This is a genomic window from Megasphaera stantonii (assembly GCF_025567065.1).
GTDB lineage: Bacteria > Bacillota > Negativicutes > Veillonellales > Megasphaeraceae > Megasphaera > Megasphaera stantonii.
Genome location: NZ_JAOQKD010000021.1, coordinates 1 through 44,098, shown reverse-complemented (window position 1 = coordinate 44,098; position 44,098 = coordinate 1). Strand labels below are relative to the sequence as shown.

At 49.6% G+C, this 44,098-nt stretch carries 54 protein-coding genes and 1 tRNA gene; 7 read left to right on the top strand and 48 right to left on the bottom strand.

Annotated features, from left to right (window positions below; translation table 11 throughout):
• The first annotated feature begins 394 nt into the window (after positions 1–394).
• From OCV58_RS10050 to OCV58_RS10040, 3 genes are all read left to right on the top strand, one after another.
• The gene (locus tag OCV58_RS10050) at positions 395–685 is read left to right on the top strand and encodes a hypothetical protein (protein ID WP_154877753.1); all 291 of its coding nucleotides are present in this window, start codon (positions 395–397) and stop codon (positions 683–685) included.
• Positions 686–753: 68 nt separating this feature from the next.
• Positions 754–1,725, top strand: coding sequence for a helix-turn-helix transcriptional regulator (locus OCV58_RS10045; protein WP_154877752.1), 972 nt, complete (start codon positions 754–756; stop codon positions 1,723–1,725).
• Positions 1,726–1,784: 59 nt separating this feature from the next.
• Positions 1,785–1,875 (top strand) — tRNA-Ser (locus OCV58_RS10040).
• 186 nt (positions 1,876–2,061) lie between these two features.
• Here the strand turns inward: OCV58_RS10040 and OCV58_RS10035 are convergent.
• The 45 genes from OCV58_RS10035 to OCV58_RS09815 form a co-directional block, all read right to left on the bottom strand.
• Positions 2,062–2,376, bottom strand: coding sequence for an MTH1187 family thiamine-binding protein (locus OCV58_RS10035; RefSeq protein ID WP_267312881.1), 315 nt, complete (start codon positions 2,374–2,376; stop codon positions 2,062–2,064).
• 58 nt (positions 2,377–2,434) lie between these two features.
• Positions 2,435–2,740: an MTH1187 family thiamine-binding protein gene (locus OCV58_RS10030; RefSeq protein WP_154877751.1), complete on the bottom strand. Its 306-nt coding sequence runs from the start codon at positions 2,738–2,740 to the stop codon at positions 2,435–2,437.
• Positions 2,740–3,573 (bottom strand): hydroxyethylthiazole kinase, encoded by an 834-nt coding sequence (gene thiM / locus OCV58_RS10025; protein ID WP_154877750.1) that lies wholly within the window; start codon positions 3,571–3,573, stop codon positions 2,740–2,742. The genes OCV58_RS10030 and thiM overlap by 1 nt, the downstream gene beginning before the upstream one ends.
• Positions 3,574–3,695: 122 nt before the next feature.
• Positions 3,696–4,181, bottom strand: coding sequence for an 8-oxo-dGTP diphosphatase (locus tag OCV58_RS10020; RefSeq protein WP_087478736.1), 486 nt, complete (start codon positions 4,179–4,181; stop codon positions 3,696–3,698).
• Positions 4,178–4,612, bottom strand: coding sequence for a DUF3783 domain-containing protein (locus tag OCV58_RS10015; protein ID WP_267312880.1), 435 nt, complete (start codon positions 4,610–4,612; stop codon positions 4,178–4,180). The genes OCV58_RS10020 and OCV58_RS10015 overlap by 4 nt, the downstream gene beginning before the upstream one ends.
• Before the next feature lie 60 nt (positions 4,613–4,672).
• A complete protein-coding gene (rplQ, locus tag OCV58_RS10010) occupies positions 4,673–5,011 on the bottom strand; it encodes a 50S ribosomal protein L17 (RefSeq protein ID WP_087478737.1) in 339 nt (112 codons plus the stop codon).
• A 17-nt stretch (positions 5,012–5,028) separates the two neighbouring features.
• On the bottom strand, positions 5,029–6,006 hold the full coding sequence (locus OCV58_RS10005) for a DNA-directed RNA polymerase subunit alpha (protein ID WP_095629603.1): 978 nt from the start codon (positions 6,004–6,006) through the stop codon (positions 5,029–5,031).
• A 49-nt stretch (positions 6,007–6,055) separates the two neighbouring features.
• Positions 6,056–6,448 (bottom strand): 30S ribosomal protein S11, encoded by a 393-nt coding sequence (rpsK, locus tag OCV58_RS10000; RefSeq protein ID WP_087478739.1) that lies wholly within the window; start codon positions 6,446–6,448, stop codon positions 6,056–6,058.
• A 28-nt stretch (positions 6,449–6,476) separates the two neighbouring features.
• Positions 6,477–6,845, bottom strand: a complete 369-nt coding sequence (rpsM, locus tag OCV58_RS09995; protein WP_087478740.1) for a 30S ribosomal protein S13 — start codon at positions 6,843–6,845, stop codon at positions 6,477–6,479.
• 22 nt (positions 6,846–6,867) lie between these two features.
• Positions 6,868–6,981 carry a 50S ribosomal protein L36 gene (gene rpmJ, locus OCV58_RS09990; protein WP_007391661.1) on the bottom strand — a complete coding sequence of 38 codons (114 nt, stop codon included), beginning with the start codon at positions 6,979–6,981 and terminating at the stop codon, positions 6,868–6,870.
• A 24-nt stretch (positions 6,982–7,005) separates the two neighbouring features.
• Entirely contained in the window at positions 7,006–7,224 is a 219-nt protein-coding gene (gene infA, locus OCV58_RS09985) for a translation initiation factor IF-1 (protein ID WP_007391714.1), read from the bottom strand.
• 282 nt (positions 7,225–7,506) lie between these two features.
• Positions 7,507–8,256 (bottom strand): type I methionyl aminopeptidase, encoded by a 750-nt coding sequence (gene map, locus OCV58_RS09980; RefSeq protein ID WP_087478741.1) that lies wholly within the window; start codon positions 8,254–8,256, stop codon positions 7,507–7,509.
• A gap of 2 nt (positions 8,257–8,258) precedes the next feature.
• Positions 8,259–8,909, bottom strand: a complete 651-nt coding sequence (locus tag OCV58_RS09975) for an adenylate kinase (protein ID WP_087478742.1) — start codon at positions 8,907–8,909, stop codon at positions 8,259–8,261.
• A 16-nt stretch (positions 8,910–8,925) separates the two neighbouring features.
• Positions 8,926–10,188: a preprotein translocase subunit SecY gene (gene secY, locus OCV58_RS09970; protein ID WP_087478743.1), complete on the bottom strand. Its 1,263-nt coding sequence runs from the start codon at positions 10,186–10,188 to the stop codon at positions 8,926–8,928.
• A 1-nt stretch (position 10,189) separates the two neighbouring features.
• Positions 10,190–10,630: a 50S ribosomal protein L15 gene (gene rplO / locus OCV58_RS09965; protein ID WP_087478744.1), complete on the bottom strand. Its 441-nt coding sequence runs from the start codon at positions 10,628–10,630 to the stop codon at positions 10,190–10,192.
• Positions 10,631–10,651: 21 nt separating this feature from the next.
• A complete protein-coding gene (gene rpmD / locus OCV58_RS09960; protein WP_087478745.1) occupies positions 10,652–10,831 on the bottom strand; it encodes a 50S ribosomal protein L30 in 180 nt (59 codons plus the stop codon).
• 18 nt (positions 10,832–10,849) lie between these two features.
• Positions 10,850–11,350: a 30S ribosomal protein S5 gene (rpsE, locus tag OCV58_RS09955; RefSeq protein WP_087478746.1), complete on the bottom strand. Its 501-nt coding sequence runs from the start codon at positions 11,348–11,350 to the stop codon at positions 10,850–10,852.
• 18 nt (positions 11,351–11,368) lie between these two features.
• The gene (rplR, locus tag OCV58_RS09950; RefSeq protein ID WP_087478747.1) at positions 11,369–11,731 is read right to left on the bottom strand and encodes a 50S ribosomal protein L18; all 363 of its coding nucleotides are present in this window, start codon (positions 11,729–11,731) and stop codon (positions 11,369–11,371) included.
• 35 nt (positions 11,732–11,766) lie between these two features.
• Positions 11,767–12,309 carry a 50S ribosomal protein L6 gene (rplF, locus tag OCV58_RS09945; protein ID WP_087478748.1) on the bottom strand — a complete coding sequence of 181 codons (543 nt, stop codon included), beginning with the start codon at positions 12,307–12,309 and terminating at the stop codon, positions 11,767–11,769.
• A gap of 17 nt (positions 12,310–12,326) precedes the next feature.
• On the bottom strand, positions 12,327–12,719 hold the full coding sequence (gene rpsH, locus OCV58_RS09940; RefSeq protein WP_087478749.1) for a 30S ribosomal protein S8: 393 nt from the start codon (positions 12,717–12,719) through the stop codon (positions 12,327–12,329).
• A gap of 29 nt (positions 12,720–12,748) precedes the next feature.
• Positions 12,749–13,018 carry a 30S ribosomal protein S14 gene (gene rpsN / locus OCV58_RS09935; RefSeq protein ID WP_087478750.1) on the bottom strand — a complete coding sequence of 90 codons (270 nt, stop codon included), beginning with the start codon at positions 13,016–13,018 and terminating at the stop codon, positions 12,749–12,751.
• An 18-nt stretch (positions 13,019–13,036) separates the two neighbouring features.
• Positions 13,037–13,576, bottom strand: coding sequence for a 50S ribosomal protein L5 (gene rplE / locus OCV58_RS09930; protein WP_087478751.1), 540 nt, complete (start codon positions 13,574–13,576; stop codon positions 13,037–13,039).
• A 23-nt stretch (positions 13,577–13,599) separates the two neighbouring features.
• A complete protein-coding gene (rplX, locus tag OCV58_RS09925; protein ID WP_087478752.1) occupies positions 13,600–13,917 on the bottom strand; it encodes a 50S ribosomal protein L24 in 318 nt (105 codons plus the stop codon).
• Positions 13,918–13,935: 18 nt separating this feature from the next.
• Positions 13,936–14,304: a 50S ribosomal protein L14 gene (rplN, locus tag OCV58_RS09920; protein WP_007391728.1), complete on the bottom strand. Its 369-nt coding sequence runs from the start codon at positions 14,302–14,304 to the stop codon at positions 13,936–13,938.
• A 26-nt stretch (positions 14,305–14,330) separates the two neighbouring features.
• Positions 14,331–14,585 (bottom strand): 30S ribosomal protein S17, encoded by a 255-nt coding sequence (gene rpsQ, locus OCV58_RS09915; RefSeq protein ID WP_087478753.1) that lies wholly within the window; start codon positions 14,583–14,585, stop codon positions 14,331–14,333.
• Positions 14,586–14,629: 44 nt separating this feature from the next.
• A complete protein-coding gene (gene rpmC / locus OCV58_RS09910; protein WP_014015743.1) occupies positions 14,630–14,830 on the bottom strand; it encodes a 50S ribosomal protein L29 in 201 nt (66 codons plus the stop codon).
• A 1-nt stretch (position 14,831) separates the two neighbouring features.
• Positions 14,832–15,257: a 50S ribosomal protein L16 gene (gene rplP, locus OCV58_RS09905; RefSeq protein ID WP_087478754.1), complete on the bottom strand. Its 426-nt coding sequence runs from the start codon at positions 15,255–15,257 to the stop codon at positions 14,832–14,834.
• Positions 15,257–15,928, bottom strand: coding sequence for a 30S ribosomal protein S3 (gene rpsC, locus OCV58_RS09900; protein WP_087478755.1), 672 nt, complete (start codon positions 15,926–15,928; stop codon positions 15,257–15,259). The genes rplP and rpsC overlap by 1 nt, the downstream gene beginning before the upstream one ends.
• 13 nt (positions 15,929–15,941) lie before the next feature.
• Entirely contained in the window at positions 15,942–16,277 is a 336-nt protein-coding gene (rplV, locus tag OCV58_RS09895; protein ID WP_087478756.1) for a 50S ribosomal protein L22, read from the bottom strand.
• A gap of 14 nt (positions 16,278–16,291) precedes the next feature.
• A complete protein-coding gene (gene rpsS, locus OCV58_RS09890) occupies positions 16,292–16,567 on the bottom strand; it encodes a 30S ribosomal protein S19 (RefSeq protein ID WP_087478757.1) in 276 nt (91 codons plus the stop codon).
• Between the two features lie 23 nt (positions 16,568–16,590).
• Positions 16,591–17,418, bottom strand: coding sequence for a 50S ribosomal protein L2 (gene rplB / locus OCV58_RS09885; RefSeq protein ID WP_087478758.1), 828 nt, complete (start codon positions 17,416–17,418; stop codon positions 16,591–16,593).
• Positions 17,419–17,449: 31 nt separating this feature from the next.
• Positions 17,450–17,734, bottom strand: a complete 285-nt coding sequence (rplW, locus tag OCV58_RS09880; protein WP_087478759.1) for a 50S ribosomal protein L23 — start codon at positions 17,732–17,734, stop codon at positions 17,450–17,452.
• On the bottom strand, positions 17,734–18,357 hold the full coding sequence (rplD, locus tag OCV58_RS09875) for a 50S ribosomal protein L4 (protein WP_087478760.1): 624 nt from the start codon (positions 18,355–18,357) through the stop codon (positions 17,734–17,736). Before rplD ends, rplW begins: the two co-directional genes overlap by 1 nt.
• A gap of 32 nt (positions 18,358–18,389) precedes the next feature.
• Entirely contained in the window at positions 18,390–19,028 is a 639-nt protein-coding gene (gene rplC, locus OCV58_RS09870; RefSeq protein WP_087478761.1) for a 50S ribosomal protein L3, read from the bottom strand.
• Between the two features lie 14 nt (positions 19,029–19,042).
• The gene (gene rpsJ / locus OCV58_RS09865) at positions 19,043–19,354 is read right to left on the bottom strand and encodes a 30S ribosomal protein S10 (protein WP_006791160.1); all 312 of its coding nucleotides are present in this window, start codon (positions 19,352–19,354) and stop codon (positions 19,043–19,045) included.
• A gap of 313 nt (positions 19,355–19,667) precedes the next feature.
• Complete coding sequence (gene tuf / locus OCV58_RS09860) at positions 19,668–20,855, bottom strand: elongation factor Tu (protein ID WP_115759885.1); 1,188 nt, start codon at positions 20,853–20,855, stop codon at positions 19,668–19,670.
• A 29-nt stretch (positions 20,856–20,884) separates the two neighbouring features.
• Positions 20,885–22,957, bottom strand: a complete 2,073-nt coding sequence (fusA, locus tag OCV58_RS09855) for an elongation factor G (protein WP_087478714.1) — start codon at positions 22,955–22,957, stop codon at positions 20,885–20,887.
• A 36-nt stretch (positions 22,958–22,993) separates the two neighbouring features.
• A complete protein-coding gene (gene rpsG, locus OCV58_RS09850) occupies positions 22,994–23,464 on the bottom strand; it encodes a 30S ribosomal protein S7 (RefSeq protein ID WP_087478713.1) in 471 nt (156 codons plus the stop codon).
• 57 nt (positions 23,465–23,521) lie between these two features.
• Positions 23,522–23,893 carry a 30S ribosomal protein S12 gene (gene rpsL, locus OCV58_RS09845; RefSeq protein WP_087478712.1) on the bottom strand — a complete coding sequence of 124 codons (372 nt, stop codon included), beginning with the start codon at positions 23,891–23,893 and terminating at the stop codon, positions 23,522–23,524.
• 79 nt (positions 23,894–23,972) lie between these two features.
• On the bottom strand, positions 23,973–24,218 hold the full coding sequence (locus OCV58_RS09840; protein ID WP_087478711.1) for a ribosomal L7Ae/L30e/S12e/Gadd45 family protein: 246 nt from the start codon (positions 24,216–24,218) through the stop codon (positions 23,973–23,975).
• A 217-nt stretch (positions 24,219–24,435) separates the two neighbouring features.
• Positions 24,436–28,686 (bottom strand): DNA-directed RNA polymerase subunit beta', encoded by a 4,251-nt coding sequence (gene rpoC, locus OCV58_RS09835; protein ID WP_154877749.1) that lies wholly within the window; start codon positions 28,684–28,686, stop codon positions 24,436–24,438.
• Positions 28,687–28,704: 18 nt separating this feature from the next.
• Positions 28,705–32,424, bottom strand: coding sequence for a DNA-directed RNA polymerase subunit beta (rpoB, locus tag OCV58_RS09830; protein ID WP_154877748.1), 3,720 nt, complete (start codon positions 32,422–32,424; stop codon positions 28,705–28,707).
• 224 nt (positions 32,425–32,648) lie between these two features.
• On the bottom strand, positions 32,649–33,905 hold the full coding sequence (tyrS, locus tag OCV58_RS09825) for a tyrosine--tRNA ligase (RefSeq protein WP_087478708.1): 1,257 nt from the start codon (positions 33,903–33,905) through the stop codon (positions 32,649–32,651).
• 123 nt (positions 33,906–34,028) lie between these two features.
• Positions 34,029–35,237 carry a Na+/H+ antiporter NhaA gene (gene nhaA / locus OCV58_RS09820; protein ID WP_154877747.1) on the bottom strand — a complete coding sequence of 403 codons (1,209 nt, stop codon included), beginning with the start codon at positions 35,235–35,237 and terminating at the stop codon, positions 34,029–34,031.
• 201 nt (positions 35,238–35,438) lie between these two features.
• The gene (locus tag OCV58_RS09815) at positions 35,439–37,358 is read right to left on the bottom strand and encodes a fructose-1,6-bisphosphatase (protein ID WP_095630257.1); all 1,920 of its coding nucleotides are present in this window, start codon (positions 37,356–37,358) and stop codon (positions 35,439–35,441) included.
• A gap of 493 nt (positions 37,359–37,851) precedes the next feature.
• Here OCV58_RS09815 and gdhA point away from each other — a divergent pair, with 493 nt between their 5' ends.
• A complete protein-coding gene (gene gdhA, locus OCV58_RS09810; RefSeq protein ID WP_087478705.1) occupies positions 37,852–39,201 on the top strand; it encodes an NADP-specific glutamate dehydrogenase in 1,350 nt (449 codons plus the stop codon).
• A 75-nt stretch (positions 39,202–39,276) separates the two neighbouring features.
• On the opposite strand, the gene OCV58_RS09805 is transcribed toward gdhA, so the two are convergent.
• Genes OCV58_RS09805 through OCV58_RS09795 form a run of 3 tightly spaced genes read right to left on the bottom strand, consistent with a single transcriptional unit; the run spans position 39,277 to position 42,227 of the window.
• Entirely contained in the window at positions 39,277–40,443 is a 1,167-nt protein-coding gene (locus OCV58_RS09805) for an amidohydrolase (protein ID WP_154877746.1), read from the bottom strand.
• A 23-nt stretch (positions 40,444–40,466) separates the two neighbouring features.
• The gene (locus OCV58_RS09800; RefSeq protein WP_154877754.1) at positions 40,467–41,423 is read right to left on the bottom strand and encodes an AEC family transporter; all 957 of its coding nucleotides are present in this window, start codon (positions 41,421–41,423) and stop codon (positions 40,467–40,469) included.
• 18 nt (positions 41,424–41,441) lie between these two features.
• The gene (locus tag OCV58_RS09795; RefSeq protein ID WP_154877745.1) at positions 41,442–42,227 is read right to left on the bottom strand and encodes a carbon-nitrogen family hydrolase; all 786 of its coding nucleotides are present in this window, start codon (positions 42,225–42,227) and stop codon (positions 41,442–41,444) included.
• Between the two features lie 200 nt (positions 42,228–42,427).
• On the opposite strand from OCV58_RS09795, the gene ybaK reads away from it, so the two are divergent.
• The 3 genes from ybaK to OCV58_RS09780 all read left to right on the top strand — a co-directional run bounded on the left by ybaK (position 42,428) and on the right by OCV58_RS09780 (position 43,986).
• Complete coding sequence (ybaK, locus tag OCV58_RS09790; protein WP_095630254.1) at positions 42,428–42,940, top strand: Cys-tRNA(Pro) deacylase; 513 nt, start codon at positions 42,428–42,430, stop codon at positions 42,938–42,940.
• Positions 42,937–43,596 carry a uracil-DNA glycosylase gene (locus tag OCV58_RS09785; RefSeq protein WP_154877744.1) on the top strand — a complete coding sequence of 220 codons (660 nt, stop codon included), beginning with the start codon at positions 42,937–42,939 and terminating at the stop codon, positions 43,594–43,596. The genes ybaK and OCV58_RS09785 overlap by 4 nt, the downstream gene beginning before the upstream one ends.
• A 150-nt stretch (positions 43,597–43,746) precedes the next feature.
• Positions 43,747–43,986: an AAA family ATPase gene (locus tag OCV58_RS09780; protein WP_154877743.1), complete on the top strand. Its 240-nt coding sequence runs from the start codon at positions 43,747–43,749 to the stop codon at positions 43,984–43,986.
• The last annotated feature ends 112 nt before the right edge of the window (positions 43,987–44,098 follow it).

Below are 44,098 nucleotides of genomic sequence, written 5' to 3'. Positions count from 1 at the left end.
CTCCTTTGCGTGAGATTGTGGTGATTTCATTATACCAAAGAAGTTCCTTCTCTTTTTATATGTTCTTCACTTTTGTGCAGTAAAGTTTTCCCACAATTATTTTACACTAACATATTACTATGATCCCCCTTTTTATAAAAGCATATATGTTTCCTCTCAGGAATAGCCGGTAATATAAGGACGGCTGACTTTTTTTTGACAAAATATAAAGATTTCTTTGACGATTCATAGCACATAGCCTGCTGCCATTACCCACATATTCAACAAATATTGTCGTCTATTAAGCCCTTCGCAAAAGTCACTAGAATATAGAAAAATTTCTTGAGACGACAAATATCGTCGTACTCATATGATACTATCTCTGTATAACTACATGAAAGAAAGATGTGAGTATATGGAAAAAGCCCATCGCGTATTGCTGTTATTTTACCGCTTGTTAAAAGGCGAGCGGATTCATAAAGCAAATTTTGCCTTTGAGCATCATGTAACGGAGCGTTCCGTCGAACGAGATATCCAGACAATCCGCAACTGTCTGGAAGAACAACACGCCAATATGTCCCTTCTGTTCGACCGGAAGAACGAAAGTTATTATTTATCTATTCCCAAGCACGGATTTCCCTATTCGTCGCAAGTAAAAATACTGCGGCATCTAAAAGAAACGGAACATTCCAAGACAAAAACATGACCATTGCCAGACTGCCGGAATGGATTATAATAAAGGCAAGGAATTTCTTTACCTATGAGGTGGTCCGCATGTATAAAGTACATAATGGCAAAGAAACGCCAAATAAGATCAATCGCATCCTCAGTCTGTATACAAAGCTTAGGGAAGGCCGCTGCATTCATGCCGACGAAGAAGCGAAACGGCATGGAGTAACCGTCCGCAGCATCCAGCGTGACATCAAGGATTTGCAGGAATATTTGCAATATCAGCAGGAAGAGGATACGTTGCTGAGCTATGTCATATTCTACGACAGACGACAAAAAGGCTATATGATGAAAACGGCAGATGTATCTACATTTTCCAACAGCGAAATTCTGGCAATCTGCAAGATTCTCCTGGACAGCCGAGCCTTTACCAAAAAAGAAATGACGGCTATGCTGGATAAATTAGTAACAAATTGCGTAACTGCCAAAAATCGGGACGTCATTCGCGAACTCATAAAAAACGAAGCCTTCCATTACATCGAACCGCATCATAAAAAAGTTTTCATCGATAAGCTTTGGACTATAGGGCAGGCTATCCGTAGCCATCATTATATCGAAATTGCCTATACGCGCTCAAAAGACAAAAAGCTGGTCGCACGTAAATTAAAACCGGCAGCCATTATGTTTTCCGAATACTATTTCTATTTGACTGCCTTTATTGAGGACAAGGACGTGCAGCAGCATTTCGACGTCATCAACGACGCCTTCCCAACAATATACCGCGTAGACCGCATTGCCGCCTTAAAAGTCCTGCCTGATACGTTCCGCGTGCTGTACGCCGACCGGTTTCAAGAAGGAGAATTTCGCAAACGGGTACAATTCATGTACGGCGGCCGGCTGCAGCGCATTCGGTTTACTTATTCAGGGCCAGATGTCGAAGCTATCTTAGATCGCCTGCCCACGGCTGTCATCGAAAAAGAAACTGAAAACATGTATACTATTTCAGCCGAAGTATTTGGCGAAGGCATTACTATGTGGCTGCGAAGCCAAGGCAAAAATATTCACGTATTACCGTAATGTTTCCCCTTGACATCTACTGATATCTATAGTATACTTACCTAGTCAGCCGACGATGTGGAGTGATACTCAAGAGGCTGAAGAGGACGGTTTGCTAAATCGTTAGAGGTCGCAAGGCCTGCGAGAGTTCGAATCTCTCTCACTCCGCCAAAATACTGAAATGAGCAGTCTTGAAGAAATTCAAGGCTGCTCATTTTTTTGTGCAAAGAAATCCGTCAGGAACGCCATGATACATGCATGGTCTATCCAATTCTATCATCGCATACTACTTCTTTTAGAAAAGCACACAAGAGGACGGCGCCTGCGTCGTCCTCTTGCACATATACTTCGAGAATATTATGCTTGTGTTTCCTTCTGCAGTATGGCTTCTACGGCAGCGGGCTTATGCTCCATCATATGCGTATGGCCCGGCCGGATATCGGCTTTCAGCACGACTTCCGTGCGCAATCCCTGCTCGGCCAAATAAAAGGTGGCTTTTTTGACGACAGCCATGACGTCGTCCCACTCGCCTTCGATTTCCGTAAACATGGAATTCGTACGGCTCGTCAAGCCTGACTCGCGGATAATTTTTACCACCTGCGCCACATATGGCGAATAAGAGTCTCCCGTACCGCAGGGAGCAATGCAAACGGCTACTAACGTATTCATCATATAACCCCTCCTAATGCAACTATAATTCGTCTCCAATTCATGGCAAAGGCATTAAAAATCACTTAGTTCCCTGTAAAAGCTGCTCCACAATCGCCGTTTTATGCTCCATCATCTCCGTATGGCCCGGCCGAATGTCTGCTTTCAGGATCACTTCTGTCCGCAATCCTTGTTCCGCTAAATAAAAGGTGGCTTTTTTGACGACAGCCATGACATCATCCCACTCGCCTTCGATTTCCGTGAACATAGAATTCGTCCGATTTTTCAATCCTGATTCTCGAATAATCTGGATGACCGGCGCGACATAGGGGGCAAATTCGTCGCCGATACCGCAGGGAGCAATGCAAACAGCTGCTAAAACATTCATTACGGTTCCTCCTTATATGAAATAGGATTTTGACTTATGTCCTCAGGCGAGGCCTGATACAGCTCATCCAGAAAAATCTGCTGGAATGAGCCAGTCCCGGCAGCTTTTACCTCGGCCCGCCTGCCGGCAAGATTATACGCCGCCGTCCCAGTAAGCGCCGCTATGAACGGGTCTGCAACAGCCGCATATACGGCGATGACCCCTCCCAAGGAGCATCCCGAACCAGTGACGCATTCCATCATCGGCGAACCGCCATAAGAAACTGCGTCATGGCGGCCGTCAGTAATAAAATCTTCTGCTCCTGACACGGCGACAGCGCCGCCGGTCCATGCAGCCAACGCTTTCGCAGCCACCACGGCCTCGTCCACTGTATCGGTTGAGTCGACGCCTCGGACCTTCGAGGAGGCTCTGCCGCCTACCTGCCATAAGCCAGCCAGCGCAATGATTTCCGACGCGTTGCCGCGAATAACCGACGGTTTATATTCCTTGCACTGAAGCAGCAGATTCGTCCGCAGTTCGCCCAGCCCAACGGCAACAGGGTCCAGGACCCACGGCTTTCCCAGCTTGCACAGGGCGTTCAACGTACGGGGAACCGTTTCCTCATAAATAGGAAGCAAGGTTCCCACATTGATATACATCGAGTCGCCCATCTTCACCAGGCCTTCTCCTTCATCAGGCAGATAGACCATCGCCGCTGAGCCGCCTGCGGCTAACTGGGCGTTGGCTACAAAATTAACCGTCACAAAATTCGTAATAGAGCCGGCCAAGGGCTTTGATTTTCTTGCGTTCTCCGCCGCCAGCCTTATTTGTTCCCGTATATACGCCGTATTCACGAAATCATCGCCTTCTTTCTGCTATTCTTATTATAAGCGCTGTCCGGATTCATCTCAACCTAAAAATACAAAAAACGCATTGACGATGTCTATGCATAGACGTTATCAATGCGCTTTCTTCATCAGCCTTCCTCTATAGACGATACGTAGTCTATATCCAATGATTCGACCGTATCGTTGTCAGCGGCAAAATTAACGGTGCCTTGTATTTTTCTGCCCCTTAAGATCATGGGAATCCACGTCCGATCTCCTTTCCACATCTCGTCGTAGGGAAGGGTATCTGCTGAAAACCACTGCGGTTCCATTTCCTCCGTTTCTACAATGGTTCCTTCATATTGGCGAACGAAATAGACGTATCCCAAGTGATTTAACTCCGGTTCGGCCGTAAACCGGAAGTCCAGCAAGCCTACTAATTCTAAATCTTCCGCTTTCGTCTGAAGACCCGTTTCTTCCTGCAGCTCACGGACGGCGCACTGGCGAAAGGTCTCGCCCGGCTCGATTTTCCCACCGAAGCCATTCCATTTCGATACGCCGAAGCCGCGTTTTTTTCGTCCCAGCAGGATTCTCCCTCTCTCGTCGACAGGAAAGCACAGCGTCGTATCTCTCATCGTTTTTTATGGAAATAGGCGTGCTCTTTAGCCAATTCCTGCAAAATCGTATCGATAGTCCAGGAAATATTATTCGGCGTTACCATCGCTTTGAGAGGCACGTTTTTCAAACGGCCGCGGCGAATTCCATCCAGCAGCAGATTGACAGCTTTATTGTCAAATCCGCAAAGGATGAGGGCTTCCTTGGTTACAGGTTCCAACGCTTCGTCTTCGCCCAGGTCTTCATGAACCTTGGTTTCACTTGTCTCCGCCTTATTGGCGGCGATTTCGGCAATTTCATCGTCGCTTAACCCCAACAGCTTGCCAACCGTTTCCGTCTTTTCTCCTTCTGCTACAACCTTAATTTGAGATTTCGTCAGCAATCCCAAGAGCTTTAACAGGCTGAGCCGTTCCGGCGTAAAGTTTACAGCCAGCATCATTCTATAGGCCATTGTCTCATCTCCTTGTAAAAAAACCGCTGCGGCACTGTGCCACAGCGGTCTCGTAAGCTATTACACTAATTCGATGATTACCATCGGAGCTGCATCGCCCTGACGAACGCCAGTTTTGATAATACGCGTATAACCGCCTTGACGGTCTTTGTATTTCGGCGCAATTTCATCAAACATTTTCTTAACTACGCTTTCGTCTCTTACGTAAGCCAATACCTGACGGCGAGCGTGTAAGTCGCCGCGTTTAGCCAAGGTAAGCATTTTTTCTGCTACTTTGCGGAGTTCTTTTGCCTTTGCTTCCGTCGTTTCGATGCGTTCATGCTGGAATAAAGAGGTAACAATGCTGCGCAGTAATGCTTTACGTGCAGAGCTGTCACGTCCCAACTTTCTATAAGCCATCGTTCATCCTCCTCGAATTATTCTTCGTTGGATTTCAAATCAAATCCATAATCTTTCAGTTTTTCAATAATTTCATCTACAGACTTTTTGCCCAAGTTGCGAATCTTAGACAAGTCATCTTCCGTCCGTTCAACCAAATCGCCTAACGTGTAGATATTAGCCCGTTTCAAGCAGTTCGACGCGCGAACGGACAAATCCAATACGTCAATTTTAACTTGGCTGAGCTCCGGTCCGTTATCTTCTTCCGGTTCTTCGCCGTCGGGAGTCGTAAAGGGAGCGGCTGCTTCATTAGCCTTCGGATCAGAAGCGATCTTTTGGAAGTAATCCAAATAGCTGACCATGATAGACGCAGCTTTAGCCACGGCGTTTTCAGCAGCGATGCTACCGTTGGTCGTCACTTCAAGCGTCAACGAATCGTAGTCCATTTCGTTGCCGACCCGGATATTGTTAACCTGGTAGTTCGTCTTTACAATCGGAGAGAAGATCGAATCGATGGGAATTACGCCGATCATATCCGTATCTTTCTTATTTCTTGTAGACGGAACATAGCCCTTGCCCCGTTCGATATGGCACTGCATATAAATGTGCGCATCCGAGTCGAGAGTTGCAATATGAAGATCCGGGTTTAAAACTTCAATGTCTGTGCTTACGTTCAAATCTTCTGCAGTAAATTCGCATTCACCAGTGATATCAACCGTGATATCCAATTCATCGACTTCGTCGCGAGTGAATTTCAGACTAAGCTGTTTTAAGTTCAGGATAATTTCCGAAACGTCTTCCCGAACGCCAGGTATCGTCGAAAATTCATGCAATACTCCATCGATTTTAATGGAGGTAATTGCTACGCCGTCCAGCGAAGACAAGAGGACGCGCCGTAAGCTATTGCCCAACGTGATTCCGTACCCTCTGTCGAGAGGTTCGCATACGAATTTTCCATAAGTGCCGTCGTCGCTTCTATCAACGGTCTTAACTTTAAATTTGTTATCATCGATCATCAGGAAAATCCTCCCATTCCAGAATCAAAACAACTTGGTTGAATATCTCTTATACACGTCTGCGTTTCGGCGGACGGCAGCCATTATGCGGGATAGGAGTTACGTCTTTAATGGAATTTACTTCCAGGCCTGCTGCCTGCAATGCGCGGATAGCGGCTTCACGACCGGAGCCGGGACCTTTTACATATACTTCAACCTGACGAAGGCCGTATTCCATAGCGGCTTTAGCAGCCTGTTCAGCAGCCATCTGAGCGGCGAACGGAGTGCTCTTACGGGAACCGCGGAAGCCGAGGCCGCCGGCGCTTGCCCAGGACAAAGCGTTGCCCTTCGTATCGCTGATAGTAACAATCGTATTATTAAAGGTAGAACGAATATGTGCTGCACCCGATTCTACATGTTTCTTTTCTTTTCTCTTATTGCTTCTTGCGTTATTCTTAGCCAAAATCGTTTCCCTCCTTACTTAGAAAATCTTATTTCTTCTTACCTGCTACTGCTTTTCTCGGACCTTTACGCGTACGTGCGTTTGTCTTCGTGCGCTGACCGCGAACGGGAAGACCTGCGCGATGACGTTTGCCCCGGTAAGAGTTAACTTCAATCAGACGTTTAATGTTGAGCGCTGTATCACGGCGAAGGTCGCCTTCTACTTTATAATCAGAACCGATTACTTCACGGATTTTCTGAACTTCATCTTCCGTCAAGTCGCGAACGCGCGTGTCCGGATTAACGCCTGTTTTTTTCAAGATTTCCTGGGACGAAGAAAGACCGATCCCCAAAATATAAGTTAAACCAATTTCAACTCGTTTGTCACGTGGTAAATCCACACCGGCTATACGTGCCATCTAATCATCCACCTCCTGTCGATTAACCCTGTTTCTGTTTATGTTTCGGATTTTCGCAAATGACCATAACGCGGCCTTTGCGTTTAATGATTTTGCATTTTTCGCAAATTTTCTTTACTGACGGTTTTACCTTCATAGTTAACCTCCTGCGTAAACAATCTTACTTGAAGCGATACGTAATACGACCGCGATTCAGATCATACGGTGTCAATTCCATCGTAACTCTGTCGCCGGGAAGAATACGAATAAAATTCATACGCATTTTTCCGGAAACGTGAGCCAGTACGATGTGTTCGTTTTCCAACTTAACTTTAAACATAGCGTTTGGCAGTGCTTCTACGACGACGCCTTCTACTTCAATGACATCTTCCTTAGACATGTGTACCCTCCCTGGTCAATTCCATCTTGGCCCGGTTCAAAACGGACCGTATCCATTCATTGCTGATTCTCAGGGGACCAGCGTTTCCTCTGGATACGCTCGTTCCCACTATCTGGAGATGCCGGCAATTTTTTTTCTTCGGCTTATCCAATTTGTACTTTCGACCGTCAGCAATCCATACATAGGGATAATCCAACTTGCCGACAACGACATACAGGCCCTCTTTATCTCTGCCCGCACAGCTTTTAACGACTGTGCAGACAGGTATCTCTATCCGCTCCATCATTCCGGTAAGGTCAGGATTTCCGGACCGTTTTCAGTAATAGCTACTGTATGTTCAAAATGGGCTGCCGGCTTCTTATCACAGGTAACGACAGTCCAACCGTTTTTCAACTGCCGGACTTTTTCCGTACCCATGTTGATCATCGGCTCAATGGCCAGAACCATACCCGGTTCCAGGAGTTCTCCGTGACCGGCAACGCCATAATTCGGCACTTCCGGTTCTTCATGCATGTCGGTACCGATGCCGTGTCCTACATAATCGCGGACAACGCCGTAACCGAATGATTCGGCATAGGATTGAACGGCATGCCCGATGTCGCCCAGGTGGTTGCCAGCTACTGCCTGCTCAATGCCTTTATAGAGACATTCTTCCGTCACTTTAAGCAACTGAAGAACGGCCGGGTCAACGTGACCGATAGGAATCGTCACCGTCGAGTCTCCATGATAGCCATTTTTGTTTACAACTAAGTCAACACTGATTATATCTCCATCTTTTAGCTTGCGCCGGCCCGGAATACCGTGAACGACTTCTTCGTTTACGCTAGCGCAGATAGTCGCCGGATATCCGTAATAACCTTTACAGCTCGGAAAGGCGCCGCAGCTGCGGATGTATTCTTCGCAACGCTGATCCAGCTCGCCTGTCGTGACGCCCGGCTTCGCCAGCTTTTTCATCAGCTGCAATGCGTTGGCAGTAATGCGACCAGCTTCGCGAATATACTCTATTTCCCGTTTAGACTTTAAAATAATCATAATTATTTACTCTTTTCAAGGCTCTTTACGATATCATCAAAGACTGCATCCATCCCCTGCTTGCCGTCGACTTCGATGTACAAGTTGGAATTTTTGTAGTAATCAATAAGCGGTTTGGTCTGAGCAGCATATACGCTGAGACGTTTTTCAACGGTTTCGACCTTATCGTCGTCGCGCTGATACAATTCTCCGCCGCATTTATCGCAAACGCCTTCTACCTTAGACGGTTTAAAAGAAATATGATATGTCGCGCCACAGGAGCGGCAAATCTGACGGCCTGTCGTCCGCTTAATCAGTTCTTCATCAGGAACGGAAATGTTGACGACTCCGTCGAGCTTAATGCCCAAATCGCTGAGAATCGCGTCGAGGGATACGGCCTGGGACGTCGTGCGCGGGAATCCGTCGAGGATAAACCCTTTCTTGCAGTCGTCTTTTGCCAGGCGTTCTCTTACGATACCGACAGTAACGGCGTCCGGTACGAGCTGACCGTTATCCATATACTTCTTAGCTTCCAAACCAAGGGGAGTCTGTTCTTTAACAGCTGCTCGGAACATATCGCCCGTTGAAATCTGGGGAATACCATATTTTTCAATCAATCGTTCGGCCTGCGTGCCTTTGCCGGCACCCGGAGGCCCCATTAAAAGAATGTACATGTAAACTACCCCCTTATCATTTCATAAAGCCCTGATACTGTCTGTTGAGCAACAACGATTCGGCCTGCTTCATCGTATCGATAGCAACGCCGACTACAATCAGCAGCGCCGTACCGCCGAAATACACACCTTCAATACCCGTAATCCAGCCGATGAAGTTCGGCAGAATGGCGATGAAGGCGAGGAAGAACGAACCTGCCAAGGTAATACGCGTCATAATTCTATCGATATACAAAGCTGTCGGCTGGCCCGGACGAATACCGGGGATAAAGCCGCCGTACTTCTGCATGTTTTCCGTAAGCTGCGGAATATTCAGCGAAATAGCGGTATAAAAATAAGTAAAGAAGATAATCAAAATGGCGTACATAATGGTGTTGGTCACCGTACCCCATGCAAACCATCCGGCAATCATCTGTACCGTTTCATTCTGTACGAACTGTGCAATCGTAATCGGGAACATCAGCACGGACGAGGCAAAGATGATGGGGATAACGCCAGCCTGATTGACTTTCAAAGGAATATGCGTCGAATGGCCGCCGTACATCTTCCGGCCGACAATCCGTTTCGCATACTGCACAACGACGCGCCGTTGTCCCTGCGTCACCTCAATGACTACGACAATCATGAAAAGGGCGATCAAGGCAAACAACAGCACCTGGAAAATATTGATGGAACCTGCCTGAATATATTTGTATACAGTCATGCAGCCATCGGGGAACCGCGCTACGATACCGGCGAAGATAATCAGCGAAATGCCGTTGCCGATGCCGCCTGCTGTAATCTGGTCGCCCAGCCACATGAGGAAACACGTGCCGGCCGTCAGAATCACTGCTACCATAAATACCATGGCCCAGCTGTCGTTTACGAAAGCGTTGTTTACTTTCAGCGCATAGCTCATGGCAAAGGCCTGGATGAAACCTAAGACTACCGTGCCATACCGGGTGACCTTCTGGATTTTTTCACGGCCGTCCTGATTGTCCTTCGCCCACTGCTCAAAGGTCGGAACGACCGACGTGAGGAGCTGCATGATAATGGACGCGTTGATATACGGCGTAATACTCATAGCGAGGATAGAAAACTTACTCAAGGCGCCGCCGGAAAATAAATCCAACAGGCCAAATAAGTTGCCGCTGCTGAAAAGATTTTCAATGACTGAGGCGTCTACTCCCGGAACAGGGATGTGGACACCTAGTCTGAAAATAATGAACATGATCAAGGTGAAAACTGCGCGTTTCCGGAACTCCGGAACGTTCAGCACATTCTGGATGTTCTCTAACACCTTAGATCACCTCTACCTTACCACCAGCTGCTTCAATTTTTTGCTGCGCCGATTTCGTGAAGCCCTGCGCTACAACGGTAAGGGATTTTTCCAATTCGCCGTTGCCGAGGATACGAACACCGTCGCATACGTTTTTAAGAATACCTGCTTCTACCAATGCAACAGGATCTACCGTCGTGCCGTTTTCAAAGCAATTCAGTACAGAAACGTTAACTTCTGCATACTGTTTAGCCCAGATATTTTTGAAACCGCGTTTCGGGAGCAAACGATACAGAGGCATCTGGCCGCCTTCAAAGCCCGGGCGTTTACCGCCGCCGCTACGGGAAAGCTGGCCCTTCATGCCCTTGCCGGCCGTCTTGCCGTTGCCGGAGCCAATACCGCGGCCTACGCGATTGCGTTTTTTCTTGGAACCAGGAACAATACTCATTTCATGAAGTTTCAATTCAGCGCACCTCCTTCTATCTTAGATTTCTTCTACTTTGATTAAGTGTTCTACTTTATGAAGCATCCCTTTGATCTGCGGGGTTACTTCTTTTACTACGCTGGAATTCGTCTTGTGGAGACCCAGGGCAACGACAGTTGCGCGCTGGTCGCCAGGACGGCCTGCGAGACTCTTTACGAGCGTAACTTTTACTTGAGCCATCTTGTGTATCCTCCCTTATTAACCGTAAATTTCTTCTACAGTTTTGCCACGGAGTTCAGCAACTTTGTTGACATCCTTCAAACGGCTCAAGCCTTCGATCGTAGCCTGAACCATGTTGTTCGGGTTGGAAGAACCGATGGATTTTGTAAGGATGTTGCGGACGCCAGCCAATTCCAATACGGCACGTACAGGACCGCCTGCAATAACTCCAGTACCTTCGGCAGCCGGTTTCAGGAATACTTTGCCAGCGCCGAAAACACCTGTAATCGGATGGGGAATGGAACCGTTTTTCAAGGAAACAGTTACCAAATGTTTTTTAGCGTCTTCAACACCTTTGCGGATAGCTTCGGGAACTTCGCCGGCTTTACCTAATCCTGCGCCGACTCTGCCGTTGCCGTCGCCGACAACAACCAACGCACTGAAGGAAAAACGGCGGCCGCCTTTAACTACCTTAGCAACACGGTTGATGAATACGACATTTTCTTGTAATTCGAGACCTGCATGGTCAACTTTTGCCATGTGTTATTTCCTCCTTGATTAGAATTTCAAGCCAGCTTCACGAGCGGCTTCAGCAAGAGCGGCAACACGGCCATGATAGATATAACCGCCGCGGTCGAATACGACCGTCGTGATACCTTTTTCAAGAGCACGTTTTGCAACTAATGCGCCAACTAATTTTGCGCCTTCAGCATTGCCACCGCTGACGTTCTGAGCTTTAATTTCCTGATCCAACGAGCTGGCGGAAACCAAGGTAACGCCCTTCGTATCGTCGATGACCTGAGCATAAATATTGGAAAGGCTGCGGAAAACATTCAGACGAGGACGTTCAGCCGTACCGTTGATGTGTTTGCGCAAGCGCCAATGACGTTTCAAGCGAATTGCATTCTTACTGGATTTCAAGGAATTCACTCCTTTCTATGATAAGCTTACGTTAATTATTTCTTCGAACCAGCTTTGCCGGCTTTACGACGTACATGTTCGCCAGCATAGCGAATACCTTTTCCTTTGTACGGTTCAGGCAGGCGATAGCCGCGGATTTTAGCAGCGAATTCGCCGACAGTTTCATTATTAGCGCCGGATACGACGATCGTCGTTGCCGTCGGGCATTCGACCGTAACGCCTTCCGGAGCGTCTAATTCGAGGGGATGGGAGAAGCCGAGAGTCAAGGCCAGTTTCTTGCCTTTCATCTGTGCTCTGTAACCAACGCCGACGATTTCCAATTCTTTCTTAAAGCCTGTCGTAACGCCTGTTACCATGTTGGCAACGAGAGCGCGGGTCAAGCCGTGCAGGGCACGATGTTCTTTTTCGTCAGACGGACGTTCTACAGTAATGACGTTGTCAGCAACTGTAATTTTCATATCCGGGTGAAGCGTACGAGTGAGTTCGCCTTTCGGGCCTTTGACGGTAATCACGTGGCCATCGAGGTTGACATTTACGCCTGCCGGGATATCAATAGGCATTCTACCTACTCGGGACATATTGACACCTCCAAATATTACCAGACGTAAGCGATAACTTCGCCGCCCAAGCCGAGTTTACGAGCTTTTTTGTCGCTCATAACGCCCTGGGACGTAGAAATAACAGCGATTCCCAAACCGCCGAGAACGCGGGGCAGTTCTTCTTTGCCGGCGTATACGCGCAGGCCCGGTTTAGAAATTCTCTTGATGCCGGTAATTACTTTTTCTCTATTGGAACCATATTTTAACGTAACTTTCAGCGTTTTGCCTTCGTTTACGGATTCATAATTCTTAACAAAGCCTTCTTCTTTCAAGATTTCGAGGACAGCGGCCTTCATCTTGGAAGCGGGCATTTCTACTTTTTCATGATAAGCCGAATTGGCATTACGGATTCTGGTGAGCATATCCGCAATCGGATCGGTCATTGCCATTGTCTAAAAACCTCCCTTCGTGAAATACATTACCAGCTGGCTTTTTTAACGCCAGGAATCTGTCCTTTGTAAGCCAGTTCACGGAATGTAATGCGGCAGATGCCGAACTTACGCATATAACCGTGAGGACGGCCGGTTACTTTGCAACGGTTGTGCAGGCGTACCGGGGACGAGTTGGCCGGCAGCTTAGAAAGCGCTTCATAGTCGCCCTTAGCTTTCAGTTCAGCACGGAGCTTTGCATAGCGGGCAACCATTTTTTCACGTTTCTTTTCACGTTCAAGCATAGATTTCTTTGCCATGTATGTTATCCTCCTTAATTACTTTTCAAACGGCATACCCATCATCGTCAGCATATCGCGGCCTTCTTCGTCCGTCGTAGCTGTGGTGACGATGGTGATGTCCATACCGCGGGCTTTATCGACCTTATCATATTCGATTTCCGGGAATATGAGCTGTTCCTTTAAGCCCAAGGTGTAGTTGCCACGGCCGTCAAATCCCTTTGCGCTTACGCCATGGAAGTCGCGGACACGAGGCAGAGCCAAATTCATCAATTTATCGAGGAATTCATACATCCGTTCGCCGCGGAGCGTTACTTTGCAGCCCAGGTTCATGCCTTCGCGGATTTTAAAGGCCGCGATGGATTTCTTGGCTTTCGTAATGATCGGCTTCTGACCGGAAATGATCGTCATATCGTTTACAGCAGCGTCCAAAGCTTTGGAGTTGGTAACAGCTTCGCCAACAGCCATGTTGATGACAACTTTTGTAACCTTCGGAATCTGCATTACATTTTTATAATTGTATTTTTCCTGCAAGCCTTTGGTGACTTCGGAAAGATATTTATCTTTTAATCTGGACACTTCTCAAGGGCCTCCCTTCTCAATTAGATGTTCTTGCCGCTCTTAACGGCAACGCGTACTTTCGTACCGTCGGCCTGCTGAACCGTTCTGACGCGGGTCGGCTTGCCGCTTTCAGGATCTACGAGCATAACGTTGGAAACGTGGATAGCTGCTTCCTTCGTGATAATGCCGCCTTGAGGATTGTTCTGACTCGGTTTCGTATGGCGCTTAACCAGATTAAGGCCTTCTACTACAACGCGGTCCTTTTTCGGATATGCTGCAATGATTTTGCCTTTTTTGCCTTTTTCTTTGCCGGCGATGACGATAACCGTATCGCCTGTCTTAACGTGCATTTTTCCCATCGAGAACACCTCCTCCGATTATAATACTTCCGGAGCCAGGGAGATGATCTTCATGAAATCTTTTTCACGCAGTTCTCTGGCAACCGGCCCAAAAATACGAGTGCCTTTAGGGCTTTTATCATTATTGATTACGACAGCTGCATTTTCGTCAAAACGGATGTACGAACCGTCTACGCGGCGCAATCCCTTTTTAGAACGAACGATAACAGCCTTTACTACGTCGCCTTTCTTGACAACGCCACCGGGTGATGCATCTTTAACAGACGCTGTAATGATATCGCCAATGTTGCCATATTTACGATATGAGCCACCCATGACCTGGATGCACAAAAGTTTTTTGGCACCGGTGTTATCGGCAACATTCAACATAGTTTCTTGCTGAATCATGGCTTAACCTCCTAGTTAATTCAAGCTTATTTAGCTGCTTCTACGATCGTCACAACTCTCCAGTGTTTCTGCTTGGACAGCGGACGGGTTTCTTCGATGCGTACGATATCGCCGATATGGCATTCGTTGTTTTCATCATGCGCTTTGAATTTTACAGTCGAAATAATCGGTTTTTTGTACAGCTTATGCTGCGTTTTATATTCTACAGCAACAACAACGGTTTTGTCCATTTTATCGCTGACAACTTTACCTACGCGGATTTTCCGTTCGTTTCTTTCCATCTGTGCTTGTAACCTCCTTTTAGATTCCAATCGAGTACGTTATCTTACGCCTGCGCTTTCAATTCTGCTTCACGCTGTACCGTTTTGATGCGGGCGATAGTCTTTTTAACTTCGCGGATACGCATTGGATTTTCTAATTGGCCGGTCGCATGTTGAAAACGGAGGTTAAACAATTCTTCTTTAAGGCTAACCACCTTTTCGTCCATTTCGGCAGCGCTCAGAGCACGGATTTCTTTAACCTTCATTTTATTCACCACCTAATTCCTGACCTCTAACAACAAACTTCGTTTTAATCGGCAGTTTATGGCTTGCAAGACGCATAGCTTCGCGAGCTACTTCTTCGCTTACACCGCCCATTTCAAAAAGTACGCGGCCCGGTTTAGCAACGGCTACCCAGTATTCGGGAGCGCCTTTACCGGAACCCATACGAGTGCCAGCCGGTTTAGCCGTAATCGGCTTATCCGGGAAAATTTTAATCCAAACTTTACCGCCACGTTTGATATAACGAGTCATAGCAATACGGGCAGCTTCGATCTGACGGTTTGTAATCCAAGACGGTTCTGCTGCTACCAAACCGAAATCGCCGTGAGCGACTTTATTGCCGCGCTGAGCCTGACCTTTCATGCGGCCGCGGAACTGTTTACGATATTTAACACGTTTTGGAATTAACATTATGCTTCACTCCCTTCGTGTTTTTTCTGCGGAGCTTTTTTAGCTTCCGGCAGGATTTCACCTTTGTAAATCCAGCATTTTACGCCGATGCAGCCGTATGTCGTATGAGCTTCGGCAAAGCCGTAGTCGATATCGGCGCGGAGCGTATGCAGAGGAATGGAGCCGTCGCGAACGCTTTCGCTGCGAGCGATTTCAGCGCCGCCTAAACGGCCGGAGCACATAATTTTAACGCCTTTAGCGCCCATGCGCATCGTACGGCCTACGCACTGTTTCATAGCGCGGCGGAAGCCGATACGGCGTTCGAGCTGGCTGGCTACGTTTTCAGCAACGAGGGTTGCGTCCATTTCAGCCTGTTTGATTTCGGCGATGTTAACGTCGACAGTTTTCGTCGTGAAAGCTTTCAGCGCTTTCTTAATATCTTCAATGCCTGCGCCGCCGCGGCCGATAACCATGCCCGGTTTAGCAGTATGGATAATCAATTTGATACGTTTTGCAGAACGTTCGATTTCAATACGAGAAACGCCTGCGATGAACAACTGTTTCTTTAAGAATTCACGGATTTTTACGTCTTCATTCAGAAGTGTTGCATAATCCTTTTCAGCATACCATTTCGCATCCCAGGGTTTTACAACGCCAACACGAAATCCATGGGCATTAACTTTTTGACCCACTACGTTTCCCTCCTTATGCTCTTTCTTTTACGACAACAGTCAAATGACTGGAATGTTTCAAAATCTTGAAAGCCTGTCCACGGCTGCGCGGATGAATACGTTTCATCGTGGAGTCCTGGTCGACAAAAATTTCCGAAACATACAATTTATCTACATTCATGTCGTTGTTGTGTTCCGCGTTCGCTACGGCGGAGCGCAGTGCTTTTTCAACTACGCGGGAACCGACTTTCGGCGTAAATTTCAAGATAGAGAAAGCTTCGCCTACATTTTTGCCCCGAACCAAATCAGCTACGATTCGAATTTTACGGGGGGCAATGCGGATATGTCTAGCAATTGCTCTTGCTTCCATTGATGTTACCTCCCTTATTTCGTTGCTTTTTCAGATTTAGCGTGGCCTTTGAACGTACGAGTCGGCGCAAATTCGCCCAACTTATGACCTACCATGTCTTCTGTAACATATACAGGAACGTGTTTCCGGCCGTCGTGAACAGCAATCGTATGACCTACGAAGCTAGGCAAAATCGTGGATGCACGAGACCAGGTTTTTACTACTTTCTTTTCATTAGCTTCATTCATAGCGTCGATTTTCTTCAGCAGGTGGAATGCTACGAATGGGCCCTTTTTAACGGATCTGGACACTTAATTATCTCCTTTCCACAATCTTATTTACGTCTCTTCACAATAAATTTATTGGAAGCTTTTTTAGATTCACGAGTCTTAACGCCATAAGCAGGTTTACCCCAAGGAGTAACCGGACGTTTACGGCCGACAGGAGACTTGCCTTCGCCGCCGCCATGCGGATGGTCGCACGGGTTCATAACGACGCCGCGGTTGCCCGGACGGATGCCCTTCCAGCGGGAACGGCCGGCTTTACCAACGGTAATGTTTTCATGGTCCGTATTGCTGACTACGCCTACCGTAGCGCGGCATTTGATATGGACCTGACGAAGTTCGCCCGAAGGAAGACGGAGCAGCGCATAATTGCCTTCTTTAGCCATGAGCTGTGCCGATTCACCGGCGGAGCGAACCATCTGGCCGCCTTTGCCGATTTTCAATTCAACGTTGTGTACCAACGTACCGAGAGGAATATTAGCCAAGGGCAATGCGTTGCCGATCTTGATATCCGATTCGGGGCCGCTGTAAACAACGTCGCCTACTTTAAGGCCGTTCGGAGCGATGATATAGCGTTTTTCGCCGTCTGCATAGAACAGCAGGGCGATATTAGCAGAGCGGTTCGGATCGTATTCGATCGTCGCTACTTTTGCAGGAATGTTATCTTTAATACGTTTGAAGTCGATCAAACGATAACGGCGTTTGTGACCGCCACCCTGATGACGGACTGTCATTCTGCCGCTGTTATTACGACCGCCCTTGCTGCTTACTTTAGCCAGCAAGGATTTTTCCGGTTTGGACGTCGTGATGTCTTCGAAAGTCGAAACAGTCATGAAACGACGGCCGGCGGAATACGGTTTAAATGATTTAATGGCCATTGTAGTGCCTCCTCCTTTATTTCGTTATCCCTTAAGCTCCTTCAAAGAATTCGATTGTTTCGCCTTCCTGAAGTGTTACGATGGCTTTCTTGTAATCCGGGCGTTTGCCGATATATTTGCCCATGCGTTTGAATTTACCCATCATACGAATCGTGTTGACGCTCTTTACTTTTACGCCGAACACAGCTTCAACAGCTTTACGGATTTCGATTTTATTGGCATGGAGCGGTACTCTGAAAGTATATTTGCCATCAGACATCATCATCGTTGTCTTTTCAGTAATAACCGGTTTTAACAAGATATCATGCATCATCATTACGCGAGCACCTCCTCAATCTTGGCTACAGCGCTCTTTGTGACAAACAATTTTGTGTGGTGGAGCAAATCAAAGATGTTCACGCCTTCGGTGGAAACAGCTTTGACGCCAGTGATGTTACGGGCGCAGCGCGCGACGATTTCGTCATTATCCGTAATGAAGAGAACTTTTTCACCGGCAAACTTGAAGTTGTTGATGATGTTGACGATTTCTTTCGTCTTCGGAGCTGCCAAGGTGATTTCGTCCAATACGAACAATTCATTCGTATTTACTTTATCGCTCAGAGCAGATTTAACAGCCAGACGTCTTGCCTTGCGAGGCATTTTCTGAGCGTAAGAACGCGGATGGGGACCCCAAATGGTGCCGCCGCCAACCCACAACGGGCTGCGGGTGCTGCCTACACGGGCCCGGCCGGTTCCTTTTTGTTTCCAAGGTTTCTTGCCGCCGCCACGAACCAAACCTCTGGTTTTCGTGGAGTGCGTGCCTAAACGTTCGTTAGCGAGCTGACGAAGAACGGCCTGTCTCATGACAGCTTCGTTTACTTCAACGCCAAATACGCTATCGTTTAATTCGATTTCACCGGTCTGTGCGCCGGCAATATTATACGTGCTTACTTTTGGCATTATTATTTATCCTCCTTCCTGTGTGACAACAATTAGCGGGGTTTTACAGTATCACGGATCATGACAAGGCTGCCTTTAGCACCCGGAATACCGCCTTTGATCAAGATAAGGTTTTTATCCATGTCGACTTTTACGACGGAGAGATGAAGAACCGTTGCCTGATTACCACCCATTTGTCCAGGAAGTTTTTTACCTTTGATGACTTTACCGCCACCGCCGCTGATCATAGGTCCGAGAGAACCAGGTTCACGGTGAGATTTAGAGCCGTGAGTCATTGGCCCGCGATGGAAGCCGTGACGTTTGATGGTACCTGCAAAACCTTTCCCCTTGCTGGTGCCAATTACGTCGACGAGATCGCCGCTTGCGAATATATCAGCTGCCAGAGTTTGGCCTACCGTGTATTCCGGCGTATCTGTCAAACGGAATTCGCGAAGATACTTAACAGGAGCTACGCCTGCTTTGTCGAATTGACCCTTAACGGGTTTTGTCAGATGTTTTTCTTTGATTTCGCCATAGCCCAGCTGAATGGAGTTGTATCCGTCCGTATCAACGGTTTTTACGCGGACAACGACATTCGGCGAAGCTTCGACGACTGTTACGGGGATGACTGCGCCTTCTTCAGTAAAAATCTGAGTCATACCCAACTTTTTCCCCAAAATAGCTTTAGACATAATCGCACCTCCTCCTATAATTTGATTTCAATGTCTACGCCAGCCGGCAGGTCGAGTCTCATCAAAGCGTCAACAGTTTTATTGGAAGCTTCGAGAATATCGATCAAGCGTTTGTGCGTACGCAGTTCGAACTGTTCACGAGAGTCTTTGTTTACGTGGGGCGAACGCAGAATCGTGAAGATGTTCTTTTCCGTCGGAAGCGGAATCGGGCCAGATACCATAGCACCTGTCCGTTTCGCCGTATCGACGATTTTCGCCGCGCTCTGATCCAACGTCTTGTGGTCATAAGCTTTGAGGCGAATTCTGATTCTTTCCTGTTTTGCCATTACTTAATTCCTCCTAACGTCCATTTCTTAGAATAGACTGCTCCATAGGAGTTTCCCCGCAGGGCGGGCAACATCCTATATCATAGTTTTTTTTACGCACAGTCAGGGCATCCCCTGTTGTCGCGTACTTAGATAGTTTACTACAAAAAGAGCGGGCATGCAAGGATTTTTCTACGTTTTTCCGTACTTTTTCCAGGGAGCCGAATCAATTTTGCATGGAATTTATTCTGTAAAATCATGGTAAAGAAAAGAGCTGCAAGCCAATGCTTGCAGCTCTTTCTATGTCTTAATCTGCTCGTAATCTTACAGCGAATTACGCTTCGATTTCGGATACGACGCCAGCGCCTACCGTACGGCCGCCTTCGCGGATAGCGAAGCGGAGGCCCGGTTCAATAGCGATCGGCGTAATGAGTTCTACGTCCATCTTTACGTTATCGCCAGGCATGCACATTTCCGTGCCTTCCGGCAATTTGATGACGCCCGTTACGTCCGTCGTGCGGAAGTAGAACTGCGGACGGTAGCCGTTGAAGAACGGCGTATGACGGCCGCCTTCATCCTTCGTCAATACGTATACCTGTGCTTTGAACGTCGTGTGCGGATGAATCGTTCCCGGTTTTGCCAATACCTGGCCGCGTTCGATTTCCTTACGGTCGATGCCGCGGAGCAGTGCGCCGATGTTGTCGCCGGCTTCTGCCAAATCGAGGAGCTTACGGAACATTTCTACGCCCGTTACGACGGTCTGTTTCGGTTCGTCGGACAAGCCTACGATTTCGACTGCGTCGCCTACTTTAACCGTACCGCGTTCTACACGGCCCGTTGCTACGGTGCCGCGGCCCGTAATCGTGAATACGTCTTCGACAGGCATCAGGAACGGTTTGTCCGTCGGACGGTCCGGCGTCGGGATGTATTCGTCAACAGCGTCCATCAGTTTGAGGATAGACTGTTTTGCTTCTTCGTCGCCTTCGAGGGCTTTCAATGCGGAGCCTACGACGATAGGTACTTCGTCGCCGGGGAAATCGTAGGAGCTCAGGAGGTCGCGGACTTCCATTTCTACGAGTTCGATCAGTTCGGGGTCGTCAACCTGGTCGGCTTTGTTGAGGTATACGACGATAGCCGGTACGCCTACCTGGCGGGCCAACAGGATGTGTTCGCGAGTCTGAGGCATCGGGCCGTCAGCTGCGCTTACGACAAGGATTGCGCCGTCCATCTGAGCAGCGCCGGTGATCATGTTCTTAACATAGTCGGCGTGGCCCGGGCAGTCAACGTGAGCATAGTGACGGTTGTCCGTTTCATATTCAACGTGAGCCGTGTTGATCGTAATGCCGCGTTCGCGTTCTTCCGGAGCCTTATCGATATCAGCATAGTCTTCGAATTTAGCATAGCCTTTTTCGGACAATACTTTCGTAATAGCAGCCGTCAACGTCGTTTTGCCATGGTCAACGTGACCAATCGTGCCGATGTTAACATGGGGTTTGGTTCTTTCGTAATGTTCTTTTGCCATTTTGCAGTTCCTCCAATGTAATTAAAATATTAGCCTTTGTCATTAATGACTTTTTCAGCTACGTTCTTAGGAACTTCTTCGTAGTGATCGAAAGTCATCGTATAAACGCCACGTCCCTGCGTCTTAGAACGCAAATCCGTTGCATAGCCAAACATTTCAGCCAAGGGTACGAAACCGTTGATATGTTCAGCGCCGCCGCGCATTTCCATGCCGTCAACGCGGCCGCGACGAGAGTTCAAGTCGCCGATGACATCGCCCATGTATTCTTCAGGGACGACGACTTCGACTTTAACATACGGTTCGAGAAGAACGGGATCGGCTTTCTTTGCGCCTTCTTTAAAGCCCATGGAGCCGGCAATCTTAAATGCCATTTCCGAAGAGTCGACATCATGATAGGAACCGTCGAATACGATAACCTTGATATCAACCATAGGGAAACCAGCCAAAACGCCCGTTTCCATAGCTTCTTTTACGCCGGCTTCGACAGAGCCGATATATTCTTTCGGAATTGCGCCGCCGACAACTTTGTTTTCAAATTCAAAGCCTGCGCCGGCTTCCTGCGGAATAAGTTCAAGCCAGCAGTCGCCGTACTGACCGCGGCCGCCGGACTGACGAACGAAACGGCCTTCCTGCTTGACGCTCTTGCGAATCGTTTCGCGGTAAGCAACCTGCGGTTTGCCGACGTTGCAGTCTACCTTGAATTCACGAGCCATACGGTCGACGATAATATCCAAGTGGAGTTCGCCCATGCCGGAAATGATCGTCTGACCTGTTTCGGCATCGGTCTTAACCTTGAAGGTCGGATCTTCTTCAGCCAAACGAGCCAATGCAATGCCCATTTTTTCCTGGTCAGCCTTAGTCTTCGGTTCTACGGCAACAGAAATAACCGGTTCAGGGAATTCCATCTTTTCAAGGATGATGGGGTGTTTTTCATCGCACAGCGTATCGCCTGTCGTCGTATCTTTCAAGCCGACGATAGCGCCGATATCGCCGCAGTATGCTTCCTGTACTTCTTCGCGATGGTTTGCGTGCATACGCAGGATACGGCCTACGCGTTCTTTCTTGCCTTTCGTGGAGTTGAACACGTACGTGCCGGACTGAAGCGTACCAGAATAAATACGGAAGAAAGCTAATTTACCGACAAAGGGGTCAGCCATGATCTTAAAGGCCAATGCAGAGAACGGTTCTTTGTCGTCAGCTTTACGGCTGTCGTCTTCACCTGTATCGGGATTTACACCGGCAACAGGCGGAATATCGAGCGGAGACGGCATATAGTCGACAACGGCGTCGAGGAGCATCTGAATACCCTTATTCTTGTAAGCAGAGCCGCAAAGTACGGGGAACATCTTGTTGCTTACAACGGCGTTGCGGATAGCTGCCTTGATTTCGTCGATGGAGATTTCTTCACCGTCGAGGTATTTCATCATGAGCTCATCGTCCGTTTCGCAGACGGCTTCAAGCATGATCTGATGATATTCTTCAGCTTCGTCTTTCATGTCGTCCGGAATATCAACGACTTCAATTTCCTTGCCGAGAGCATCGTCATATACTTCAGCTTTCATCGTAACGAGGTCGATGATGCCGCTGAAGGTCGCTTCAGAGCCAATCGGCAGCTGGATCGCTACGGCGTTAGCCTGGAGGCGGTCCTTCATCATCTGAACGCAGTTCAGGAAATCAGCGCCCGTCGTATCCATCTTATTGATGAAAGCGATACGGGGAACATGGTAGTGTTCAGCCTGACGCCATACCGTTTCAGACTGCGGTTCTACGCCGCCTTTAGCCGAAAATACGGCAACAGAGCCGTCCAAAACGCGAAGAGAACGTTCAACTTCAACTGTAAAGTCAACGTGCCCCGGGGTATCGATGATGTTGATACGATGACCTTTCCAATGAGCCGTCGTTGCAGCGGAAGTGATCGTAATGCCGCGTTCCTGTTCCTGCGCCATCCAGTCCATCGTTGCGGCGCCGTCGTGAACTTCGCCGATTTTATGAACGCGGCCGGTGTAGAAAAGGATACGTTCTGTCGTCGTGGTTTTACCGGCATCGATGTGGGCCATGATACCAATATTTCTCGTTTTTTCCAAGGGAAATTCTCTTGCCACGATTTTTTCCACTCCTCAAATAAAAAACTTAAATAATTACCAGCGATAATGAGCAAAGGCCTTGTTGGCTTCTGCCATCTTGTGGGTATCTTCTTTCTTTTTGATAGCTGCGCCAGTATTGTTGAAAGCGTCCATCAATTCAGCGGCAAGCTTTTCTTTCATCGTACGTTCGCCGCGTTTACGAGCGTAGCCGACAGTCCAGCGGATGCCGAGGGACAGGCGGCGGTCAGCGCGTACTTCAACGGGAACCTGGTAGTTGGCACCGCCTACACGGCGAGCGCGAACTTCCAAAACAGGCATTACATTGTTGAGAGCCTGTTCAAAAACTTCTAAGGGATCTTTATTCATCTTAGAACGGATGATGTCGAATGCGTCGTATACGATAGATTCAGCGACGCCTTTTTTACCGTCCAACATAACTTTGTTGATGAAGCGCGTTACCAATTTAGAATGGTACACCGGATCCGGCAGCACATCGCGCTTCGGCACAGGGCCTTTTCTTGGCATGTCTAATTCCTCCTTTGTAATATGCAGGTTATCGGTTCATCTGATCAGGCAATACGATTATTTACCCTTTTTAGCGCCGTATTTAGAACGGGACTGCTGACGGTTTGCAACGCCAGCCGTATCCAAGGCACCGCGGATGATGTGATAACGTACACCAGGAAGGTCTTTAACACGACCGCCTCTGATTAATACTACACTGTGTTCCTGTAAATTGTGACCAATGCCAGGAATATAAGCTGTTACTTCGATGGAGTTCGTCAAGCGAACACGGGCAACTTTACGCAGAGCAGAGTTAGGTTTTTTCGGCGTAGCCGTGTATACACGAGTGCAGACGCCGCGTTTCTGCGGGCAGTTTTTCAAAGCCGGCGCCGTGGATTTCGTTACAGAATCCTGACGACCCTTACGAACTAATTGGCTGATTGTTGGCATGTGGGCACCTCCTCTCCAAACAATTAGATTTATAATGTAATCATCATCAGAAAAATATCTGACGATGATATTACCAAAGTTACTTCAACACTCCAACGGCCGCTGCCTTGACTTTAATGCGGCAGGCTATGCCGAGCTCTGCCATCGTATTGGAACGGTCGACGGCGATGCCTGCCTCCTCCGCATACGCGAGAAGCGGCGCGACGACCTGTTCGTCACAGTCGTTAGCAACATACAGCTGGGTGACTTCGTTTCGTTTCATTGCTTTAAGCGTTTGCTTTGCCCCTACGGTCTTGCGGACATTGCCCGCCAGTTCCAAGCTCACGAAACATCACTCCTTACATCTTGCAAATTGCGCGCAGCACCTTCGCCGCGACACTTAGACATTGTAGCATTCCCCCATAGGAATGTCAATGTGTTTTTCGTAAAAACTGCGTAACTAAGACATTTTTTATTACACTCATCCGGGCGTATCTTACAAGGTAAAAAAACAGAGACCTCTTCTTACGAGAGGTCTCTGTACAGTGCTATAACGTCAGAGCTTAATGGCCCGCTTCGGGAGCTGTCGCCGTTACGTCGTCATTGTCTACGACGCAGCCGTCTTCATCTTCATACGATATGGACGGTACGGTTTTGACAACCTTTACCTTGCGGTACCGGCTCATGCCGGTGCCGGCGGGAATCAGCTTGCCGATAATAACGTTTTCCTTCAAGCCGAGCAAGGGATCAATCTTGCCCTTGATAGCCGCATCCGTCAATACGCGGGTCGTTTCCTGGAACGACGCAGCCGACAAGAACGATTCCGTCGCCAACGCGGCTTTCGTAATACCGAGCAGCATCGGCTTGCCGATGGCCGGCTTGCCGCCTGCAGCCTGAATACGGCGGTTCGTGTCTTCGAAAATATTGACGTCGACGTAATCGCCCGGCAGCATATCGGCGTCACCGGCGTCTTCAATCTTCATCTTGCGGAGCATCTGACGCACGATAACTTCGATGTGTTTGTCGTTGATACCAACGCCCTGGGATTTATATACCTTCTGCACTTCGTATACGAGGTAGCGCTGCGTAGCTTCTACACCCAGAATGCGAAGGATGTCGTGAGGATTGATGGAACCCGACGTAATACGGCTGCCCTTCGTGATGACGTCGCCTTCATGAACGACTAAGTGAGCTCCGTACGGGATGGTGTAGCTGCGTTCTTCGCCGTCTTTATTTACGACGTGAACGATATTGATGTCATGGTGGTCTTCTTTTTCCGTAATGGAAACGACGCCGTCGATTTCCGTGACGATAGCGTTGCCCTTCGGCTTACGGGCTTCAAACAATTCTTCGACACGGGGAAGACCCTGGGTAATATCCCCTGCCGACGCAACGCCGCCTGTGTGGAACGTACGCATCGTCAGCTGCGTGCCCGGTTCGCCGATGGACTGGGCCGCGATAGTGCCGACCGATTCGCCGACATTTACCTTGCTGCCCGTGCCCAGGTCGCGGCCGTAGCACTTAGCGCAGACACCGTAACGGCTGTGGCAGGTAAGGACGGAACGAATCCGGACCTTATCGTAATATTTAGCGATTTCTTTCGCCTGGTCGGCCATGATTTCTTCATTAATCGGAACGATGACTTCGCCCGTATTCGGGTTGACCAAGGTTTCCGCCGCCGTACGGCCTTCGATTCGTTCTTCCAGCGGTTCAATGACGCCGTCGCCTTCGACGATAGCCGTAACTTCTACGCCGCGGATATCGTTATTGCGTACTTTTACTTCCGTTACGTCGCTGGAAAGGATGCGTTCGATAGCATCTTCTGTCAGTGCCGTGCCAGCCGGGCAGATTTCCATGCCGTTGGAATCAATCACTGCCGTTTCAACGGTTTTGCCAAGCATATTATCGACCATAGACTTGCGAAGCGCCGCGCGGAAGCCTTCTTCCGGAGCTCCCAGCGTAACGACTTCAACTAAGTTCGTATGGTTCATATCATCGTTTATATCCATCTGGCTGCCCTGGAGATACAGCTTCGGCAGCTTGTGCTCGATAACCGTATCCATATCGTCTGTCGTCAGCAAATGGCCTTCTTCGAACACGACGTCTGCAGTTTCCGGATCGATCGCCGGTTTCGCCAAGACGCGGCCAATCAGTTTTTCCCGCAGGAGGTTGACAGCCTGACGGCACGAGCTGGCCAAACGGGCCCGTTCGCGGACGAGGTCGATGCCGAATACGTCGCAGTCGTCTTCGCGAACGATGACGTCCTGCGATACGTCGACGAGACGACGGGTCAGGTAGCCCGAGTCAGCCGTACGCAGAGCCGTGTCGGCCAAACCCTTACGGGCGCCGTGGCTCGACGTAAAGTAATCCAATACGGACAGGCCTTCGCGGAAGTTCGCCTTGATCGGCAAGTCGATGATACGGCCGGACGGGTCAGCCATCAAGCCGCGCATGCCGGCAACCTGACGAATCTGCTGCTTGTTGCCGCGGGCGCCGGAGTCAGCCATCATAAAGATGGAGTTGAACGGGTCCATGTTATCCATCATGGCTTCCGTCACATCGTCCGTCGCCTTTTCCCAAATGGAGCAGGTCTTGCGGTACCGTTCGTCTTCAGTAATCAAGCCGCGGAGGTACATTTTCGTAACATTTTGAACCTTCTTATCGGCTTCGTTGAGAATATCCCATTTTTCAGCAGGAATCTGAATGTCCGAAATAGCGATGGACATGCCGGCCTGCCGCGCGTAATGATAGCCGATAGCCTTGATGCGGTCAAGGAGGGCCGCTGTCTTCGTATTGCCTACGAGATGGAAGCAGGCGTCGACAAGCTTGCCGATTTCCTTCTTATTCATCAGTACGCCAAGGCAGTTGACGTCGACAAATTCTTTTCCTTCTTTGAAGGCGGCTACCGCTTCTTTATCTACCTTATTAGCCGGCAGCGGACGAATTGCCAAGAGGTCTACGCCGAAGGCTTCCTTCAGCTGGGAGAAACCATAGTCTAAAATATGGCCGTTTTCATCTTTAATCTTTACGAGATGCGTCGAATCGATGATGCCGTTTTCATAGGCAAACTTCGTATCTTCGGGATTGGTAAATACCATGACCTTGTCCGTATGATACAAGCGGAGTGGTTCGTACACCTGATAGTTGTACAGCAGCTTGCCCGCCGTCGTTTCGATAATACCGTGGCCGGGAATGCGGACCTTGATGACCGCTTCGATATCGATAGCCTTGGCATCATACGCCAGCATGACTTCATCGTAATTAGAGAACATCTTGCCTTCGCCCAAGGCTCCCGGTTTAACAAGGGTCAGGTAATAAGCACCAAGCACCATATCCTGCGTCGGTACGGCAACAGGCTTGCCGTCCTTCGGCGCCAAAATGTTGTGTGCCGAAAGCATGAGCGTTCTCGCTTCAGCCTGGGCTTCTACGGACAAGGGCAGATGGCAGGCCATCTGGTCGCCGTCGAAGTCGGCGTTGAAGGCGGTGCAGACCAGAGGATGCAGCTTAATGGCCCGGCCTTCCCAAAGAATCGGTTCGAAGGCCTGAATACCTAAACGGTGCAGCGTCGGGGCGCGGTTCAAGAGTACCGGATGTTCCTGAATAACGTCTTCCAGCACGTCCCACACTTCCGGGCTGACGCGTTCAACCTTTTTCTTAGCGTTTTTAATGTTCGTAGCAATACCTTTTTCTACGAGCTTTTTCATGACGAAGGGCTTGAACAATTCCAAAGCCATTTCTTTCGGCAGACCACACTGATGCATTTTCAGCTCTGGTCCGACGACGATAACGGAACGGCCGGAATAGTCGACACGCTTACCTAACAGATTCTGACGGAAGCGGCCTTGTTTCCCCTTGAGCATATCCGACAAGGATTTAAGAGGACGGTTGCCCGGCCCGGTGACAGGGCGGCCGCGGCGGCCGTTGTCGATCAGGGCGTCGACAGCTTCCTGAAGCATGCGCTTTTCATTGCGGACAATGATATCGGGAGCGCCTAATTCCAGCAGCCGGCTCAGGCGGTTATTTCGGTTAATGACGCGGCGGTACAGGTCGTTTAAGTCCGACGTAGCAAAGCGGCCGCCGTCGAGCTGTACCATCGGGCGCAGTTCCGGGGGAATGACGGGAATCACGTCCATGACCATCCATTCCGGTTTGTTGCCGGAATGGCGGAAGGCTTCGACGACTTCCAGGCGGCGGATCGCCCGGACCCGGCGCTGGCCGGAAGAATCGCGCAGCTCGTCGCGCAGTTCTTTATTGAGTTTTTCCAAGTCCAGTCCCTGGAGTAATTCCTTAACGGCTGCCGCGCCCATGCCGACGCGGAATTTATCGCCGTACATGTCGAGATACTGGCGATATTCCGTTTCCGTCAGGAGCTGCTGCTTCGTCAGCGGCGTATCGCCCGGGTCCAGGACGATATACGAGGCAAAATACAATACCTTTTCCAGCGAACGGGGCGAAATGTCGAGAATCAGGCCCATCCGGCTGGGAATTCCCTTAAAATACCAAATATGAGATACAGGCGTAGCCAGTTTGATATGGCCCATCCGTTCGCGGCGAACCTTCGCGCGCGTTACTTCAACGCCGCAGCGGTCGCAGACAACGCCTTTATAGCGAATGCGTTTGTATTTTCCGCAATGGCATTCCCAGTCTTTCGTGGGCCCGAAAATGCGTTCGCAGAATAAACCGTCCCGTTCCGGTTTCAATGTACGGTAATTGATCGTTTCCGGTTTCTTTACTTCGCCGTGCGACCATTCAAGGATCTTTTCCGGAGAAGCCAGTCCAATCCGCATGGAATCAAATTCGTTCACGTCTAGCACTAATACCGCTCCCTTCTATTAGTCTTCATCTTCGTTAATAGTATCGTCGTTCAGATGTTCCGCTTCGGCAACGGCGTCGAGGCTCATGGCGCTCATAATATCATCTTCATCGCCGTTGGCAACCGGTTCTTCTGCCGGTTCGCCGTCTCCGGTTTCATCAGCCAGGGGCGCCGACGGGCTGTCCATGACTTCGCCTTCCATAACGCGGCGGAGTTCATCTGTCTGTTCCGGTTCTACATCGTCTTCGTCATCCAGTTCCTTGATGACAACTTCTTCGCCGTCTTCATTGAGAATCTGGACATCTAAGCCGATAGCCTGCAATTCTTTAAGCAATACCTTGAAGGATTCAGGAACGCCCGGTTCAGGAATATTTTCGCCTTTAACAATTTTTTCATACGCTTTGACACGGCCGACGACATCGTCAGACTTGACTGTCAGCATTTCCTGCAGCGTGTATGCCGCGCCGTATGCTTCCAAAGCCCAAACTTCCATTTCGCCGAAACGCTGGCCGCCGAACTGAGCTTTACCGCCCAGAGGCTGCTGCGTAACCAGGGAGTACGGGCCAGTCGAACGAGCGTGGATCTTATCGTCGACCAGATGATGCAGCTTGAGGAAGTACGTGTAACCGACGGTTACGCGGCGGTCCATCGGTTCGCCCGTACGGCCGTCGTACAGGACGGATTTGCCGTCTTCCGGCAACCCGGCGATGCGCAGGGATTCGAATACGTCTTCAGCCTGCGCGCCGTCAAATACCGGCGTCGCAATGTGAATGCCGGCCTTATCGGGCTGCGGCATGCCATACGTATCGAAATCATAACCGGCTTCGCGCAGCTTCGCTTCCAAATTCGGGTTCATCTTTTTGATCTGAACGCCCAGTTCATGCATAGCCCAGCCGAGGTGGGTTTCCAAAATCTGACCGATGTTCATTCGAGACGGTACGCCCAAGGGATTCAGCACGATCTGAACAGGCGTGCCGTCGGGAAGGAACGGCATGTCTTCCTGGCGCATTACGCGGGATACGACACCCTTGTTTCCGTGACGGCCAGCCATCTTGTCGCCTTCGTGAATCTTGCGCTTCTGTGCAATGTATACGCGGACGAGGCGGTTGACGCCCGGCGGCAGTTCATCATTGTTTTCGCGGGAGAAAATGCGGACGTTGACGACCTTGCCCGATTCGCCGTGAGGCACGCGCAGCGACGTATCGCGGACTTCCCGTTCCTTGTCGCCGAAAATAGCGCGCAGGAGGCGTTCTTCCGGCGTCAGCTCCGTTTCGCCTTTCGGCGTGACCTTACCGACGAGGACGTCGCCGGGGAATACGTCGGCGCCGATCATGATGATGCCGTTTTCGTCGAGGTTTTTCGTGCTGTCTTCGCTGACGTTCGGAATTTCGCGGGTAATTTCTTCAGAGCCCAGCTTCGTATCGCGGGCATCGCATTCGTATTCTTCAATATGGATAGACGTATATAAGTCGTTCTTCGGCAATTCTTCGCTGAGGAGAACGGCGTCTTCGTAGTTATAGCCTTCCCAGGGCATGTACGCTACGAGGATGTTGTAGCCCAACGCCAATTCGCCGCCGTCCGTAGCCATGCCGTCGGCCAATACCTGGCCTTCCGTAACGCGTTCGTTCTTGTATACCAAGGGACGCTGGTTAATGCAGGTGCTCTGGTTGGAACGGACGAATTTAATCAAGCGGTATGTATCAATAGAGCCGGAATCGGTTCTTACTTTAATTTCATCGCCAGTTACGCGGCATACGACGCCGTCGTGCTTAGCCAGTACGCATACGCCCGAGTCACAGGCAGCCTTGTATTCCATGCCCGTACCGACGAGCGGAGCCTGCGTGCGGAGGAGCGGCACGGCCTGACGCTGCATGTTCGCGCCCATGAGCGCGCGGTTGGCGTCGTCGTTTTCCAGGAACGGAATCATGGATGTACCGACGGAAACAACTTCCTTAGGCGATACGTCCATGAAATCGACGCGGTCGGCCGGGAATTCACGCGTATCCTCGCCGTGACGGCAAGCGACGCGGCTGTGTACAAAATGACCGTCTTCGGTCAGCGGTTCGTTAGCCTGGGCGATGATATACTGCTCTTCTTCATCTGCCGTGATATACCAAACGTCGTTTGTAACGACATGGGTTTCCTTATCGACGCGGCGGTACGGCGCTTCAATAAAGCCGAATTCATTTACCTTGCCGAAGCAGGCCAGCGAAGAAATCAGGCCGATGTTCGGACCTTCAGGCGTTTCTACAGGGCACATGCGGCCGTAGTGGGAGTGATGAACGTCGCGGACTTCAAACCCTGCGCGTTCACGGGACAAGCCGCCGGGGCCCAAGGCGCTGAGACGGCGTTTATGCGTGATTTCAGCCAGCGGGTTCGTCTGGTCCATGAACTGGGACAACTGGCTGGAACCGAAGAATTCTTTAATCGCTGCGACAACAGGACGGATATTGATCAGGACTTGGGGCGTAATGCTTTCGGCATCCTGAATCGTCATGCGTTCGCGGACGACGCGTTCCATACGGGTCAGGCCGATGCGGAACTGGTTCTGGAGCAGTTCACCGACGCAGCGGAGGCGGCGGTTGCCCAAATGGTCGATGTCGTCCACGGTGCCGAAGCCGTCCATGAGGTTCAGCAGGTAATCTATATTGGCGATGATATCTTCACGGGTAATCGTGCGGTGATCGTACGGCAGATTGCTGTTGTTGCAGATAATCTTGTATACGGACCCATCGATTTTTTCTACAAAGGCTTCTACGAGTCCTTCACCGGCGAATACGCCGCTTTCTTTAATCTTGTTGACTTCAGCCGCGCCGATTTCTGTATGAGCGTCGACGATCACTTCACCCGTTTCGGGATGAACGATCGGTTCGTGGAGCGTCAAGCCGAACAAACGGCGTTCCCAGCCCAGCTTTTTGCCGGCTTTATAGCGGCCGACGCGGGCCATATCATACCGGCGGGAGTCGAAAAACAGCCCTTCGAACAAATTGCGGGCGCTTTCTACTGTCGGCGGTTCACCGGGGCGGAGTTTTTTATAGATTTCTACGAGGGCTTCATCCTGGTTTTCCGTCGTATCTTTTTCAAAGGTATCCTTGAGCCGCTTATCGTCGAAGAATAAGTCGAGAATTTCAGCATTGGAAGACCAGCCCAGGGCGCGGATCAGCACCGTAACGGGGATTTTGCGGTTGCGGTCTATACGGGCGTATACGATGCCGTTTACGTCCGTTTCCAATTCAATCCAGGCGCCGCGGTTCGGAATAACCGTAGAATTATACAACATGGTGCCCATCGGATCGCGTTCGCAGCCGTAATATACGCCCGGCGAGCGTACGAGCTGACTGACGATAACGCGTTCTGCCCCATTGATAATAAATGTACCTGTATCTGTAATCAGCGGGAAATCCCCCATGAATACTTCCTGGTCTTTAATTTCCCCTGTTTCATGATTGACAAGACGGATCTGAACCCGAAGCGGCGCGGCATATGTCGTGTCTCGTTCCTTACATTCCCGGATATCATACTTAGGTTCCCCCAGTTTGAAATCTTCAAAGGATAAAGACAAGTTGCCCGATGCATCTTCGATGGGCGAAATATCTTGAAAAATATCTTTCAGCCCTTTTTCTAAGAACCATTCATAAGATTTGTTCTGCAAATCCAACAAATGAGGCATTTTTAAGACCTCGTTAATCTTAGCATACGTGTATCGAGTTCTTTTCCCTACTTGTACAGGTTTGAACATGCTGATTCTTCACCCCTTATAAAAAGTAAACCATGATATAATCGCGTCGTAAAGGCATCTTCAAAAGCGACAAAAAAGCAAGGCTCCGTAATAAAACTTGAACCTTGCTTAATTTTTTGTTCACCGGAAGCGCTTCCTCCATGTACCTCATAATATCATCAATTGAACATTTTGCAATGAGTTATTATAGCACACGTTTTTTCTTCCGTCAATATTTATTTTTCTTATTTCTGAATACGCGCCAGCGTGTAGTTCTTTTTGCCCTTGCGCACGATAACGTATTTGCCGTTTGAATTCTTATGAGGCAGGACGATTTCGTCGAGAGCCTGAACCTTTACGCCGTTGATCGTCACGGCGCCGTTCGTAATATCTTCGCGGGCCTGGCGCTTGGATTTGTAAATCGTCGAATCGACAAGCCAGTTTACGACGTCCTTTTCTTCGTTCGATACGTCGACTGTCGGCATCTTGCCAAAGGCCTGGGTCAGTTCGTGCTCCGTCAAATCGGCAATGCTGCCGTGATAGAGGGCTTCCGTAATATTCTGCGCTTCCTTCAGCGCTTCAGGGCTGTGGACGAAGGTCGTTACTTCTTCCGCCAAACGGCGCTGAGCCAGACGTTTTTCCGGTTCCGTCTTGACGGCTTCTTCCAGGGCGTCGATTTCTTCCTTACTGAGGAAGGTGAAGTATTTCAAATATTTGACGACGTCAGCGTCATCCTGATTCAGCCAGAACTGATAGAATTCGAAAGGAGACGTCTTTTCCGGATCCAGCCATACGGCTCCGCCGGCGGTCTTGCCGAACTTCGTGCCGTCCGACTTCAGCATGAGGGGAATCGTCAAGCCGTAAGCGCGGGCGTCGCTGCCGTGCATCTTATGAATCGTATCGATGCCGGCCGTAATATTGCCCCACTGGTCGGCGCCGCCGATCTGAAGCTGGACGTCGTTGTGTGTGAAGAGATGTTCAAAGTCGATAGACTGCAGAATCTGATAGGAAAATTCCGTAAAGGAAATGCCCGCTTCCAGACGGCTTGCGACAACTTCCTTCGCCAGCATCGTATTGACGCTGAACAGCTTGCCGTAATCGCGGAGGAAGTTCAGCAAATCGATTTTGCTCAGCCAGTCGTAGTTGTTTACGAAAGAAATATTCGAGCCTTCGCCGAACAAATGAATAAACTGGGCTTTTAATTTTTCCGCGTTTTCATGGATTTTTTCAATGGTCTGCAGCTGCCGTTCCGTCTTGCGGCCGCTCGGATCGCCGATAACGCCTGTGCCGCCGCCGATGACGACATAGGGATGATGACCTGCCAAGGCAAAGCGTTTCAGCATCATAAAGGGAATTAAATGGCCGATATGCATGCTGTCTCCCGTCGGGTCTACGCCGCAGTACAAAGACACGCTCTTTTCTTCCGTCAGCTTGCGCAAGCCTTCTTCGTCGGTCATCTGATTTACGGCGCCGCGCCAAGACAATTCATCAATAATATTCATCGAACCCGCTCCTTTTACCGTTATATTTATGGATATGCAAAAAGTATCTTTACCGTACTAATTATACTCATCCGACATGCGTCCGTCAATAAAAGCCTGAAACCTCGCGCTGCCTTCTTCGTTTTACGGAGTCCCGCGCTGAAGCCATTTAAACATAGCCGTCCCCGCCAGGCCGGACATCACAGACGCGGCTACGATGGCAGTTTTGGCCGTCATCAGCGCCTGCCCGTCCGCAAAGGCCAGGGCAGCGATAAACAGGGACATGGTAAAGCCGATGCCGCCCAGCATGCCGGCTCCTAAAAAGTGGGCCGTCCGAACGCCGGCCGGCAAGGCTGCGACGCGAAGGCGTATCAGGCCGTATACGGATAAGAAAATGCCCAGAGGCTTGCCGAGAAACAGCCCGGCCATGATGCCCAGGCCGACAGGCGTCAGCAAGTTTCCTACGCTGCCGCCGTCTATGGCAATGCCGGCGTTGCTCAAAGCAAATACGGGCATGACGAAAAACGCCGACCACGGCGTCAGCCTATGCTCCAGCTTTCTGAGCAGGCTCTCGCCGTGCGTTTCTTCCGTTCCGGCCGGAATGGAAAAGCCCAAGAGGACACCGGCAATCGTCGGATGAATCCCGCCCTGCAGAAACGCATACCACAGCAGCCCTCCTCCAATCAGGTACAAAAGGACCGACTGGACGTTGCGCCGCGACAGCCAAAACAGCGCGAGCAAAACGGCGGCTCCGGCCAACAGGGACGGACCGTGCAAATCGGACGAATAAAACAAGGCGATGACTAAAATACCGCCCAAGTCATCGACAATCGCCAGGGCCGTCAAAAATACAACGACAGCTCGCGGCGCCCGCGGCGCGGCAAAGGCCAGTACGCCTAAGGAAAAGGCAATATCCGTAGCCATCGACACGCCCCAGCCGGAAATCGTCGGCTTTCCAATGTTAAAAGCCGTATATAACAGCGCCGGCACGACCATGCCTCCGACAGCCGCCGCAATGGGAAGAAGCGTAGACGACGGCGATTTCAGTTCGCCGAATAAAAATTCCCGCTTGATCTCCATGCCGATGACGAAGAAAAACACGGCCATCAGCCCGTCGTTAATCCAATGAAGCAGCGACATGGACAGCTGGAAATCCCCCATCCCGACGGACACTTTCCAATGCAGGATCTCTTCATAGGCGGCTGCCCATGGAGAATTGGCAAGGCCCATCGCCATGACGGCAAAGGTGAGAAGAACGATGCCGCTGGACGCTTCCTGCTTGAAGAACCGTTGAAACGGCATGATCATTTGGCGCGATTGCTCTTGAATACGTTCGTAAATATCTTTGTTCATGTGACTCTCCTTTTATGGAATCTGCAGAAAACAGCACCGCACAGCCTGCTGTTTTCTGCGTTATCCTATTATATCATACGGTCATCACATTTCCGCATACTCTGCATGTGCAAAATATGCAACATCTATATCAAAAACGTACGATATGCAAAAAGAGGAAACAGACTTGACGCCTGTCTCCTCTTACGCCCTTGTTACTGGTTATATTTCTTTTTCTTCAGGCCGCTCCAGGATAATACCCTGACGATACGCATGCAGCAGCGCTTTCAAATCGTCGATCATCTGCAGCAGCTTTTTGCCGTTGTCCGTGTCGCCGATCATAACGCGCTTTGGCTCCAGTTCGACCTGCGTCGATTCCGAATCGATATCGGCGTTGTTCATCAATACCTGCGTGACATCCTTAAAGGGATAATGGGCTTTGATGCGGATGCCGTGAGAATTGAAAATTAAGGTGTAGCCGGCAATGCCCGTCGATCCCTGATAGGCCTTGCAGAACCCGCCGTCTATGCAGATTTCCTTCCCTTCCGCACGAATCGGGCTTTCCCCTTTCTTGACCTTGACCGGCGTATGGCCGTTGATGATATGGCCCTGGGGAGAATCGATGCCGAATTCATGGAGGATTTTTATGCATTCATCCCGATCCCGGTTGAGATGGTAATAATCGTTCTGCGGTTCTTTCCACGTCGACTGATCGACGATATAGCTTCGTTCAAAGGTCTTGACAATCCGGCCCGATACAGGAGAATCTATGCCGCACCACATGTACCACATATAGTCCAGGCTGTTCGTATCCCGCTTGTCATAGGCCTGACGGGCGATAAAATCGACCATATCCATGAAAGCCTTTCCCTTATACGGCTTGCCGTTGAGATAAATTTCTTTAAAGCTGCCGTCTTTATTGAGGGGAACGCCGCCGTGGAATAAAAGGTTGTTATTATAGCTGCGGTACAGCGAGCCGTGACTGTATAAGAAGCGGATATGACGCTGCAGCCGTTCGCTTTCCAGGAATTCCGATTGAATAGCCGCCATGATGCGGTGTTCTTCCGGCGACAATTTGTAGGGGTCCTGCGGATCAACCGTCGGAAAATCCGTCGTCGTCAGCTCGTAGGTCTGACCGTCCAGCGTAATCGTACCCTGCTTCCAGTCAATTTTGTGGAACATCAGGCGGTCGTCCATATTGTATTCCGGATGGCGGATAATGACTTGTCCTTCCAGCTTGCTCAAAATGACGTTAATCGCCTTTACCATCGGCTCGATGCCGTCGTCCTTTTTATAGGTATCTAATGCAAAAATAGCCAGAGGGCGGAGGCTGATGCCGTAACCGCTTTCCAATATTTCCATATTATGATAGCGGATATTATTTCTCAGCGCATTGGCAATGCAGGCCTCGCTGCCGGCGGCCGCCCCCATCCACAGGATATCGTGATTCCCCCACTGGATGTCGAGGGAATGATGATGCATGAGATAATCCATAATCTTGTCGGCATGGGGCCCGCGGTCGTAAATGTCGCCGATAATGTGCAGGTGGTCTACGGCCAGCCGCTTGATCAAATCCGTCAGGGCGTAAATAAACTGCCGCGTGCTGCCCGTTTCTAAAATCGTATTTAATATCTTCATATGATATGCCCGGCGGTTTTTATCTTCGTCCGGCTGGGCATGTAGCAGTTCGTCAATGACAAAGCGGAACACCTTAGGCATAGCCTTACGCACTTTAGACCGCGTATATTTCGACGACAGCAGCTTGACCAGGCGAATCAGATGGCTCAGCGTTTTTTTCGCCCACTGATCTGTAATCGCTTTTTCCCGCTGCAGCATATCCAGCTTTTCCTTGGGATAATAAATCAGCGTCAATAAATCATCCCGTTCCTCCGCCGTCATGGAATTGGCAAATATCATTTCAACCTTTTCCCGAATAACGCCGGAACAGTTATTTAAGATGTGATAAAACGCCTCATATTCGCCATGAAGGTCGCTCATAAAATGTTCCGTTCCCTTCGGCAAGTTGACGATAGCCTGCAAGTTGATAATTTCCGTAAACGTTTCGGCCTGCGTTTTATATTCCTTGGACAGTAATTCCAGATACCGCAAGTATTCCGGAGAATATTTTTCACACGTTTCCATAAGACATAAATCCCCTTTTCTTCATGATATGGTATACAACGTATAGGCTTAATTTCTTTCTATTGTACACTATCTTATGGCATGTGACTAGGGATAAGTACAGAAAATCGCAGTTCGTCGACTACAAAAGATAGCAAGAGGGTTCTATATAATCTTTTAACCAGAAGATTACTATAATATAGTATTATTAATACGTCGTTTTCCCATAATTATCTATGCTAATTCAAAATATATATAGCTCTTTTTCATGATTGCATTTTTATTATAATCCAAATAATTATTAGGAATACGTTTGCCTGTATATTTAAATTATGTGGTGTTTTAAATCGAATTTTACTAAATTTAATGGTAATACTTAAATTTTACTCCTTAACTTTCAAAAATAGAAATCTATTTTCATATTACGATGTTTTCAAACGGCAAAAAACATGCTATGATAAGACCATAGAAAGACGATTTGTGGGATACTAAATTCTTAGATGAGGTGATTTTCATGAACAAATATCTTGAATCAGTTATCGAAGGCGTACGTACAAAATATGCTAACGAACCGGAATTCGTCCAGACGGTAGAAGAAGTATTGTCGTCTCTGGAACCGGTTGTAGAAAAACATCCGGAATATGAAAAATTCGACTTGCTGAACCGCTTGGTCGTACCGGAAAGACAATTCACCTTCCGCGTCGTATGGCAGGACGATGCCGGCAACTATCATACGAACACGGGCTACCGCTTCCAGTTTAACGGCGCAATCGGGCCGTACAAAGGCGGTCTTCGCTTCCAGAAAAACGTATATCCCGGCATCATCAAATTCCTGGGCTTCGAACAGATCTTCAAAAACGCCTTGACGGGCCTCCCCATCGGCGGCGCAAAAGGCGGCGCAGACTTCGACCCGACAGGCAAATCCGACGCAGAAATCATGCGTTTCTGCCAGAGCTTCATGCAGGGCCTCTATCGCTACATTGGTCCCGACATCGACGTTCCGGCCGGCGATATGGGTGTTGGCGGCCGTGAAATCGGCTACCTCTTCGGCGAATACCGCCGCTTGAAGGGCGCATTTGAAAACGGCGTATTGACGGGCAAGGGCTTCAGCTTCGGCGGCTCCCTCATTCGTCCGGAAGCAACGGGCTACGGCGCCGTATACTTCTTGGAAAACGTCCTGAAAGACGACGGCCAGGATATCAAAGGCAAGACCATTGCCGCAGCAGGCTTCGGCAACGTAACCTGGGGCATTTGCAAAAAAGCTACGGAATTGGGCGCTAAAGTCGTTACGTTGTCCGGTCCTGACGGATATATCTATGATCCCGATGGCGTCGCTACGGAAGAAAAAATCGATTACTTGTTAGAAATGCGCAACAGCGGCCGCAACCGCGTACAGGATTATGCGGATAAATTCGGCGTAGAATTCTTCCCTGGAGAAAAACCGTGGGGCAGAAAAGTCGACATCGTTATGCCGTCTGCTATGCAGAACGACGTTCATATGGAACAGGCGAAACAGATCGCAGCCAATAAAGTTCGCTACTACATCGAAGTCGCCAACATGCCTACGACGAACGACGCACTGAAATACTTACTGGAACAGAAAGACATGATCGTAGCTCCGTCCAAAGCTGTTAACGCCGGCGGCGTAGCCGTATCGGCCCTCGAAATGAGCCAGAACAGCGAACGTCTCGTTTGGACGGCTGAAGAAGTCGACGCACGTCTCCACCAGATCATGAATACGATTTACAACAACTGCAAAGACGCAGCAGCTCGCAACGGCTTAGGCTACAACCTCGTCGCCGGCGCTAACATCGCTGGGTTCGAACGCGTTGCCGACGCAATGCTCGCTCAAGGCGTATTCTAAAAACATACTCCAACATAAAAAATACTGTGCAGCCGGAGCTGCACAGTATTTTTTATGTCCTGGTAACGGACGATGTTACAGAGTATGCTTTTTAAAGTCTTCTTGCACGGCCCGGCGCAATCCTTCATTTTCCAAGAGCTTAAATACGATGCGGCCCATAATTTCCGCCCCCTGGGCGATAACCGGCTCGATAGCTTTATTTTTTACGGCGTCGGCAATTTGCACGGAATGTTCCGGGTAATACGTATCTCCCATGGCCAGGCACAGATGGAGGGCCGGGCATTGATGGCTGATATTGCCGATGTCCGAGCTCTGGCAATCCTCCGTCTCGGTAAAGGGGATGCCCATGTCACGAAGCACTGACCGCGATATTTCCGTCGCCGCTTCATTCCAAACCATATTGTCAAATTCATATCCCATCTGCGTCACTTCATACGTCGTTTCCGTAGCGATAGCCGCCCCTTCGAAACATTTCATGATTTTAGCGATGACTTCGTTTAAATACGGCCGATCGCTGTGGCGAACGCAACACTCAAGCTCTGCATAGTCCGGCACGACGTTCGACGCCGTGCCGCCGTTGACGAGATACACGCCAATCCGCGTTTCTGGCCGCACGTGCTGGCGCAGCATGTCGATAGCGTGAATCGCCAGCATTGCGCCGTTCAGGGCGTTGCGGCCATTCCAGGGGCTGCTCGCCGCGTGAGCCGTTTGCCCATGAAAGGCGACGCGATAATCGCTAAGAGCCAAGAAATGAGAGTTAGCCATCGTCTTATCGGGCATGACGTGCGTCATCATCGCTAAATCGTAGTCGTGAAAGATGCCCTGCTCACACATGGCGACCTTGCCGCCCCGCAGCTCTTCGTCAGGCGTACCGATGAGGTCAACCTGCACGGGAAGATCAGCCATATCCAAAAAAGCGGCCGCCGTCAGAAAGCTCATAGCCCCGTTTGCCGAGTGGCCGCATCCATGACCGATTTCCGGCAGGGCGTCATATTCAGCCAGAAGGGCTACTTTCAAAACCGGGTTGGAAACCTTCCGCACCGTCGCCTTAAACGCCGTCGGCAAACCGGCAAACTGCTCCGTCACCTCCATGCCCAGGGCGCGGCAGGCTTCGACATAGGCCGCGCAGGCGTGATATTCTTCGCCCGACAGCTCCGGGTCGTCGGCAATGCGGTAATTTAAAGAAAAAGCTTGCGGACCATATTTCTGCACGCTTTGTGCAAACTGATTTATGAAAGACATATATACACCTATTTCCTATAAATTTATAGAACGTACTGAATCAAGAACATATACGACGGAATTACGATAAACCCCAATACTACCGTAATAAAGCTGATTTCCGTGGCATACCTCACATCGGCCCCTACCGCTTTGGCGACGACGGTCATCTGCGTCATCGCCGGCATGCTGGCCTGCATCGTAAATACCTGCGCCGACATAGACGTAACGGACACAAAGGGAAGCAAGGCCAATACGCAAAGCGGGCAGACGATAAAACGCCCTGCCAGAGCGCCTATCAAATCGCGGTCCCACTGTACGCTGCGCAGCGACAGTAAACTCATTTCAATGCCGATGACGATAAGGGACAGCGGCGTCGCCAAATTTCCTACGTACTGAAAAGATACGTGAAGGAATTCAGGCAGTTTGACGTCGGCCATAATCAACGCCAGTCCGATGAGAAAGGCCACCAGCGGCGGCGAAAACACCTTTTTGACAGTCTGCAGCGAAAATAAGGGCATATTTCCCTGTCCGCCCGTGCTGTCGTTGACGATGTGATAAATCCCCAAGGTCCAGAACATCGTCGTATTCGCCATATAATACAGCATGACCGAAGGCACGCTCTGCGTACCGAATAAGGCCAGGTTAACGGGAAGGCCAATGAAGATCGTATTGGCGACAAAAAAGCAGGTAATAAAGATGCCCTGCCGCTCCCTGCGTATGTGCAGCGCCGCAGCTGCCGCCCGGCCCACGACGTAGGCCAGGAGGATAGACAAAAAGGGCAGAGCCAAATCCGGCGCAATCCGCAGCAGCGAATCATGTGTAAAATCCCGCTCCAACTGGCAAATCATGAACAACGGCAAGGCGACCTTCATGATAAGCCGGGTCAATATTGCGCTGGTATCCGGTCCAAACCACTCTTTCTTCGACAACACAAAACCGATGCCAATCATAAACAATATTTCAAAAATACCCTGCAGCCCATGAAACACAGCTTCCACTATCAATCCATCTCCCTCTTATGTCAAGTCGTATAGCCCAGGCTGTCGGTCATGAAATATATTGATACGGCTTCGAATATCGGTGACGCTGTCCAAGTCGATATCTGCACGAAGCATCTCTTCGCCGTCTCCCCCCTGCGCCAAGACATTCCCCCACGGGTCGATAATCATCGAATGGCCGCCGAACTGCATGGAATCCGTGCTGCCGCAGCTGTTGACCGCCACAATGAACAGCTGGTTTTCAATCGCTCTGGCCTGATTCAATATGCACCAGTGATCCACGCGGGACGCCGGCCAGGCCGCCGGCACAAAAATAATCTGCGCCCCCGTCAGCGTCGCCATCCGCACCCATTCGGGAAAACGGACGTCATAACAAATCACGGCAGCCATGGGAATGCCATCCAAGGAAAACGCGCAGCCCTTTGTTCCCGGCGTAAATTTTTCATCTTCATGGCCCGGCGCAAATAAATGCACCTTGTCATACGAGCTGACAATATGGCCGCTGCGATCTGCCACGTACATCGTATTATACAGCTTACCTTCCCGACGGACAGCTGCAGAACCGCCGACAATATGAACGCCGAACCGAGCCGCTGACTCTGATAAGAAGGCCTGCGTCCGCCGCCCGTCCTCATCGGCCAATTCACGGATATTGTCGGGATAAAAGGACGTATTCCACATTTCCGGCAGTACGATAATATCGGGCCGCTCCTGTGCAGCGTTTCGTATCCAGTCTTCTACTTGCTTATAATTATGCTCTACATCCCCCAGCCGCAGAGACATCTGAGCCGCTGCAATCTTCATATCTGTCCCTTCTTTCTACTGTATATTTTTGATAACATCTCGCCATAAATCATTATAATAGAAATATAAGAGAAACACAATATCCGATTGTATGAGAGCCTGCGGCAACAAAACGAAATATCCCCTATCCTTGCCGGGGCTTGAAAAAAGGACTGTATATTGATATAGTAAAATGAATAGCATATGAGAGAAGGGATAGTATGGCTAAAACGAAAAAGACCAACGTCATGCGCATTTTAGATAAACAAAAAATTTTCTATACAACGAAAGCTTATGAATATTCTGAAGACGACCTGTCCGGCGTTCACGCCGCCGCCGAGCTCGGCATGGACCCGGCCCAGGTATTCAAAACGCTGGTAGGACAGGGAAACAAGACGGGGCCCGTCGTATTCTGCATTCCCAGTCACAAGGAGCTCGATTTAAAGAAGGCCGCATCCTGCAGCGGCAATAAATCGGTTCAGCTGCTCCACGTCAAAGATCTGCTCGGCTTGACGGGATATATCCGCGGCGGCTGCTCCCCTATCGGTATGAAAAAGCAGTTTCCTACGTATATCGACGAGTCAGCCCTGCAATACGAAGCCATCAGCCTCAGCGCCGGCATGCGGGGGCAGCAGGTCCTCGTAGCGCCGCAGGACGTCGCCCAGTTGATTCACGCAGAATTCCATCAGCTCACGATGAAAGACATTACATTGACGGAAGGAAGAGTACGATGACAGACAAAGAAATGGAACCTTGGCTGCATGAACTCATGCAGTGTTCAAAATGCGAATTGCGTCACGAAGGCAACCGCGGCCCGACGCGATACTCCGGCGACCCGGCATCGCCCCTCATGTTCGTCGGCGAAGGCCCCGGCGGTGTGGAAGATGAGTACGGCGTGCCCCTTGTCGGCCCGTCGGGACAGCTGCTGGACAAAGCCCTGTGGAGCGTAGGCCTTACTCGGGACCACGTCTACGTTACGAATATCGTCAAATGCCGTCCTAAAAACAATCGGACGCCAACGCTGGAAGAAGGAAAGCGCTGCGCAAACATTCATCTTCTCCGTGAAATCGAAATGGTACAGCCGAAGGTCATCGTCTGCCTAGGAAAAGTCGCCTTTCAGTATTTCTACGGAAAAACGGCCAGCATTATGCGCAACCGCGGCATATGGTTCAACTATCACGGTATTCCCGTCATGCCGACATACCATCCGGCCTTTTTGCTGCGCCAAACAGGCAAAGACCTCGTAGAATCCAAATGGCAGGTATACTACGATTTTAAAGCCGCCGTAGATAAAGCCAAAGAAGCCATGCCGGACTATATATACCAAAGCCCGGAAAAACCTAACCTAATGGAACAATTCGAAGACCTCCATAAATCCCGCCATTTTTAACCGACTGCAGCACACGCCCCTTTATATCCCTCCGATGTGAAGGGGCGTATGTTATATACCGCTAATACAGATTAGCCCTGCCTTATCTCTGGACAGCAAAGATAGCCCTATCATATAATGAATGCAAAGGATATTCGGGAGGTGAAATACATGAACAAAGCGATGCCTATCGGCGTAGATGATTTTAAAGAAATACGGGAGCAGTATTATTTTGTAGATAAGACCGACTTTATCCGGCAGCTGATAGATGTTCATAGCAAGGCTACATTGATTACTCGTCCCCGGCGCTTCGGCAAAACGCTGACCATGAGCATGTTAGAGTATTTCTTTTCTATAGACCGGGCAAAAGAGAGCGATAAATTATTTCATGGCCTTGCCATTGAAAGGTAAATTGCAAGTTGAATTTGAACAACCATAATCAGGAAACACACTCACTAGCATAAACTTCATCGAGGAATGCATCAAATAGCTCTGACGGCGTATGGTAGCCCAAAACACGCCG

Bases quoted from the DNA above. Each gene is read 5' to 3' on its own strand.
- rpmD (WP_087478745.1), bottom strand. From the start codon at position 10,831: ATGGCTCAAGTAAAAGTTACGCTCGTAAAGAGTCTCGCAGGCCGTCCT.
- rpoB (WP_154877748.1), bottom strand. From the start codon at position 32,424: ATGTTCAAACCTGTACAAGTAGGGAAAAGAACTCGATACACGTATGCT.
- rplQ (WP_087478737.1), bottom strand. From the start codon at position 5,011: ATGGCTTATAGAAAGTTGGGACGTGACAGCTCTGCACGTAAAGCATTA.
- rpsH (WP_087478749.1), bottom strand. From the start codon at position 12,719: ATGGCAATGACCGATCCGATTGCGGATATGCTCACCAGAATCCGTAAT.
- rplP (WP_087478754.1), bottom strand. From the start codon at position 15,257: ATGTTAATTCCAAAACGTGTTAAATATCGTAAACAGTTCCGCGGCCGC.
- rpsM (WP_087478740.1), bottom strand. From the start codon at position 6,845: ATGGCACGTATAGCCGGTGTGGATTTACCACGTGACAAACGAGTTGAA.
- rplV (WP_087478756.1), bottom strand. From the start codon at position 16,277: ATGGAAGCAAGAGCAATTGCTAGACATATCCGCATTGCCCCCCGTAAA.
- rplF (WP_087478748.1), bottom strand. From the start codon at position 12,309: ATGTCCCGAGTAGGTAGAATGCCTATTGATATCCCGGCAGGCGTAAAT.
- OCV58_RS09805 (WP_154877746.1), bottom strand. From the start codon at position 40,443: ATGTCTTTCATAAATCAGTTTGCACAAAGCGTGCAGAAATATGGTCCG.
- rpmJ (WP_007391661.1), bottom strand. From the start codon at position 6,981: ATGAAGGTAAAACCGTCAGTAAAGAAAATTTGCGAAAAATGCAAAATC.
- rpsN (WP_087478750.1), bottom strand. From the start codon at position 13,018: ATGGCAAAGAAATCTATGCTTGAACGTGAAAAGAAACGTGAAAAAATG.
- rplB (WP_087478758.1), bottom strand. From the start codon at position 17,418: ATGGCCATTAAATCATTTAAACCGTATTCCGCCGGCCGTCGTTTCATG.
- tyrS (WP_087478708.1), bottom strand. From the start codon at position 33,905: ATGAATATTATTGATGAATTGTCTTGGCGCGGCGCCGTAAATCAGATG.
- OCV58_RS10050 (WP_154877753.1), top strand. From the start codon at position 395: ATGGAAAAAGCCCATCGCGTATTGCTGTTATTTTACCGCTTGTTAAAA.
- rplX (WP_087478752.1), bottom strand. From the start codon at position 13,917: ATGGGAAAAATGCACGTTAAGACAGGCGATACGGTTATCGTCATCGCC.
- OCV58_RS10020 (WP_087478736.1), bottom strand. From the start codon at position 4,181: ATGAGAGATACGACGCTGTGCTTTCCTGTCGACGAGAGAGGGAGAATC.
- tuf (WP_115759885.1), bottom strand. From the start codon at position 20,855: ATGGCAAAAGAACATTACGAAAGAACCAAACCCCATGTTAACATCGGC.
- OCV58_RS10030 (WP_154877751.1), bottom strand. From the start codon at position 2,740: ATGAATGTTTTAGCAGCTGTTTGCATTGCTCCCTGCGGTATCGGCGAC.
- rpsE (WP_087478746.1), bottom strand. From the start codon at position 11,350: ATGGCAAAAGTTGACCATGCAGGTCTCGAATTACAAGAAAATGTCGTA.
- rpsL (WP_087478712.1), bottom strand. From the start codon at position 23,893: ATGCCAACAATCAGCCAATTAGTTCGTAAGGGTCGTCAGGATTCTGTA.
- rplD (WP_087478760.1), bottom strand. From the start codon at position 18,357: ATGCCAAAAGTAAGCACGTATAATATTGCCGGCGCACAGACCGGTGAA.
- OCV58_RS09815 (WP_095630257.1), bottom strand. From the start codon at position 37,358: ATGGAAACGTGTGAAAAATATTCTCCGGAATACTTGCGGTATCTGGAA.
- nhaA (WP_154877747.1), bottom strand. From the start codon at position 35,237: ATGAACAAAGATATTTACGAACGTATTCAAGAGCAATCGCGCCAAATG.
- rplN (WP_007391728.1), bottom strand. From the start codon at position 14,304: ATGATTCAGCAAGAAACTATGTTGAATGTTGCCGATAACACCGGTGCC.
- rplW (WP_087478759.1), bottom strand. From the start codon at position 17,734: ATGATGATGCATGATATCTTGTTAAAACCGGTTATTACTGAAAAGACA.
- OCV58_RS10045 (WP_154877752.1), top strand. From the start codon at position 754: ATGTATAAAGTACATAATGGCAAAGAAACGCCAAATAAGATCAATCGC.
- gdhA (WP_087478705.1), top strand. From the start codon at position 37,852: ATGAACAAATATCTTGAATCAGTTATCGAAGGCGTACGTACAAAATAT.
- map (WP_087478741.1), bottom strand. From the start codon at position 8,256: ATGATTATTTTAAAGTCTAAACGGGAAATAGAGTATATTCGCGAAGCT.
- OCV58_RS09785 (WP_154877744.1), top strand. From the start codon at position 42,937: ATGACAGACAAAGAAATGGAACCTTGGCTGCATGAACTCATGCAGTGT.
- infA (WP_007391714.1), bottom strand. From the start codon at position 7,224: ATGTCTAAGGAAGATGTCATTGAAGTAGAAGGCGTCGTCGTAGAAGCA.
- rpsJ (WP_006791160.1), bottom strand. From the start codon at position 19,354: ATGGCAAAACAGGAAAGAATCAGAATTCGCCTCAAAGCTTATGACCAC.
- rplC (WP_087478761.1), bottom strand. From the start codon at position 19,028: ATGTCTAAAGCTATTTTGGGGAAAAAGTTGGGTATGACTCAGATTTTT.
- rpsQ (WP_087478753.1), bottom strand. From the start codon at position 14,585: ATGGAAAGAAACGAACGGAAAATCCGCGTAGGTAAAGTTGTCAGCGAT.
- rpsG (WP_087478713.1), bottom strand. From the start codon at position 23,464: ATGCCAAGAAAAGGCCCTGTGCCGAAGCGCGATGTGCTGCCGGATCCG.
- OCV58_RS09795 (WP_154877745.1), bottom strand. From the start codon at position 42,227: ATGAAGATTGCAGCGGCTCAGATGTCTCTGCGGCTGGGGGATGTAGAG.
- OCV58_RS09975 (WP_087478742.1), bottom strand. From the start codon at position 8,909: ATGTACATTCTTTTAATGGGGCCTCCGGGTGCCGGCAAAGGCACGCAG.
- OCV58_RS10015 (WP_267312880.1), bottom strand. From the start codon at position 4,612: ATGGCCTATAGAATGATGCTGGCTGTAAACTTTACGCCGGAACGGCTC.
- ybaK (WP_095630254.1), top strand. From the start codon at position 42,428: ATGGCTAAAACGAAAAAGACCAACGTCATGCGCATTTTAGATAAACAA.
- OCV58_RS10035 (WP_267312881.1), bottom strand. From the start codon at position 2,376: ATGATGAATACGTTAGTAGCCGTTTGCATTGCTCCCTGCGGTACGGGA.
- rpmC (WP_014015743.1), bottom strand. From the start codon at position 14,830: ATGAAGGTTAAAGAAATCCGTGCTCTGAGCGCTGCCGAAATGGACGAA.
- OCV58_RS09780 (WP_154877743.1), top strand. From the start codon at position 43,747: ATGAACAAAGCGATGCCTATCGGCGTAGATGATTTTAAAGAAATACGG.
- OCV58_RS10005 (WP_095629603.1), bottom strand. From the start codon at position 6,006: ATGATCGATGATAACAAATTTAAAGTTAAGACCGTTGATAGAAGCGAC.